The sequence below is a fragment of the Azospirillum sp. VT-I1 genome (assembly GCF_055698305.1).
Genome location: NZ_CP168806.1, coordinates 276011 through 332610, shown reverse-complemented (window position 1 = coordinate 332610; position 56600 = coordinate 276011). Strand labels below are relative to the sequence as shown.

Here is a 56600-nt window from a genome sequence, read left to right as displayed (position 1 = left end):
TGCCACAGCGTCAGCACGGCGCGCTGGAGGGATTCGAGGTTGGTCTCCTCCTCCTCCGGCGTCATCGGGCCGTGGTCACGCTCCGCCAGCAGCTTGGCGACCGCCATCTGCACGGTCAGGATGCTCTTGCGCTGCACCTCGGTCGGGTGGGCGGTCAGCACCGGGCTGACCAGCGCGCCGTCGAAGAACTCCTTCAGCTGCTGGGTGGTGATGCCGGCCTTGGTCGCCTCGTCCAGCGCATGGGCCATGGTGCCGTCGCGCGGCGCCGACCCGGCGAGCGCATGGGCGCGGGTGCGGCGGATGTGGTGCTGGTCCTCGGCGATGTTGGCGAGGTGCGAGAAGAAGCTGTAGGCCCGCACCACCCGCGCCGTCTGCGGCGGCGACAGGCTGTTCAGGATGGCTTCCAGCTCCTTGCGGGCGCCCTGGTCCTCCTCGCGGTGGAAGCGGATGGAGGTCTGGCGGATGCGCTCGACGATGTCGAAGACCGCCTCCCCTTCCTGGCTGCGGACGGTGTCGCCCAGGATGCGCCCCAGCAGGCGGATGTCTTCGCGGAGCGGCTGGTCCTTCGTCTCGGAACTTTCCTGCAGCAGGATGGCGGACATGGGCGACGGTTTCCTGGTCGAGGATGGACGGATACGGGTCGATGCGCGGGCACTGGATGCTTGAACGGGGATGGTCAATTTCCGTGCAGGAGCATGCCCCTGCACGCGAAGTGGTCAGACCATCGGCGACAGCATGCCGATTCCGCAGGAAGTTTCAACCGTCCGTGTGCTGGTGCGAAATGATTTCCATAAGTCGCAGCGCTGTGAAATGCGACGTCGCATAAGGGCGCCCTGCACCGCGGGGCTTGCTTCCCAACTAGTATGGTAGTATGCTTCACTGATTGTTTCCCCCTGCCCATGCTCCGTATGACGAAGCCGGCGGGGGAACGGGCGGCCTGACAGGATGGCGAAGCGATGCTTAACAAGATCGACGTGGACTCCGGGGAGCCGATCGCGCGGCGCGTGTACCGGGTGCTGCGCCAGGCCATCGTGACGATGCAGTTCCGCCCAGGTCAAGCGCTTTCCGAGCAGGAGATCGCCGACCAGCTCGGCGTCAGCCGCCAGCCGGTGCGCGAGGCCTTCATCAAGCTGAGCGAGTCCGGCCTGCTGACCATCCGGCCGCAGCGCGGCACCTTCGTCGTCAAGATCTCGGTCAAGCAGGTGCTCGACGCCCGCTTCGTCCGCGAGGCGGTGGAGACCGCGGTGGTGCGCAAGGCGTGCGAGACCATCACCCCGGCCGGCCTCGCCGAACTGCGCGACAACCTGAAGGCCCAGTGGGACATCGCCGACGAACCGGTGCCGGTGCGCTTCCTGGAACTGGACGAAGCCTTCCACCGCACCATCGCCATCGGGGCGGAGTGCGATTACGCCTGGCGCATCGTGGAGGAGACGAAGGCCCAGATGGACCGCGTCCGCTATCTCAGCGTGCCCTACGCCACGCCGATCCGCCGGCTGATCTCCCAGCATCAGGCGGTGGTGGAGGCGATCGTCGCCCGCGACCCCGCCAAGGCCGAGGCGGCGATGGGCTTGCATCTGCGCGAGATCCTGACGTCGCTGCCGGAACTGGAGGGGAAGTTCCCCGACCTGTTCACCCTGGAGGACGGCGCCGTGCCGCCGGCTCCCAAGTCCTCCTCGCGCTCCTCCGGCCGTTCGAGGGTTGCCGGACTGCGCTGATCGGCGCAGCATCGGCCTGTCTCCTTATCAGGGCGCCTAATCATCCCGCTGCGGAACAATCCGGGTTGCCCTCGCCCGCGCTCTTTGACATACTACCATACAAGAATGCGAGCCAACGCCTCGCGCCAATGCTCCGCCGGGAAGGAAACCGTTTCACATGCAATCCCTTGCATCCTCCACCCTCCCCCGCCTCGGCGCCGCCGGCTTGTCGAACCTGCCGGCGGCGGTGGAGCGGCCGGCCTACGACCGCAAGGCGCTGGATCTGGGGATCGTCCATCTCGGCGTCGGCGCCTTCCAGCGCGCCCATCAGGCCGCCTACACCGATGCCCTGCTGGAGAAGCGGTTCGGCGCCTGGGGCATTGCCGGCGTCAGCCTGCGCAGCCCCGACACCCGCGACGCGCTGCAACCGCAGGACGGGCTCTACACCGTCGCGGTGCGCGATGCGGCGGGGGAACGGCTGCGGGTGATCGGCTGCCTGCTGGAACTGCTGGTGGCGCATGAGGATCCGCAGGCGGTGCTGGAGCGGATGACCCGCCCGTCGGTGCGCATCGTCACCCTGACTGTGACGGAGAAGGGCTATTGCCACGATCCGGCGACCGGTGCGCTGAACGAGGACCACCCCGACATCCGCCACGACCTGGACAATCCCGGCAGCCCGCGCACCGCCATCGGCTTCATCGCCGAGGCGCTGGCCCGCCGCCGCGCCGCCGGGGTGGTGCCCTTCACCGTGCTGAGCTGCGACAACCTGCCGAGCAACGGCGAGACGGTGGCGCGCATCCTGCGCCGCTTCGCCGAGCTGCGCGATCCGGACTTCGGCGCCTGGGTCGGCGCGACGGTCTCCTGCCCGAGCAGCATGGTCGACCGCATCGTCCCCGCCACCACCGAGGCTGACCGCGCCCGCGTGTCCGAGGCGCTCGGCCTGCAGGATGCCTGGCCGGTGGTGACGGAGCCCTTCACCCAATGGGTGGTGGAGGACCGTTTCCCCGCCGGCCGTCCGGCCTGGGAGGAGGTGGGGGTGGAGCTGGTCGCCGACGTCCATCCCTACGAGACGATGAAGCTGCGGCTGCTGAACGGCAGCCACTCCACCATCGCCTATCTGGGCTATCTGGCGGGCTACGAGACGGTGTCGGACACCATGGCCGATCCGGCCTTCGCCACGCTGGTCCGCAACCTGATGGACCTTGAGACCGGCCCGACGCTGCATATGCCGCCCAAGGAACAGGGGGGCGCGGATCTGGAGCATTACAAGGACGCGCTGATCGCCCGCTTCCGCAATCCGGCGCTGCGCCACCGCACCTGGCAGATCGCCATGGACGGCACGCAAAAGCTGCCGCAGCGCCTGCTGAACCCGATCCGCGAGCGCCTTGCCGCCGATCAGCCCATCGACCGGATGGCTTTGGCCGTCGCCGCCTGGATGCGCTACGTCGCCGGCATCGACGAGAAGGGCCAGCCCATCGACGTGCGCGATCCGCTGGCATCCAGGCTGGCGGAGATCGCGGCATCCGCCGCCGGCGACCCCGACCGGCTGGCCGGGGCACTGTTCGGCCTGACCGCGGTGTTCGGCGAGGACCTGCCGCGCGACCCGCGCTTCACCGGACCGGTCACCGCCGCGCTCAGGCGCCTGTTCGCCGAGGGCGCGCGCGCCGTGGTCGCCGCCACCGCCTGACCCCGCTTTCCAAGCATCACCTTATTCCAGGGAGTGTTCCCGTGGTTGCCCTGACCGTCGAAAAGCCGCATGTCCTGGCCCTTCGCCCCGAAAACGCCCCGTCCGCCGGGCCGGTCAAGGCCGGCGAGGTACTGGTCCGCGTCCAGCGCGCCGGCATCTGCGGATCGGACCTGCACATCTACCACGGCTCCAACCCCTTCGCGGTCTATCCCCGCGTGATCGGGCACGAGTTCGCCGGAACGGTCGAGGCGGTCGGCGACGGCGTGACCAACGTCGCCGTGGGCGACCATGTGGTGGTCGATCCGGTGGTGTCCTGCGGCCGCTGCTATGCCTGCCGGGCCGGGCGGACCAATGTCTGCGCCAATCTGGAGGTGTTCGGCGTCCACCGCGATGGCGGCTTCCGCAACCATGTGACGGTGCCGGCGGCCAACGCGGTGAAGGTGCGCTCCGACTTGCCGATTTCGATTGCCGCGCTGGCTGAGCCGCTGTCCATCGCCGCCAACGTGCTGTCGCGCACGGGCATCGGCGCCGACGACACGCTGCTGGTCTATGGCGCCGGCACGGTCGGGCTGACGGTGGTGCAGGTCGCCAAGCTGCATGGGGCGCGCTGCATCGTCGCCGACCTGGACGACAAGCGGCTGGAGCGCGCGAAGGAGTTCGGCGCCGACGTCGTCCTCAACTCCTCGCGCGTGTCGGTGCCGGATGCGGTGCGCGATGAGAATGACGGGCTCGGCCCCACGGTGGTGATCGACGGCGCCGGCGTGCCGGCCCTGCTGGAGGAGGCCTGCCGCCTTGCCAGCCCGGCCGCGCGCATCGGCCTGCTGGGCTTCTCGCCCGGCCCCTGCAACATCAGCCAGCAGGAGATCGTGAAGAAGGAGCTGACGCTGGTCGGCTCCCGCCTGAACCGCCGCCTGCTGCCGCAGGTCATCGAGTGGCTGGAGAGCGGCAAGCTGCAGCCGGCGGCGATGATCACCCAGGTCTTCCCGATCGCCGACGCGGCGAGCGCCTTCTCCCTGATCGAGACCGACCCGTCCAGCACGATCAAGGTTCAGCTCGACTTCGAAAGCTGATCGACCGCCGAAGGACATCCATCAGCAAACAATGGCGGACCGGATCCGCTCAAAACGGAGGAACACCAGGATGAACAGCAAGACCCCGATCTCCCGCCCAATTTCCCGCCGCACGCTGGCCAAGAGCATCGGCCTCGGCGCCGGCATCGCCGCCGGTGCGACGCTGCTGGGCGGCATCGCCGCACCCGCCATCGTCCGCGCCCAGGCCAAGACGACGCTGAAGCTGGGCCACCTCGCCAACGAGGAGAATGTCTGGCACAAGGCATCGCTGGTCTTCGCCGAGGAAGTGGCCAAGCGCACCAACGGCGCGGTCGAGGTCAAGGTGTTCCCCAACGAGCAGCTCGGCAAGGAAACCGACCTGATCAAGGGCATCCAGCTCGGCACCATCGACTTCACCATCACCGGTGAATCCCTGCAGAACTGGGCGCCGGCCGCGGCATTGCTGGCGGTCCCCTACGGCATCCGAGACCTCGACCACCTGGACAAGGTCGTCACCGGCGAGCCGGGCCGCAAGATCGCCGAATCCATCGAGCAGAAGACCCAGCTGGTCCCGCTGACCTACTTCGCCCGTGGTCCGCGCAACCTGACCAGCAAGCGCCCGATCAAGTCGCCGGACGATCTGAACGGCCTGAAGATGCGCGTGCCGAACGTGCCGCTGTTCGTGTCCTTCTGGCAGGGGCTGGGTGCCAAGCCGACGCCGATGGCCTTCTCGGAGGTCTTCACCGGCCTGCAGAACGACACCATCGAGGCGCAGGAGAACCCGCTGGCCCTGATCAAGTCGGCCAGCTTCTACGAGGTCCAGAAATACGTGAACCAGACGGAGCACGTCATCAGCTGGATCTATCTGGTCGGCGGCTCGAAGAAGATGGGCCGCCTGCCGGCCGAGCAGCGCACCGCCATCATGGAAGCCGCCAAGGCCGCGCAGGCCGCCGAGCGCAAGCTGTTCATTGAGGACGAGACCAAGCTGGCCGCCGACCTGAAGGCCAAGGGCATGGAGTTCGTCACGGTCGACAAGGCCGCCTTCGCCGAGAAGGGCCGCGCCGCCGTCATCGCCGCCCTGTCGCCGGAGATCAAGCCGATCTACGACGAAATCCTCGCGGTGAAGTGAGGGGAGGTTAAGGCCCTCTCCCGTCCCGGGAGAGGGAGGGGACCCACGAAGTGGGGAGGGTGAGGGGCAATCGGGACATGGATTTCCTATCCTTGGTTCACCCTCACCCCTCCCACCGCTTCGCGGCGGGTCCCTCCCCTCTCCCGGGGCGGGAGAGGGTGTTTTCCCCACCCCCCAACCGCAAGAGCCATGTCCATGCGCACAGCCTTTGCCGCCGCGGTGTCGGCCGTCTCCGCCCTTTGCCGTTGGGGTACCCTGGCGGCCATCGGCGTTCTCATCATCGTCGTGACAATCCAGGTGCTGGGCCGCGTGCCCGGCTTCCCCTCGCCGCCCTGGACGGAGGAGGTGGCCCGCTTCGCGCTGGTCCATCTCGTCGCCTTCTCCTGCGGGCTGGCGCTGCTGCGCGGCGAGCTGGTGAATGTGGACATGTTCATCCTGCTGCTGCCCAAGCCGGCGCAATGGGCGGTCGCCCGGCTGGTCGACGTGGCGATCCTGGTGTTCGCCGTCGCCATCATCCCGGGCGCCTGGGACTATGTCGTCGGCAGCGTGGGTGAGCGTGCGCGCTCCATCAACGTCCCGATGATCTGGGTCTATGTGGTGACGCTGATCATCCCGGTCTCGCTCGCCTTCTTCTCCATCGCCCGCCTCGCCGGGTTAGGACGCGATTCAGCACCGCCCAGCCATGGGGAAACCATCTGATGGTCACCGCACTGTTCCTCACCTTCGCCGTCCTGCTGATCCTGGGCGCGCCGGTCGGCATCGCGCTGGGCGGGGCCTCGGCGGTCTATCTGGTCGGCAGCGACATCGATCTCGCGGTGGTTCCGCAGTTCATGTATGCGGGCATGGACAGCTTCGTCCTGCTCTGCATCCCCGGCTTCGTACTGGCCGGCAACCTGATGAACGGCGGCGGCATCACCGACCAGATCGTGCTGTTCAGCAACCGGCTGGTCGGCCACATCCGCGGCGGCCTCGGCCTTGCCAACGTCACGGGTTCGATGGTGTTCGCCGGCATCTCCGGCACCGCCGTGGCGGAGACCGCCTCCATCGGCGCGGTGATGATCCCGGCGATGCGCAAGTCCGGCTACGACGCCCCCTTCGCCGCCGCGGTGACCGCCGCCGCCTCCACCGTCGGTCCGATCATCCCGCCCAGCGTGCCGATGATCATCGTCGGCACCCTGACCGGCCTGTCGGTCGGCAAGATGTTCATGGCCGGCGCCGTTCCGGGCGTGCTGCTGGGTCTCGGCATGATGCTGACGGTCTGGATCCTGGCCCGCGTCCGCAACTACCCGAAGGAGCCCTGGCAGGGTTTCGGCGCCCTGCTGCGCGCCAGCCGCGGCGCCTTCTGGGCGCTGCTGATGACGGCGATCATCCTGTTCGGCATCGTCGGCGGCTATTTCACCCCGACCGAGGCGTCGATCGTCGCGGCGCTCTACGCCTTCGTCATCGGGCTGTTCGTCTACAAGGGCTTCACCCTGCGCCAGCTGCCGGCGATCCTGCTGGAGAGCGCCATCGGTTCGGGCGGTCTGATCCTGCTGGTCGGCCTCGCCAACGTCTTCGGCTGGATCCTGACCAGCGAGCAGATCCCGCAGGCCATCGCCGCCTCCATGCTGGCGCTGACCACCAACAAATACCTCATCATCCTGATGATCAACATCCTGCTGCTGATCGTCGGCACATTCATGGAGACGATCGCGGCGCTGATCATCCTGTTCCCGCCGCTGCTTGCGGTGGCGACCCAGGTCGGCATCGACCCGATCCATTTCGCCACCTTCGCCGTGCTGAACCTGATGATCGGCCTGACCACCCCGCCGGTCGGCGTCTGCCTGTTCGTCGCGGCCAACATCGCGAAGATCTCGCTGGGAGCGATCACCAAGGCGATCTGGCCCTTCCTGCTCTGCAACATCCTGATCCTGTTCCTGGTCTCCTATGTGCCGGCGCTGTCGCTCTGGCTGCCCAGCCTGCTTTTCCGCTGATTTTCCAACTTCCAAAGCCCCTCTCTTTCCAAGGAGTTCGCAGCCATGGAACAATCCTGGCGCTGGTTCGGTCCCGAAGACGCGATCAAGCTGAACCACATCCGCCAAGCCGGCGCCTCCGGTGTGGTCACCGCGCTGCACCACATCCCCTATGGCGTCGTCTGGTCGGTCGAGGAGATCCAGAAACGCAAGGCGATGATCGAGTCCGACGAGGAACTCGGCCTCAGCTGGACCGTCACCGAAAGCCTGCCGGTGCATGAGGCGATCAAGATCGGCGAAGGCGACCTGACGGAGCTGTTCGACAACTACCGCCAGTCGATGCGCAACCTCGCCGCCTGCGGCGTGACCACCATCTGCTATAACTTCATGCCGGTCCTGGACTGGACGCGGACGGAGCTGGCCGCCGCGCTGCCGGGCGGCGGCACCTCGCTGCGCTTCAACGCCCATGAGCATGCCGCCTTCGACGTCTACATGCTGGAACGTCCGGGTGCGGAGGAGGACCATGCGCCGGAGGTCCTCGCCAAAGCCAAGGAGTGGTTCGACCGCTCGTCGGAAAGCGACCGGGCGAAGCTGCTGACCAACATCATGGCCGGCCTGCCGGGTGCCTACGACCGCTACGACATCCCCGGCCTGCGCAAGATGATCGCGCGCTTCAACGGCATGACCGCCGATGGCCTGCGCGAGACGCTGGCCCGCTTCCTGCGCGAGGTGATCCCGACGGCGGAAGAGGTCGGCATCCGCATGGCGATCCACCCCGACGACCCGCCCCGCCCGCTGTTCGGCCTGCCGCGCATCGTCAGCACCGAGGACGACCTCGCCTATCTCATCAACGCGGTGAAGTCGCCCAACAACGGCCTGACCTTCTGCACCGGCTCGCTCGGCGCCGGCCAGACCAACGACGTGCCGGCGATGGCCAAGCGCTTCGTCGAGGACATCCACTTCGTCCACCTGCGCAACGTCGCCAAGGAACAGGACGGGTCCTTCGAGGAGGCCGACCATCTCGGCGGCGACGTCGACATGGTGTCGGTCGTCACCACCCTGCTGGAGGAGCAGAAGCGCCGCCAGGACGCCGGCAACGACAACTGGCGCCTGCCCTTCCGCCCCGACCACGGCCACGAGCTGTTGGACGACATCGGCAAGCCGACCCACCCCGGCTACCCGATGATCGGCCGCCTGCGCGGTCTGGCCGAAATCCGCGGCGTGATGACCGCCGTCGCGGCGATGAAGCAGCTGCCGGTGTGATGGGCGCGCGCCGGGCTTACGCGCCGGCGCGCATCCCCAAACGGGCGAGCTTCTTGTAGAAGGCGGCGCGGGAGATGCCGAGCGCCCGTGCCGCTTCCGTCGCCTTGCCGCCATTGGCGGCAAGCGCGCGGCCGAGCAGTCCGCGCTCGAACTCGTCGAAGGCCGCGTCATAGCCCGGCAAGGACTGTGGTTCCGCGTGGACAGGCCCCTGCGCCGGCAGCGGACGCGGCGTCTCCGCCGGTTCCGCGTCGCCCAGATCCGGCAACGCCTCCGCAAGGTCCGCGGCGGTCAGGCGGCGGTTGTCGGTCAGCAGACAGGCGCGTTCCAGAACGTTGCGCAGCTCGCGCACGTTGCCCGGCCAGCGGTGGCGGCCCAGCGCCTCCACCGCCTCCGGGGTCAGGCCGCGCAAGGGGAGCCCGGTGCGGGCGGCGATCTCCTGCAGGATCGATTCGGCGATGGCCTCCAGCCCGCCGCCCATCTCCGCCAGGGCCGGCAGGCGGATCGGCAGCACGTTCAGCCGGTAATAGAGGTCGGAGCGGAAACGGCCGTCACGGATCCGCTGCTCCAGATCGACGTTCGTCGCCGCGATCACCCGCACATCCACCTTCACCGGCCGGTCGGAGCCGAGCGGTTCGATCTCCTGCTCCTGCAATGCCCGCAGCAGCTTGGCCTGCAGGCCGAGCGGCATGTCGCCGATCTCGTCCAGGAACAGGGTGCCGCCGTCGGCGGTCTTGAAACGGCCTTCCCGCCCCCGGCGGTCCAGACCGGTATAGGCGCCGGGCACCGCGCCGAAGAACTCCGCTTCCAGCAGCGTCTCCGGAATCGCCGCCACATTGACGCCGACGAAGGACCGGCCGCTACGGGCCGACAGGCCGTGGATGGCCTGGGCGATCAGTTCCTTGCCGGTGCCGGTCTCGCCCAGCAGCAGGATCGGCGCGTCGGTGCGGGCGGCGAGGCGGGCCTTGCGCTTGACCTCCAGGCAGACCGGGCTGTCGCCGACATAGCTTTGCAGCGTGTAGCGCGGCTGCCGCCCCTCGTCGAGCCGGCGCTTGGTCGCCGCCAGCTCCGCCTCCAGCCGGGACAGCTCGGCCAGCAGGGGCTTCAGCCGGTGCAGGCTGTCATAGAGGACGAAGCCCACGGCGCCGATGATCGCGCCGCGGTCGTCGGTCAGCGGGAAGCGCGTCACCACCAGCCGCTGGGTCCCGAACAGCATCAGGTCCAGCAGGATCGGCTGGCCGGTCGCCAACACTTGCCGCATCTGCGAATGGGGGATGATCTCTTCCACCTCGCGGCCGATGGCCTCGGCGGGGTCGGCGATGCCCAGCATGCGGGCGTATTTGGCGTTGATCCAAACCACCCGCGCGTCGCGGTCGACCGCCACCGTGCCTTCGGACTGGGTTTCCAGCGCCTCGAACAACGACGGGATGGCGCGGCTGCGCAGCAGGGCGGCGTTGCCTTCGATGGCGTCTCCATCGAGGGCGCGCGCCTCCAGTCCATCGTCCGAAAGCCGGCTGCTATCCGTTCCTTGCGTCACCCCGGCCGCTCCTCCGTACCCGTCCGTCCCCCGTGTTATCGGGACCGCGCTCGGAATCCGCAATGGTGGAACGGGCCGCGGGCCTTCCCCGACCTTGGTGCCGCACCCCCTTGCGGAGTTGCGGCGGGCCGGTCCATGCTGCGCCCGCGCCGATGGCCCGGATCCGTCCCGGACCGGCAGCCCCTGTCCACCGGAGCCGTCTTGTCCCTGCCGCCCGTCCCGCCATGCTGAGCCTGCCCGCCATCCTCCTGCTGGCCGCGGTGCTGGCGACGCTTTGGACGGCGTGGCGCAGCTGGGCCCTGCCGCCCTTCCCCGGCCGGTTCAACTTCGTGGCGATGCAGCTGTCGGCCTCCTGGTGGGCGACCGCCGCCGCCATCGAAACCATCGTCCCGGCACCGGCCGACAAGCTGTTCTGGGCGGAGATGGCCTGGCTCGGCATTGTCGGCGCGCCGAGCTTCTGGGCGCTGTTCCTATGGTCCTACACGCGGGAGGAGGTGGCGGCCCGCTGGCGGCTGGTGCCGGCCGTGGTGGGGACGGCGACCTGGGCGGCGGCGCTGACCAACGACAGCCACCGGCTGATGTACACCGAGGTCCATCCCGTCAGCGACGCGCCGGGGGCGGCGCTGGTCTACGGCCACGGGCTGCTGTTCTTCGTCGTCACCATCTATCTCTACGCCTTCATGGTGATGAGCATCGTCGTCACCGCCAACGGCGTCCACCGGGCGACGCCGGCCTACCGCACCCATTACCTGGGATTCCTGGTGGCGATGGCGGTGCCTTGGGTGGCGAATGTCGGCTATGTCACCGGCAACCTGACCCTGTTCGACCTGGACCCGACCCCCTTCAGCTTCCTTCTGATGGGGGCGGTCTTCTATTGGCTGATCACCCGGCGGCGCCTGTTCGACCTGCTGCCGGTCGCCCGCGACGCCCTGCTGGACGCGGTGCCGGACCCGGTGCTGGTGCTGGACGCCGACGGCACGGTGGTGGAGGCCAACCCGGCCGCCCGGGCGCTGGTGCGCGACCGCCAGCCGCTCGGCCGCCGGCTTGCCGAGCTTCCCGGCCTGTCCGTCCTGTCGGCCGGCGGCTGCTCCGCGGCTCCGGTCGCGCTGGAGTTGGAGTGCGATGCTGGCCTGCGCAGCTTCGAGGCGACGCGGGTGCCGCTGACCTCCGGCAACCGCGGCGGCGGACGGGCGGGATCGCGCGAGGTCGGCTGCCTGCTGATGCTGCGCGACGTCACCCACCGCCGCCGGGCGGAGGTGCGGCTGGAGGACACCGTCCGCCGCCTCGACCTCGCCCGGCTGGAGGCGGAAGAGCGGCTGGTGGCGGAACAGGAGGCGAAGCGGGCCCTGAAGGGCTTCCTGTCGATGACCGCGCACGAGTTCAAGACGCCGCTCGCCATCATTGACGGCGCCGCCCAGATCCTGCTGCTGGACGCGGAGGGGAAGGCCCCCGGCATGGTGCCGCGGCTGGAGAAGATCCGCCGTGCGGTGCGCCGGCAGGTCAACATCCTGGACACCTGTCTGGCCGACGACCGGCTGAGCGACCCGGCCTTCGCCTTGCGTCGCGATCGGCTGGACCTGCCCACCCTGCTGCGCGGCGCCGCGGCGGCCCAGGGCGACGCCGCCCCCGGCCGGCGGATTGAACTCGACCTGACGGATTGCCCGGCAGGCATGACCGGCGACGGTCCGATGCTGGAGCTGTGCGTCCACAATCTGCTGAACAATGCGCTGAAGTACTCCCCCGCCGGCACGCCGGTGCGGCTGCGGGCATGGCTGGAGGAGGGAGCGGGCGGCCAGCCCCATCTGGCGCTGTCGGTGGCCGACCAGGGCATCGGCATCCCGGCGGACGAGGTGGATCGGGTGTTCGACCGCTTCTTCCGTGCCACCAACACCGGGACGGCGGCGGGAAGCGGCGTGGGGCTGAACATGGTCCGCCGCATCGCCGCCCTGCATGGCGGGGCGGTGACGGTGGACAGCCGGCTGGGCGGGGGCAGCGACTTCACGCTGCGGCTCCCGCTGGGACAGGAGGCGCTCTGCGAAGAGGGGATGGCCGGCATGCCGGCGGAGTAATCCGCCGGGGAGATCGTTTCTTGCATTGATTGCCTGGGGAAGGGAATAATCCCGCTCCCTCCATCTGGACCCTGGCAATATGAGCGATCACGACCCCACCGTCGTCCGGCCGGTGCCGAAACCCCGCGTCCCCCTGGGCATCGAAGAGGTGCTGGTCGCCATCACCATGGCGGTGGTGGCGCTGATCACCTTCGCCAATGTCGTGGTGCGCTACCTGACCGACGTGTCCTTCGCCTTCACCGAGGAATACTCGATCGCCCTGATGGTGATCCTGACCTTCCTCGGCGCTTCCGCCGCGGTGGTGAAGGACCGACATATCCGCATCACCTTCATCGTCGACAAGATGTCGCCAGCCAACCGCCGCCGGGCCGAACAGTTCGCCATGGCCTGCGTGGCGCTGATGTATGGGCTTCTGGTGGTCTACGGCGCCTGGACGACCTGGGACGATTACCGGTTCGAGGTGACCTCGCCGGCGCTGGGTCTGCCGCAATGGATCTACACGATCTGGCTGCCTCTGCTGTCGCTGGTGGTGCTGGCCCGCACGGTCGGCCGCATGATCCGCATCCACAAGGGGACCGAACCGCTGGAAACCGGCCATATCCCGGAGGGGGAACCGTGATCACCACCCTTCTCTTCGGGTCCTTCCTGGCCATGATGGTGCTGGGCGTGCCGGTCGCCGCCGCCCTCGGGCTGGCCGGCACGGCCGCCATCGCCTTCGCCCATCTCGGCGTCATTTCGGTGCCCACCAGCGTCTATACCGGCATCGCCAAGTATCCGCTGCTGACCATCCCGATGTTCGTGCTGGCCGGCACCATCTTCGACCGGTCGGGTGTGGCGCAGAAGCTGGTGCGCTTCGCCACCGCCATCGTAGGCCAGGGCAAGGGCGCACTGGCGGTCATCGCCGTGGTGGTGGCGATGATGATGGGCGGCATCTCCGGTTCAGGGCCCGCCATCGCCGCGGCGGTCTGCGGCGTGATGGCGCCCAGCATGATCCGCGCCGGCTACCCGCGCCCCTACATCGCCAGCGTCATCGCGGCGGCAGCGGCCACCGACATCCTGATCCCGCCGTCGGTGGCGCTCATCATCTACAGCGTGCTGGTGCCCGCCGCCCCGACCACCTCGATGTTCGCCGCCGGCATCATCCCCGGCACGCTGGCCGGCCTCGCGCTGATCGTCCCGGTCTATTGGCTGGCGCGGAAGTACAATCTGGGGTCAAAGCTGTCGCACGAGCCGCGCCCGCCCTTCTGGCGCAGCCTGTGGGACGCGGCGCTCGGCCTGTTCGCCAAGGTCATCATCCTGGGCGGCCTGCGCTTCGGCATCTTCACCCCGACCGAGGCGGCGGTGATCGCGGTTGCCTACGGCCTGCTGCTGGGCATGGTGGTCTACCGCACCATCCGCTTCCGCGACCTCTATTCCATGCTGGTGGAGGCGGCGGAGATCTCCGCCATCATCCTGACGGTGATCGCGCTGGCCAGCGTGTTCGGCTGGGCGCTCAGCACCTTGTCGGTGATCGATCCCATCACCGACGCCATCATCCATTCCGGCCTCGGCGAATATGGCGTGATGGCGCTGTTGGTGGTGCTGCTGACCATCGTCGGCACCTTCCTGGACGGCATCTCGATCTTCATCATCCTGCTGCCGCTGCTGATCCCCATCGCCGAGGCCTTTCACTGGGACCTGACCTGGTTCGGCGTCATCCTGACCCTGATGATCGCGGTCGGCCAGTTCACCCCGCCGATGGCGGTCAACCTGATGGTCGCCTGCCGGATGACCGGCTGTTCCATGGAAAGCACGGTGCGCTGGGTGCTGTGGCCGCTCGTCACCTTGCTGCTGGTGGTGGTCGCGGTGATCGTCTGGCCCGATCTGGCGCTGTGGATGCCGCGGCAGATGGGGTTCTAGAGAGCGCGGGCGATGTCGCGGCTGGTCAGATGCAGGCTGGCCGCGGCGTCGTAGCCGCGCCGGGCGATCTTCCCGGCCGCCGCGGCCTCGAATGCCGGGCGATGGGCGGCGGCATGGGCGAGGCAGTCCTCCGGCGCCGGCTCCCGCAGGCCGAGCAGGGCGCGGAAGGCAAGCCGGTGGACGGCGCACCAGCCGCCATGCCCCGCCGGCCGGAAGACCAGCGCGTCGATGTCGTCCCGCCAGGACAGTCCTTCCGCGGTCATTCGCGCAGCCCCAGCCGCTTGGCGAGCCGGAACAGGTTGCTGCGGTCGAGCCCGAGCGACCGCGCCGCCTGCGCCCAGTTGCCGGCATGGCGGGCCAGATGCTCAAGGATCATTCGGCGCTCCAGATCCTCCACCGCGTCGCGCAAGGGCAGTTCGGGCAGTTCCGACACCTCCACCGGATGAGGCCGCTGCATTGCCGCCGTCGGCGCAGCAATCCCCTCCCCCGCCTCCTCCAGCCCGAGGTCGGCCGGAGTCAGGGTCAGCACGCCGCCGTCCGGCGGGCGGGCGACACGGGCGCGGATGGCGCCGCGGCCGATGGCGTGCTCCAGTTCCCGCACATTCCCCGGCCAGGGATAGGCCAGCATGCGCCGCTCCGCCGCCGATGACAGGCGCAGGTTGCGCAGGCCCAGCCGCGCCCGGTTGCGCTCCAGGAACAGGCCGGCCAGCCGCAGGATGTCGGTCCCGCGGTCACGCAGCGGCGGCACCCGCAGCGGATAGACGCTGAGCCGGTGATAGACGTCGGCGCGGAAACGGCCCTCCCGCACCTCCGCCGTCAGATCGCGGTTGGTGGCGGCGACCACCCGCACATCGACAGTAATGTGGCGGTCGGAACCGACGCGCTGGATCTCGCCGTTCTGCAGTGCCCGCAGCATCTTCGCCTGCGCCGCCAGCGGCAGTTCGCCGACCTCGTCGAGGAACAGGGTGCCGCCGTCCGCCAGTTCGAACTTGCCGCGCCGGTCGGCCAACGCCCCGGAAAAGGCACCGCGCACATGGCCGAACAGCTCGCTCTCCACCAGCGCGTCCGGCAGCGCCGCGCAGTTCACATGCACCAGCGGACCGCCCACCCGGGCCGAACGGGCGTGCAGCCGGCGGGCCACCAGCTCCTTGCCGACGCCGGTCTCCCCCAGCACCAGAACGACGAGGTCGCTGGCCGCGACGGTGTCGATTTCCGTCAGCAGCGCCGCCATCGCCGGGCTGGAGCCGACCGTGCCGGAATCGAGGTCCGCCGGCATGTCTTCCAGTTCCCGGACCCCCCGGCTGCCGTCATCCGCCGGTGCCGCGCGCCGCTCCATCGCCGCGGCGAGATCGGCGGCCAGTCCCGCCCAGGCGGCGATCGCCTCCTCCCAGCCGTCGAAACGCCCTTCGTTCAGCGCATCCAGGGTCAGCATGCCCCACGGACGGCCGTCCACACTCAGCGGCGCGCCGACGCAGTCATGGACATGCAGCCGCTGCTTGAGGTCGGGGATCAGCCCGTCATAGGGGTCGGGAAGCTCGCAGCCGGGAGGGAACCGCAACGGCCCGCCTTCCGCTTCGGCGATGGCCCGCAAGCGGGGGTGGTCGTCCAGTGCGAAACGCCGCCCGAGCGTGTCGGGGCTCAGCCCGCGCGTGGCGAGCGGCACCAGCAGCCCGTCCGCCGAACGGGCGTCATGCCGCAGCAGGGCGCAGGCGTCGCAGGGCAGGTGCCGCGCCATCAGTTCCAGCAGCAGCGGCCACAAGCGCGCGGGATCGTCCAGCCTGCGCAGAAGCGCACCGGCCTGCGCCAGCGGGAAATCTGTTGTCGGAATGACCGCTGCGTTGTCCATCCGACATCATAGCCGGTGCGGTCGCTTTGACAACACCCCTCCCGCGCTGCGCGGAATCCGGTCTGCGGCGCTTTGGCACAGGGCTTGCCATCCCATTGCGACATCGTGACGCGCAAAAGGATTGCTCCCCACATGCTGACGCCTGCCCAGATCGCCGTCATCAAGGCCACCGCCCCCGTCGTCGCCGCCAACGCCAACCGGATCACCGGCACCTTCTATCCGCTGATGTTCGAGCGCTTCCCCGAGGTGCGCGCCGTCTTCAACCAGAGCCACCAGCGCAGCAGCGCCCAGCCGGAAGCCCTGGCGAACGCCATCATCGCCTATGCCTCCAACATCGACCGGCTGGAGGTCCTGGGTCCGGCGGTGGACGGCATCGTGCAGAAGCATGTGTCGCTGAACATCACCCCCGACCAGTACAAGATCGTCGGCACCTGCCTGATGGAGGCCATCGGCAAGGTCCTGGGCGATGCGGTGACGGCGGAGGTCGCCGACGCCTGGGGGGCCGCCTACTGGCAGCTGGCCGACCTGCTGATCGCGGCGGAGGAGAAGGAATATGCCCGCAAGGCGGCGCTGACCGGCGGCTGGCGCGGCGCGCGCCGCTTCCGGATCGCGGAGAAGACGCCGGAGAGCGCCGTCATCACCTCCTTCCGGCTGGCGCCGGTAGATGGCGGCCGGGTGATGGACTTCCAGCCCGGCCAGTATCTCGGCCTGCGGCTGACCGTGGGCGGCGAGACTGTCCACCGCAATTACAGCCTGTCGGCTTCGCCCAACGGCCGCGACTACCGCATCTCGGTGAAGCGGGAGCCGCAGGGAGTGGTCTCCGGCTTCCTGCACGACCGTGCGCAGATCGGCGACGAGATCGACGTCTACCCGCCGGCCGGTGAATTCGTGCTGCGCAAGGGTGACGGCCCGCTGCTGCTCATCACCGGCGGCGTCGGCCAGACGCCCGCGCTGCCGCTGGCCGAACAGGCGCTGGCCGCCGGCCGCAAGGTGATCTACGTCCATGCCGCGCTCAACGGTTCGGTCCACGCCTTCCGGGAGCAGATCGACCGCCTTGCCGAACTGCACGACGCGCTGAAGCCGGTCTATTGCTATGCCGACCCGCAGCCGGGCGACCGGCCGCATATGGTGGGCCTGCTCGATCAGGACCGGCTGGGCGGCCTGCTGCCGAAGGAACCGGGTGTCGCCGCCTATGTCGTCGGCCCCAAGCCCTTCATGGCCGCGGTGGTAAAGGCGCTGACGGCACTCGGCCTTCCGGAGTCGGCCATCGTCCACGAGTTCTTCGGTCCCCGGGAAGCACTCGCCTGAAGCCCTCGCCCGACCGGCGTCGCCTGATCTCTGCCTCCACTTTACGGGCCGGCCCCTCCACTCCGGGGCCGGCCCGTCCGTGTCTTCACCTTGAGGATGTCACGACCGCGCTCGGCGGTTGTGAGTAAATCTGTTATATCACTACGATAACGCGACTATCCGATGGCCTTGCGCCATGAAAGGCGGCAGGCATGGCCCATCGCTGCGCCCACTCGCTGCAATCGATCTATGACCATGACGAGCCGCCATCGCACCGCAGCAACTTCCATCCCGGCAGACGGAAAGATCGTGGATTCTCCTTATTTATTTCTTAGCGATTTTGGCGCTTTCCTATTCGCGTAACTGTCAAATTATTTACAAGTGTTCCCTTCCTGTGACATCGCCACCAACTGTCCGGCGAAGGGGGCGAACGCAACGACCAATGCGGCGAGAGCCGGAACGGCCGACCGCAGAGAGACCAGACTGTGCCGGCGTGCGAGCGCCAGGGGGATGACGGGATGTCGAACGATAGTCACCGGAACAAGTCCGCGAAGGGCAATGCCTGGTATTCGGGCCTGCGCGGCAAGCTGATGATCGCCATCGGCGTCGTGCTGTCCGGCACGCTGGTGGCCGCAGCCGTGGCGCTGATCGGCTATGCCAACGTGCGCACCACCATCGATGCCATCGTGGGCGAGGCCGTGCCGGCGATGACCGAAGGGATGGGCGTGGCGCAGCAGGCCGAACGGCTGGTGGCACTGGCGCCGGAACTGACCTCCGCCGACCAGGCCGCCGCGCGCGAGGCGGTGTCCGCCCGGATCGCTGCGGCGAAGGTGGAGTTCAACGCGCGCCTCGACCGGCTGCGTGCCATCGGTTCCGCCGGCGCCCAGCTGACCGCCATCGAAGACTCCTCGAAGGGGCTGCTCGGCAACCTCGTGCAGCTCGATCAGGCGGCGGCGGATCGGGTCGCGCTCGCCGCCGCCCGGGAAGCGATGCTGCCCAAGGTGATGGCGGCGGAAGCCGAGATCCAGAAGTTCGTCGCGCCCTGGACCTCCGTCCTGAACAATGAGGAGGAGCAGGCGCGCTCCACCCTGGCCGACCCCGATGCCGCACCCGATGCCCTGCGCGAGGCTGCAACCACCCTGAACCGCGTCATGGCCCAGAAGAAGCCGCTGGCCACGGCCACCGCGGAAGCAGCCAACATCCGCAACATGCTGATGGAGGCGGCGAGCACCCGCGACGACCAGCGGCTGGCGATCATCGAGACCCGCGTCGGCGTGTCGTTGGCCGGGCTCGGCACCGCCGCGCAAGCCCTGCCGGCGCGTCTGGCCGAAGTCGCCTCCAAGCAGGCGGAACTTCTGACCGGCTATTCCGTCGGCGACGAGTCCATGGTCACGCTGCGCCAGAAGGAACTTGCGATCGAGGGCTATTTCGCCCAGCTGCTGGAGAGCAACCACGCCCTGGCCGGCACCCTGTCCAAGGGGATCGCCACGCTGGTCGACACGCAGAAGCAGGGCATCGCCGAAGCCAGCGGCGCCACCACCCGCATGCTGGACAACAGCCGCCTGACCCAGATCGCGGTCGCGGCGGCCAGCATCCTGGTGTCGATCCTGGTGGTCTGGCTCTATATCGGCCGCGTCGTCATCCGCCGGATGCTGGCGCTGAAGGCCGGGATGGGCCGCATCGCCGCTGGCGACCTGGATGCCGAGATCGCGCTCGACGGGCACGACGAGATCGCGGAGATGGGGGCGGCGCTGCTCGTCTTCCGCGACACCGCGCGCGAGGTCGAAACCGCCCGCGCCGCCGCGGAGGCCGAACGCCAGCGGGCCGCCGGCGAACGCCGCGACGCCATGCTGTCGCTGGCCGACCAGTTCGAGAATGGCGTGAAGGTGGTGGTGGAGACGGTATCCGCCGCCGCGACCCAGATGCACCAGACCGCCGCCGGCATGGTGGCGACCGCCGACGACACCTCCCGTCAGGCCGGCAGCGCCGCCGAGGCGGCTGAGACCGCGTCGGTCAACGTCGACGGTGCCGCGTCCGCCGCCCATGAGCTGTCGCAGTCGATCAGCGAGATCGCCCGTCAGGTGACCGAATCGGCGACCATCGCCGCCAAGGCCGCCAACGAGGCAGATCGCACCGACGGCACGATGCGCGAGCTGAACGAGGCGGCCAGCCGGATCGGCGCCGTGCTGGACCTGATCTCCGACATCGCCGGCCAGACCAACCTGCTGGCTCTCAACGCGACCATCGAAGCCGCCCGCGCCGGCGAGGCCGGCAAGGGCTTCGCCGTGGTGGCGCAGGAGGTCAAGCAGCTTGCCAGCCAGACGGCCAAGGCCACCGACCAGATCGCCGGCCAGATCGGCGCCATGCAGCAGGCGACCGGCGAGGCGGTGAACGCCATCCGCAGCATCGGCCTGACCATCGGCCGGCTGAACGACATCGCCGCGAGCATCGCCGCGGCGGTGGAGCAGCAGGGCGCCGCCACCTCCGAGATCGCCCGCAACGTCCAGCAGGCGGCGGGCGGCACCGCCCAGGCTTCCCAGAACATCGGACAGGTCCGCACCGCCGCCGGCCAGACCGGCCAGTCGGCACAGGAGGTGCTGTCGGTCGCCCAGGAGGTCTCGACCCAGACCAGCCACCTGCAGCAGCAGATCGACCGCTTCCTGCGTCAGGTGCGGTCGGCGTGATCAGTATTTGATAAAGCCCCTCTCCCCTTGCGGGAGAGGGGCTCGGATTTGCCAATCAGCCCTGGACCACCGTCTGGCGCTGGGTGCCCAGGCCCTCGATGCCCAGTTCCACCACGTCGCCGGCCTTCAGGAAGACCTGCGGCTTCTGTCCCATGCCGACGCCCGGCGGGGTGCCGGTGGAGACGATGTCGCCCGGCTGCAGGCTCATGAAGCGCGACAGGTAGGACACAAGATAGCGCACGCCGTAGACCATGGTGGCGCTGCTGCCGTCCTGATAGCGGTGGCCGTTGACCTCCAGCCACATCTTGAGATTCTGCGGGTCTTCGACCTCGTCGCGCGTCACCAGCCAGGGACCGGTCGGGCCGAAGCTGTCGCAGCTCTTGCCCTTGGTCCACTGCCCCTGCCGCTCGATCTGGAAAGCGCGCTCGGACACGTCGTTGACGATGCAATAGCCGGCGACATGGTCCATCGCCTCGTCTTCCGAGACGTATTTGGCGGTCTTGCCGATCACGAAGGCCAGCTCGACCTCCCAGTCGGTCTTCTCCGACCCGCGCGGCAGTTCGATGGGATCGTTCGGCCCGACGATGGCGCTGGTCGCCTTCATGAAGATGATCGGTTCCGGCGGCACCGCCATGCCCGTCTCCGCCGCATGGTCGGAGAAGTTCAGGCCGATGCAGACCATCTTGCCTACACGCCCGACGCAGGGACCGAGGCGCGGATTCCCCTCCACCAGCGGCAGCGTCGCCGGGTCGATCGCCCGCAGGCGGTCCAGCCCGTCCGGCAACAGCGCCGCACCGGCGATGTCGTCCACATGGGCCGACAGGTCGCGGATGCGGCCGTCGGCGTCGAGCAGTCCCGGCTTTTCCTGGCCCGGCGGGCCGTAGCGCAGCAGTTTCATGAAAACTCTTCCCTGATAGGAGTTTGGCGCCCGCCGATCCTGACCGGTCGGCGCGGAAAGTAAAGAGGGTGAACGAACAAAATGTAGCGTTACTTCACGGATCGGTCGACAAGCCCCGTGATCTGTAGTAAAACTACATCAGCTTCGCGGCCGGCCCGATCGGCCGCCGCACCGCCGCCGGTGGACACCCGCATGCTGGACACGATCGCATCCTCACTCGACAGCCTCCGCCGTGCGGAAGCCGCGGTGGCGCGCACCGTGCTGGCGGCCCCCCATGCCGCCGTGCGCGCCAGCCTGGCCCAGCTCGCGGGCAAGGCGGGGGTCAGCGAACCGTCGGTGCTGCGCTTCTGCCGCTCCGCCGGTTTCGGCGGCTTCCACGAGTTCAAGATCGCGCTTGCCCAGCATCTGGCGGCATCCGCCGCGCGGGAGGAGGCCGGCGACCGGCCGACCCCGCTGGTGCGCGACCTGTCCCCCGGCGACAGCGTCGCCAGTGCGGCCGAAAAGGTGCTGAACCGCTCCATCGACGCGCTGGTCCGCCTGCGCGGCCGGCTGGACACCGGCGCGCTGGAACGCGCGGCCGGCGTGATGGCCCGGGCGCAGCGGGTGCAGATCGTCGGCGTCGGCGCGTCCGGCACCGTGGCGCTCGACGCCCACCACAAGCTGTTCCGCCTGCTGCCGCAGGTGACCGCCAGCACCGACGCCCATCTGCAGGCGATGGCGGCGGCAACGCTCGGCCCCGGCGACGCCCTGCTGGCGATCTCCAAGACCGGCACCAGCGACGAGATCTTCGACGTCGCCGCCATCGCCCGCGACGGCGGGGCCACGGTGATCGCCATCACCGCCTCGGCCACGCCGCTGGCCGAACGCGCCGACATCCGCCTGACCGTCGATGTCGACGAGGACACCGCGGTCCACACCCCGATGGCCTCCCGCCTTGCCCAGCTGGCGCTGATCGACGCGCTGACCGTCGCCGTCGGGCTGCAGGCACCCCCGGCCTCGACCGCCGCCTTGCCCGCATCAAGGCGGTGCTGGCCGGGCATCACCGCGTGCCGGACCGTCCGGCCTCCGCCGCTCCCTCACTTCCCCCGTCCCCCCAGAAGAGTCCCGAGGAATCCTGATGTCCACCACCCCGACCGCTTCCGAGATCCTGGACCAGCTCGTCGCCTACGGCGTCGTTCCGGTCATCCGCAACAGCTCCGCCGATCTGGCGCGCACCGCCGTCAGCTGGCTGCGCGAAGCCGGCTACGGCACCTTCGAGATCACCATGACCACCCCCGGTGCCGTCGGCCTGATCGAGGAGCTGTCGGCGGAAGGCGGCGCGCTAATCGGCGCCGGCACCGTCCTGACCCCCGCCGCCGTCGCCGACGTGGTGAAGGCCGGCGCCAAGTATGTCGTGTCGCCCTGCGTCGTGCCGAAGGTGGCCGCCGCCTGCCGCGACCATGGCGTGGCCTGCCTGATGGGCGCCCTGACCCCGACCGAGGTGCATGCCGCCATCTCCGCCGGCGCCGATGCCATCAAGATCTTCCCGGCCTCCACCGTCGGCCCTGCGCACATCAAGGCGCTGAAGTCGGTCTTCCCCGGCGTCCGCTTCGTCCCCACCGGCGGCATCGACGCCACCACCGTGGCCTCCTATGTCGCGGCCGGCGTGGCCTGCGTCGGTGCCGGCGGCAAGCTGGTCGACGAGGGGCTGGTCAAGAAGGGCGACCGCGACGCCATCCTGGCCGCCGGCCGCCAGCTGATGGACGCCTACCGCGCCGCCAAGGCCGCCTGATCCCCAATAGGAAAATCCTGCCGCCCGGCCGGGGCAAAGCTGCCGGGCGGCAGGACAGGCATGACGGAGTTCCTTTCTTTATCAACACGTTACGACTGGCCCGCATTCTGCAAAGCCCCCGTCGCCATTCCCGCAAGGGATGCGGAACGAGGGAGAGAACGCCATGGTCAGCCTGTCCAGCTACGCCGATGTCGGCAGCATGGCCCAGAGCCTGCAGCAGTCGATCGATGCCGCGGTCAAGCGGGTGCAGCAGCAGGCGGCCGGCAACGGCGGCGCGACCGGCAAGGTCCAGGAGTATGAGCAGACAGTCAACAAGTCGGCGCTGAACGCAGCGCCCTTTGCGACCGGAATCGGCACGCTGGTGAAGGACACCAGCAGGCTGAACGTCTTCAGCTCCCTGGCGTCCAACGATCCCGCCGACTTCTACAAATTCAACGTCACCACGTCCGGCGCCGTGACGCTGGGAACCGTCGGCGACGCCGGGGTGCGGCTGCAGCTGATGGACCGCGGCGGCAAGATCATAGCCGACAGCAACAAGGATGCCGGCGCCACCTATGACGCCTTCCAGAAGCTGAAATCCGGTCAGCTCACGCTGGAAAAGGGCGACTACACCATGCGCATCGCCCGCGAGAAGGACGTTCCGGTCAAGGATGCCAAGAATTACGGCGTCCAGCTGCGCATGGGCAACTACAGCAAGGACTACGACACCATCGCCAAGCAGCCGGCCAAGGGCGACAACCCCTTCGGCGGCAACACCAAGCTGCAGGGGCTGGCGGCGATCCTGGGGGCCGGCAGCGCCTCCACCAACCCCGCCTCGATGATGCTGGGCGGGACCGCCGGCGCCTATGGCGGGCGCGGGTCGTTGCTGAACGCGCTGCTGTAAGGGGGCCGGCCTCAAACCAGACGGTCGCGCCCCGATTCCTTGACCAGCAGGACAGCCTGGGTGCGGCTTCCGACGCCGAGCGCCTTCAGCACGCCAGTGACATGGGTCTTCACCGTGGACAGGTTCAGGCCCAGCCTTTCGCCGATCTCCTGGTTCGACAGGCCCTGGGCCAGCAGGTCCAGAACCTCCAGCTGGCGCCGGGTCAGCCCGTCGAACACGCTGGGCGCGCCGCCCCGCGCGGGCGAAGCGCCGGCGGCGGCAGGAGCCCCGGGCATGCCGAGGACCGGCGGCACGTAGGAGCCGCCCGCCATCACCAGCCGCAGGATGTTGACCACCAGCACGTCGTCGGTCGATTTCGGGATGAAGGCGCGCACGCCGCGCGACAGCACCGCGCGCATCTCGTCCGGCGACTCGATCATGGAGAAGACCGCGACCGGGACCGGCGCCACGCGCTTCACCAGCGCCTCGACGTCGTCCAGCCCGCCCAGCCCGGGCATGCGCAGATCCATCACGATCAGGTCGAACGGGGTCCCCCCTTCGAGCATCGACGAATCGAGGATGGCGTTCAACTGGCTGAAGCTGGTGGCCGCCACCACGGCGGCCTGCTCGTCCAGTTCACCCACCAGATGGGTCAAGCCGCTGCGGACGATGGAATGATCGTCGGCGATCAGAACCTGCATGTAACGTCTCGGACCGAAGATGCCTCGCGTGCTGCTCCGTCATACGCTGACGCAACGGCCGGCGCTACCTCCTTCGCACGTCCGGGCATGGCAATGCCGGGAAGATCCGCAAAGAATCACGCGGGGGAGGTCATCCGCCCCCTCCCCCGCGTGCAGGTCCGCACCGGAAGCCGATCGACAGCGCCGATCCGGCTTCCGCCGATCAGGAGACCTTGATGAGGATCTGGGCGCGGCGGTTCGACGGCTCGCGCACGTTCGGACCGGTCGGGACCATCAGCTGGTTCTCGCCCACCCCTTCGATGGAGATCATGTTGGCCGGCGTGCCGCGCGCGATCAACGCCTGTCGCACCGCCTCGGCCCGGCGGATCGAAAGCCGCTGGTTGTAGGTCGGCGAGCCCGAGGTGTCGGTGTGGCCGATCACCTGGATGCGGACGGCGCGGGCCCGGTTGGCCGCTTCGGCGGCATCGCCGATGATGCTGGCGGAATTCGGCGTGATCGCCGCCTTGTCCCAATCGAAGAACACCTGATACTCGCTCTGCGGCTGGGCGGCCATCGGCGGAGCGGCCGGAGCCGGGGCGGCGACCGGCGTGGCGCGCGACGGGCCGCCGAAGGTATAGCGCAGGCCGGCCAGGATGGTGTGGTTGCGGTACTCGCCCTTCGAGGTCACCGGACCCAGTTCGAACTCCGGATCGACGGTGGCGAAGTAACGGTAGTCCAGCGTCACCGCCACATTGTCGTTGATGGCATAGGATGCGCCGACGATGCCCTGGTAGGCGAAGACCCAGTCGCGGTCGCTGGCGCCGTTCAGCGTCTGCTTCACCCCGGCGATACCGGCGCCGGCACCGACATAAGGCGTGATCGGCAGGCCGATGTTGAAGTCGTACAGCAGGTTGCCCATGAAGGCGACCGAACTCATCTTGCCGCCCAGACCGTTCAGGCCGGGGGTGGCGCTGCTGGTGCCGTCGACGCTGTTGCGCCAACGCCAGGCCGCCTCCAGTTCGGCGCGCAGGCCCATCGCGGTGGCGTAGCCGACCGAAATGTCGCCGATGCCGCCGATCTTGAACTCCTCCTTCAGGCCCAGGCCCGGGGCCGGATAGCTTCCGAGATCGGCATCCTCGGTCCAGTTCACGCCGGCCCCCGCGCCGACGTAGAAGCCTTCCGGCGCGGCGAAGGCGGCGGTCGGAACGGCCAGGGAAGGAACGGCGACGGCCAGTGCCGTGCCCAGCAGAATCCCACGCATCGTCATGTTCTTGTTCCCATCGTTGACGGCGTTGGCGGATCGGGACATCCCGGCCTGCGGCGAAACGCGTGACAGAACGGGCTCCGGCCCCGACAATGGAATCCGCCGGACCGGCTTCCAATCCCGCCCACGCAGGGCCGGCTTTCCTGTTGCAGATTTGCCTCATCGCCCGCGATGGCATTTCCTGTCGCGATAACAATGACTTGGACACACGCCACGATGCCCTCTACCCCGGACGATGCGATCGACTACCCCCTCTGCTCCACCCCGGACCCCGGCGGCTGGCAGGAAGTGGCGGCGGGCGTGCTGTGGATCCGGCTGTCGCTGCCCTTCCAGCTCGATCACATCAATGTCTGGGCGCTGGACGGCGGGGCTGCCGGCTGGACACTGGTCGATTGCGGATTGGGCGACCGGCGCACGCTCGCGCTGTGGGAGGAGCTGCTGCGCGACGCGCTGGGCGGCCGGCCGGTGGAGCGGGTGGTCGTCACCCATTTCCATCCCGACCATATCGGCGCAGCCGACTGGCTGGTGGAGCGGACCGGCGCCGCCTTCGCCACCTCGCTGACGGAATGGCTGTTCGCCCGCACGCTGTCGGCCGGCAACGATGCCGCCGCCGATGCCGCGGTGGAGCGCTTCTACCGCCGCTGCGGGCTGGCGCCGGAGACGCTGGACGCGGTGCTCGCCCGCCGGGGGGCCTATAACCGCGGCGTCCCCGGCGTGCCGGCCACGCTGACGCGTCTGCGGGCGGGCGACCGGCTGCCGGTGGGCGACCGTCTCTGGACCGTGATCGGCGGCAGCGGCCATACGGCGGAACCGGTCAGCCTGTACCGCCCGGCTGACGGCGACGGCAATGATGACGCCCCGGCCCTGCTGATCTCCGGCGACCAGATCCTGCCGCGGATCAGCCCGAACATCAGCGTCTGGCCGACCGAACCGGACGCCGATCCCCTCGCCGACTATCTCGACAGCCTGAAGGATTGGGCCGTCCTGCCGGCCGACACGCTGGTCCTGCCGTCACACGGCCGTCCCTTCCGCGGCCTGCACCGGCGCGCCGACGATCTGGCCCTCCACCATGCCGAACGGCTGGCGGAGATCGAATCGCTCTGCGCATCGCCCCGGACGGCGGCGGAGGTGACGCAGGCCCTGTTCCCGCGCCCGCTCGATCCGCACCAGACCGTCTTCGCCGTGGGCGAAGCGGTGGCTCACCTCAACCATCTGATCCGCAAGGGGCGGCTGGAGCGTGTGGACGGCGGCGGCGGACGGGGCGGGTCGGACGTCTCCCTCTACCGGCGAGGCCCCGGCGCCGGGCAGGCCTGACGCCCCGCGCATGCCTGCCGGAAAGGCCGCTATTCGGTGACGATCTCGAACTGCTGGGAGTCGAGCAGGGTCGACACCGACAGGGTCTTCAGCGTCTTCGGGTCATCGGTTCGCTTCATCTGGGCATGCTGGGTGCCCATGCCGTCCTTGCGGATGGCGACGACTTCCCAATAGCCGCCGCTCGGGGACAGTTTGCGATAAATCTGCCCCTCGATCACCTCGCGCTTTCTGCGCATTTTCGTTCTCCAAAACCCATCCCATACCGGCTGCCGTCACGGCCGCCGCGAAGGGCGCCATTGAAGCACAAAACACCCCCGTCGTGGCGAGTGTCCGTTCGGTGACCGTTCATGGATGCCGCATATGCGTTGTTGCAGCGCAGCACGTCCGGGGCACCCCCGATGACCCTTTGCCGCAGTGCGGTTTCAAGCTGGAACAAAAGTCGCGGCTGTGGGTTCATAGCGGTCATGAACACCGATCTCGACGTGCTTGTCTTCGCGACCCGCCTGGTTGATGAACTGGGCGAAACCGCGATTCGAATGAGCCGCGTTCGTCTTGTCGAACTCACGGCCGCCAACCACACCCGTGCCGCCGCCTTCTGGCGGGAGGTGATGCGGACTTCCGAACGGCTGCTGACCGAGCGGTCGGGCCGTCGGATCGCATCCGGCCTCTCTTCGCCGGCCATTGCCGCGGCGCAACCGTCCGTGGCCCAATCCGTCGCTTATGTTCCCCGACCTATTCCCTGACCCGGCTGAAAAAGCGGGTCCGATGGAAATGGAAAAGGGCCGGCACAGAATGCCGGCCCCCTTCCGCGGAACGCGGATGCGTTTCGCTTACTTCACTTCGGCATACTGGCCGTTCTGCCACTTGTACCAGACATAGGCCGGGCTGGTGACGTCGCCCTTGGCGTCGAAACCGATCTTGCCGATGACGGTGTTGTAGTTGCCCTTGCGCATGACTTCGGCAACCTTGGCAGCGTCGGTCGAGTTCGCCTGCTTCACCGCATCGGCCCAGATCTGGAGCGCCGCGTAGGTGTACAGGGTGTAGCCTTCCGGCTCATAGCCCGCCTTGCGGAACTTCTCCACGACGGCCTTGGCGTCCGGCTTCTCACGCGGATCCGGGCCGAAGGTCATCATGGTGTTCTCGCCGGCGTCGCCGGTGATGGCCCAGTACTCGTTGGTCACCAGCGCGTCACCCGACACGATGATGGCCTTCATGCCCTGGTCCTTCATCTGGCGGGCGATCAGGCCGGCTTCGGTGTGGTAGCCACCGATGTAGACGGCGTCGACGTTCGCCTGCTTCAGCTTGGAAACCAGAGCGGAATAGTCCTTCTCACCGGCCGTGTAGGCTTCGTAGATGGTTTCCTTCTGGCCGCCGGCGTTCAGCGCCTTCTGCGTCTCGTCGGCCAGACCCTTGCCGTAGGCCGACTTGTCGTGAAGGATGGCGACGTTCTTGCCCTTGTACTTGTCCAGCAGATACTTGCCGGCGATCAGGCCCTGCTGGTCGTCACGGCCGCAGACGCGGAAGACGTTCTTCAGGCCCTGCTCGGTCAGCTTCGGGTTGGTCGAAGCCGGGGAGATCTGCAGGATGCCTTCCTCGGCATAGACCTGGCTGGCCGGGATCGACGAACCCGAGCAGAAGTGGCCGGCCACGAACTTCACACCGGCCTTGGCCAGCTGGTTGGCGACGGCGACGGCCTGCTTGGGATCGCAGGCGTCGTCGCCGACTTCCAGCTTCAGCTTCTGGCCCAGGACACCGCCGGCGGCGTTGATGTCCGCGACGGCCTGTTCCATGCCCTTCTTCATCTGCTCGCCGAAGGTGGCGTACTGGCCGGTGATCGGGCCGGCCGTGGCCACCGCGATGTCGGCCTTGGTGGCCGTGGCGGAGAGCGCGGTCGCCGCGATCGCGGCGAGAAGGGACAGCTTGAATTTCATGGGTGTGCTTCCCTGTTCTGTGAATGGTCCCTGTTGCAACATACCCCCGGCCCTTGCGGGCCTTGCCGCCGGGTCCCCTCCGGCGGTTTCCAGATTACCATACCCCAAGTGGTGCGGTGTGCGACAGTTTCACGGGCACCAATCAGCCGTACGGTCTATTCCTAATGACTTATTCGTTGGTGGACACACCGGTCCTTTCGCGCCAAGCGAACGGGCCGGCGCGCTCATAGAGCCACGGATACTGGTTGACCATGCGGCGTGCGATGGCGATGCGGTGCGCCGTCAGCGTGATGACGGCGATCACCGCGGTGTGGACGATGAAGCCCCACAGCGACAGCAGCTGCTCGCCGAACAGGCCCCAGGCCAGGAAGCGGTCGCCCACCCCCAGCAGCAGCGAGTAGGCCAGCACGTTCGACACCGGCTTCCAGCCCTCCGCCAAGGTCTGGCCGGTCAGCACGCCGCAGCCGCCAAACACCAGCACCGTCAGGAACACGAACACCGGAAGCGAAGAGCCAAGGATCGTCTCCATCTCAGTGACCCCTTCCAGATAGGCAGCCCGCACTTCCGGGTCGGCCAGCAGCTGCGCCCCCGTCCCCGTCATCGTGATCTTCCCCGTCACCATCACATAGGCCCGGTGCGCCAGTTTCAGCGCGTGGAACGCGTTCTGCTCCACCATGAACACCGTCATCTTCTGTTCCCGGTTGATCTCCTCGATCACCTGGAAGATCTGCTTCACGATCAGCGGCGCCAGACCCAGCGACGGCTCGTCCAGCAGCAGCAGCCGCGGCTGGCTCATCAGAGCGCGCCCGATCGCCAGCATCTGCTGCTCGCCGCCCGACATCGTGCCGGCGCGCTGGTTGATGCGCTCCTTCAGGCGCGGGAACAGCGTCAGCACCCGCTCAAGCTCGCGCTCGAAGCTGCCGGGCTGCGCGACGATGGAGCCCATCTGCAGGTTCTCAAGCACCGTCATGCGCGGGAAGATGCGACGGCCTTCCGGGCTTTGCGCGATGCCGCGCCGCACGATCTCGTGGGTCGGCAGGTCGGTGATGTCCTCGCCCTCGAAGAACACCCGGCCCTGGCGGGCGCGGGGGCTGCCGCAGATCGTCATCAGCAGCGTCGACTTGCCCGCCCCGTTGGCGCCGATCAGCGAGACGATCTCGCCGGCGCCGATCTCGATGTCGATGCCCTTCAGCGCCTCGATGGCGCCGTAGAAGGTGTGGACGCCCGATACCTTCAACATGGCTCAGGCTCCCTTCTGGCCGGCGGTGGGGGAGATGTGCAGGTCGGCCGCCACCTCCGGCGGCAGCGCCTCGTCCTCGTCCTCGCCCAGATAGGCGCGGATCACCGCCGGGTCGTTCTTCACATGCTCCGGCGTGCCGTCGGAAATCTTCCGGCCATAGTCCAGCACCACCACATGGTCGGAAATGCGCATCACCACGCTCATGTCATGCTCGATCAGCAGAACGCCGGTCCGGTGGCCCTGCGGCGTCTGCACATCGCGGATGAAGGTCAGGATCTCGGCCAGCTCCCCCGACTCGCGCGGGTTCAGGCCGGCCGCCGGCTCGTCCAGGCACAGCAGCACCGGCTCCGTGCACATGGCGCGGGCGATCTCCAGCCGGCGCTGGGCGCCATAGGGCAGGTTGCCGGCTTCCCAGTCGGCGAACTCGGTCAGGCGGACCCGGTCCAGCCAGTATTTCGCCAGCTCCACCGCCTCATGCTCGGCCTTGCGGAAGCCGGGCAGGCCCAAGAGGCCGGCGATAGCGAAGCCGGACGCCCGCATCAGCTTGTTGTGCTGGGCGACGATCAGGTTCTCCAGAACGCTCATGCCGCTGAACAGCCGGATGTTCTGGAAGGTGCGCGCCACGCCCGCCAGCTGGGCGATGCGGTAGCCCGGCATCCGCTCCAGCAGGAACTCCTTGCCCGTGGGGTGGCGCAGGGTCAGCCGCCCGACGGTGGGGGTGTAGAAGCCGGTGACGCAGTTGAACAGCGTCGTCTTGCCGGCGCCGTTCGGGCCGATCAGCGCGGTGATCTCGCCCGCCCGCGCCTCGAACGACACGTCGTTGTTCGCCACCAGGCCGCCGAAGCGCATGGTCAGGTGTTCGACCGTCAGCAAGGGCTTTTCGGTATTCATCGGTGCGGCGCTCATTTCGCGGCTCCCGTCGCGGCGGGGTTGCGTCCGCCATGCAGGAGGATGGTCGGGTCGCGGTGGGCCAGCAGGCCGCGCGGACGCCACAGCATGATCACCACCATGCCGGCGCCGAAGGCCAGCATGCGGTAGTCGGCCAGCTCGCGGAACGCTTCGGGCAGGCCGATCACCAGCAGCGTGGCGACCACCACGCCGATCTGGCTGCCCATGCCGCCCAGCACCACGATGGCGAGGATGATCGCCGACTCGATGAAGGTGAAGCTCTCCGGGCTGATGAAGCCCTGGCGCGTGGCGAAGAAGGAGCCGGCGAAGCCGCCGAACATCGCGGCGATGGCAAAGGCCGCCAGCTTCATGTTGGTGCGGTTGATGCCGAGCGAGGCGCAGGCGATGTCGTCCTCGCGCAGGGCCTCCCACGCCCGGCCCAGCGGCAGCTTGCGCACGCGCAGCGTGAACAGGTTCACCACCAGCGCGAGCGCCAGGATGAGGTAGTAGAGGAAGATGATGCGGTGCAGCGGCGAGAATTCCAGCCCGAACATCTCGTGGAAGGCGGCCATGCCCTCGGCCGGGCTGCGCGAGAAGTCGGCGATGCCGAAGAAGCTCGGCCGCGGAATGCCGGAGATGCCGTTGGGGCCGCCGGTGAACTGGTACCAGTTGACCAGGATGATGCGGATGATCTCGCCGAAGCCGAGCGTCACGATGGCGAAATAGTCGCCGCGCAGCCGCAGCACCGGGAAGCCCAGCAGCACGCCGGAGATGGCGGCGAGCACGCCCGCCAGCGGCAGGCAGACCCAGAAGCTGAGGCCGAAGTAATGGGCCAGCAGCGCGTAGCTGTAGGCGCCCACCGCATAGAAGGCGACATAGCCGAGATCGAGCAGGCCGGCGAGGCCCACCACGATGTTCAGGCCCCAGCCCAGCATGATGTAGGTCAGCAGCAGGATGCCGATGTCCAGGATCATGCGGTCGGCCAGCGGGGTCAGCGGCAGGACGGCGGCGAAGGCCACGGCGACCGGGCCGATGTAGCGGCTGGCGTGCTGCACCTTGGCGGCGATGCGATCCATGCGCTTGTCGCGGTCGGCCTGGGACAGCTTGGAGCGGCCGGTGGCGACCGTCATGGCGGCGCGGATGGCGATGACGCCGCCGCCCAGCACCAGCACGAGGCGCAGCACCTGGGTCGGCATCGGCAGCAGCAGCCCGACGCCGGCGCAGAGCAGCGCCAGGATCAGCACCGGCAGCGCCATGCCCTGACGGATCAGCCCGAGCCCGAGGCGGCCCAAAAAGACCAGCGCGATGGAGGCGACGACCTCCTCCGGCCGGGCCTCGATGCCGAGTCCGGTGGGGCGGTCCACCGTGCGCAGGCCGACCAGCGGCACGGTCAGCAGCAGGGCCACGAAGGCGGCGAGGCCGGCGTCCTTGATGGTGGCGGCCCAGTCGACGCCGCGGGCAGCGCCGCCCGCGGTGGACGAGACGGTGTTGGAATGGGTGGTCATGGCGCTTACACCTTCTCGATCTCGGGCCGGCCGAGCAGGCCGGTGGGCCGGAAGATCAGGACGAGGACGAGGATGGAGAAGGTTGCGACGTCCTTCCATTCGGAGCCGACATAGCCGGACCAGAAGGCCTCGATCAGGCCGATGACCACGCCGCCGAGCATGGCGCCGGGCAGCGACCCCACCCCGCCGAGCACGGCGGCGGTGAAGCTTTTCACCCCGGCCAGGAAGCCGATGTAGAAGTCGATGACGCCGTAGATCAGCAGCACCATCATGCCGGCGACGGCGGCGAGGGCCGCACCCATGACGAAGGTCAGGGAGATGACGCGGTCGACATTGACGCCGAGCAGGCCGGCCATCTTCTTGTCCTGCTCGCAGGCGCGCTGGGCACGTCCCAGCGAGGTGCGGTTGATCAGCATGGTGAAGCCGACCATCAGGATCAGGGTGATGACGATGGTGGCGAGGCGGACGTAGCTGACGGAGACGGCGCCGTCCATCAGGGTGAGGTTGCCGGGCAGGATGGGCTGCAGCGGCTTGGAGCGGGCGCCCTGGAGGAGCTGGATGTAGTTCTGCAGGAAGATCGACATGCCGATGGCGGAGATCAGCGGCGCCAGCCGGGGCGAGGAGCGCAGGGGCCGGTAGGCGATGCGCTCGACCGTCCAGCCATAGACGCTGGTGAACAGCATGGAGGCGAGCAGCATGACCAGCAGGGCCAGCGGCACCCAGGTGATGCCGAGCGCGCCGATGGCCAGGAAGGTGATCAGCGCCACGAAGGAGCCGATCATGTAGATCTCGCCATGGGCGAAGTTGATCATCCCGATGATGCCGTACACCATCGTGTAGCCGATCGCGATCAGGCCGTAAATCGCCCCAAGCGACAAGCCGTTGATCAATTGCTGGAGAAAATAGTCCATGTCCTCACCCCACCTTCAGCACGGCGCAAAGGCAGGGTGCGGCGGCACGGGCACACTCGGCACACCGGTCACGCAACAGCAAGCCCCCTGTCTGGTGCAGCCCGTCCAGTCACCAAACGGAATGCCGTATCATCCGGAGTTCCGTCTATCGGTCTGACGGACCATGATTTTTCCTGTTCGGAGGATGCGGTCCCTACCCGGCCGGGCCGTTCGGCGAGCGTTCCCCCTGACCTTTTCGGTAGTACCAGCCTGACAGATTTTTGCAAGACAGATTTGTGCTGTCCGCATGCGTCGAACGATGAGCGGGACGGGACATATGCAAAACGCCCCGCCGGCGGCTGCCGGCAGGGCGTTCTGAAAGCCTGATCCGAAACCGGGCGTTGCCGCGTCAGCGCACGGCGACGGACTGCTTGGCCGGAGCGGCGGCGACCTTCTGCTTCGGCTTGGCCGGAGCGGCGGTCTTGGCAGGAGCCTTCGCCTTTGCAGCCGTGGCCTTCGCGGCCGGAGCCGGGGTGGCCTGGGCGACGGCGATGACCGGATCCGGACCGCTGACCACCTTGACGTCGCAGAGCGGGCGGCTGGCCAGATGCATCAGGCCGGCGTTCTTCTCGTCCGCGGTCAGGGTGCGGAGGTCGTCGGCGGTCAGGTCCTTGGCGGCCACCGAGCGGTCGACGAAGTTGGCGCAATATTGCGGGATGCCGATGGTGGCGGCGCGGCGGCTGATCTCGTTCGCCAGTTCGGTGCGGAACATGTCGAACTGGCGGGTAGCGTTGCCGCCGCTGCCCGAACGCTTGTAATAGCTGATCAGCGACGCTTCGGAATTGGACAGCAGGGCGCGGTTCTTGACCGAGAAGTCCTGGTAGAGGTCGAACGGCTTCTTGTCCGGCACCACGGTGCGGCAGGTCAGGCCGACCACCATCATCTCGGTGTGCAGGCGCATCATCTGCTCGGCCGCGTGCTCGGCCCGATTGTAGCAGGCGGGCGCGGCGGGCGTGCTCGCCTTGGTCGGCCGCGCCTTGGCAGCGGCCGGCTTCGCGGCCTCCTTGGCGGCGGCCGCGTCGGCGGGCGCAGGCAGGGCAAACAGCGCGCCGAGGACGGCGGCGCCGGTCAGGGCTTTCAGGGAGAGGCGGAGGGCAGCGCGCTGGCGACTCATCAGGGGCTCCGGTGGCGCGGTACGACAGGACGGGTTGGGGCGGGGTGCTGGACCGCCCGACAGTCGGCGACCTTCTACCCGAACGCCGGGGTTGGTCAATGGTATTTGCCGGCCGCTTGCGTTTTGTCCCACGACCGCGGCGGAGTCGACACGCGGGTCCGCAACCGCGATCTCCCCTTCGGCGACCGACCTTTCGGGCAGCCGCCATCGCTGGACGCGCCGGGGCCGGCGACGCTATGGATGGGCTTTCCACGGTCAGACGGGTCACGCAACATGGCAGCCACCGGATCAGGTTTTGCGAGCGGGCACCGCATCGGCATCGATCTGGGCGGCACGAAGACGGAGGGCATCCTGCTCGACCGTCAGGGAAACGAGATGGCCCGCCACAGGGTTCCCACGCCCAAGGGCGATTACGGCGGGACCGTCGCGACGATCCGCGATCTGGTGGAAAGGCTGGAAGGCGAAATCCCGGAGGGCGGCAAGGCGACCGTCGGGCTGGGCATTCCGGGCGCCATCTCGCCGGCCACCGGGCTGGTCAAGAACGCCAACTCCACCTGGCTGATCGGGAAGGACTTCACCCGCGATCTGATCCAGGCACTCGGCCGGCCGGTGCGGATCGAGAACGACGCCAACTGCCTTGCGGTGTCGGAGGCGACGGACGGCGCCGGGGCCGGCTGCGGCGTGGTGTTCGCGGCGATCCTCGGCACCGGCTGCGGCGCCGGCATCGTCGTGCATGGCCGGCCGCTGGGCGGGCGCAACGCCATCGCAGGGGAGTGGGGGCACAATCCTCTGCCCTGGCCGACCGACGCGGAGCGGCCGGGTCCGGTCTGCTATTGCGGCAGGCATGGCTGCCTGGAAACCTTTGTCTCCGGGCCGGCGGTGGCGGCGGACCATCTGGCGGCCACCGGCGAGGCTCTGGACGCCGCGACGATCCTCTCGCGCGCGGCCGGCGGCGATCCCCGATGCGCCGCGACGGCGGACCGGCTGGTCGGCCGGCTGGGCCGCGGGCTGGCCGCCGTCGTCAACCTGCTGGACCCGGACGTGATCGTGCTGGGCGGCGGCCTGTCCAACGCGGGCCTGCTGTATGACCGGCTGCCGGCGGCGATGGAGCCGTGGGCCTTCACCGACCGGCTGGACACGCCGGTGCGCCGCGCCCGCCATGGCGATTCCAGTGGCGTGCGCGGCGCTGCATGGCTGTGGCGGCCGGGGGAAATGCCGGGCGCGGATTATTGAGGCTGGGCCGTCCGCGGGGTTGCCGGGGCGTCGGCGCTGCGCGGCGGGGCCATCACCCGGCGGGCGGCGGCGGGATCCACCGGCGGCGGCGTCAGCGTGTGGGTGTTGGAATAGTGGCGGTTGTTCCGCTTGACGTCGGTGCCGTAGCGCGTCATGCCGGCACGGTGCTCGCCCGCCCGCGTGGCGCCCCAATGGGACGGCGCCGGGCCGGGAAGCGGCTGCGCCTGATCCATGTTGCGCATGAAGGGCCCGGTCGGCACCATCTGGTCGTACACCCAGGGCGCATAGTCCTGCTTCTGGGCGTTGGCCGGCAGCGACAGCGCCGCCATCCCGAGAAGGGACAGGGCGGCGACGGCAGCGGTCCTGGCGGCGGCTCTGGCAGCGGAAGCAACGCGGGTCATCGAACAGGCACCTTTCGTCCGGAAAAACGGATCTGAAGGTGCAGTCGAACGGAAAGCGCCCGCGCCGTCCAATGCGGAGGCGCGTTACCCATCCCGGTGCCGCCATGCCCAAGCGGGGAATTCCCCCTGCCCTTACGATGCAGGCAGTCGGTAGAGCGTGAGGTGCAGGCGCTTGCCGGTGTTGTAGTTGAATCCCGCCAATTCAGCCAAAGGCAGCGGCGCGGCCGTGCCCAGGCTGTCGAGGAAGGCGGCCGCCTCGCGGTCCTCCACCAGGGCCAGAGCGCAGGCGCGGTCGGACAGCAGATGCTCCGCCGCACCGGCGCCGTAGACCAATCTGGTCGGCGTGCCCAGCAGGAAGACGAGGCTCGGCTCCGAATAGCCGGCGGAGGCGACGACGCTGTCCGCGCAGGGCCGGACCTGGGCGACCGCGTGGGCGGCCTGCCGGCTGACCCAGACGCCGTCGATGTTCGGCAGCACCGCGGCGTAGGTCCCGGCATAGAGCAGGGCCGCAGCGCCTACGCCGGCGGCGAGACCCGTCTGCCGCTTACCACCGAGCAGCAGATGCAGGGCGAGCGCAAAGAGCCCGCCCACCGCCGGGACCAGCGACACCGCGACCGGATCGATCCGCTGGCCGACCAGCCAGGGGATCACCGCGACCGCCAGGGTCAGCGCCCCGAAGCCGATAACGCCGAGGGCCACGGCGACGGCCGTCAGCCAGCGGCGCGGCCGTTCGCGGCTGCGGTCGAAATTGTCGAGCAGGGCCGCCGCGGCCAGGGCGGCGATGGCCGGGAATACCGGCAGCGTGTAATGCAGCAGCTTGGTCGGCACCGCCTCGAACACCAGCCAGCTCGGGACGATCCAGGCGATGCAGAAGCGCACGGCGTCCAGCCGGCGGCGCGCCCAGGTCCAGGGAACCGCCAGCAGGGCCAGGACCGACCAGGGGCCGAAGGTGACCCAGAAGGTGCCGAGGTAATAGCCCGGCGGCAGGCCCTTGCCCTCCTGCCCGCCGGACACCTTGCCCAGCATGTCGTGGCCGACGGATTCGGCGAAGAAGGCGCCCTTGCTCTTGATGGCGATGGCGATCAGCCAGGGGGCGGCGATGGCGGCGACGATGCCGAGCCCGGCCAGCGGCTTCAGCCGCTTCAGCCAGCCGGCCTCGCGGTCCCACAGGGCCAGGACCAGCGCCGTGCTGCCGGACACCAGCAGGACCATCGGTCCCTTGACCAGCACGCCGACGCCGGCGGCGATCCAGAACAGCAACGGCGCGGTCCAGGCGGCCCGCCCGGCGGGCGCCGGAGCGCGGCGGGTGAGGTACAGATGGGCCAGCACCGCCTGCCCGATCACCACGGTGGCGAGCAGGACGGCGTCGGTCTTGGCCATCCGCGCCTCTACCCCAAGCACGACGCAGGAGGCCATCATCAGCCCGGCGATGAAGCCGGCCGGACCGCCGAACAGCCGCGCCGCCGTCCAGGCGCTGCACAGCACGGCCAGGATGGCGCCCAGGAAGGACGGGATGCGGTAGGTCCAGATCAGCTTTTCGCTGCCCACGGGAACGCCGCGCACCGTCTCCGCAACCGCGGTCGCCGCGGTCTGCAGCCAATAGATGCCGACCGGCTTCTTGTAGCGCGTCTCGTCCTGGAAGCGGATGTCGACGAAGTTGCCGCTGTCCAGCATCTGGGACGACGCCTGCGCAAAGCGCGCCTCGTCCCGGTCGAAGGGCGGCAGCACGGTGAAGCCCGGCAGGAAAAGTGCTGCGGCGATCAGCGCCAGCAGCGCATAGGCCCAGACCGGCAGGGCGGCGCGCGGCGGGGTTGATGCGGTCACGATTTGCTCGGCACCGCATCGCCGGAGGCCAGCGACTTCTTGTGGGTCCAGACGAAATAGACGTTGCGGGCATAGATCACCAGACCCATCCCCTGCCCCAGCATGAAGACCGGGTCGAAGCGGTAGAAGGCATAGGCGAACAGCATCACGCCGCCGCCCAGCGAGAAGTACCAGAACAGCTCCGGCACCACGCTGCGCCGCGCCTTTTCGCTGGCGATCCACTGCACGATGAAGCGCATGGTGAACATCAGCTGGGCGAAGAAGCCGATCCCGACCCAGATCAGGTCGGTTGTGCTCTGCTCGTGGAACCAGGCCGCAGCGCGCTCTAGCATCGTAGAAATCCTGTCCCGAAAGGGTCTTGTGGTCGCAAGCGAGGGTCGGTCAGAGGCGTTCGGACACCGGCGACAGCTTCGTCCGCCGCTTCAGCCAATAGACGCCCAGCAGATCGACCACGCCGATCAGCCCGCGCCGCCAATTGTTGTATTTTGACACGCCGCGTTCGCGCGGGCGATGGTTCACCGGCACATAAGCCACCGGATGGCCGTGGGCGCGGAACAGGGCCGGCAGGAAGCGGTGCATCGCCCCGAAGAAGGGCAGGTCGAGGAAGGCGTCGCGGCGGAACAGCTTCAGGCCGCAGCCGCTGTCGGTGCAGCCGTCCTGCAGGAAGGACTGGCGGACGGCATTGGCGAATTTCGAGGCCCAGCGCTTGGACAGCGTGTCCTGCCGCTTTTTGCGCAGGCCGCCGACCAGCACCGGGGCGCCGGCCTCCCCCGTCGACACCAGGGCGAAGAGCGCCGGAATGTCGGCCGGGTCGTTCTGCCCGTCGCCGTCGAGGGTGACGACGAACTCCCCGCGCGCCGCCTTGACGCCGCTGCGCACCGCAGCGCTCTGGCCGGAGCGGCGGACATGGCGCAGCACGCGCAGCCGGCCGGCCTCAACCGCCGGGGCCAACCGCGCCTGGGTGTCGTCGTCGGACTGGTCGTCGACGAAGATGATCTCGAAGCCGCCGACCGGCGCCAGCGCCCGCTCGATCTCTTCGAGCAGCGGCAGCACGTTGTCGGCCTCGTTGAAGACGGGGACAACGACCGACAGCCGCACCGGCTGGCCGCTCTCCGGATAAATGCTCACGGTTTGCCATCCCATTCGCCAAACGGGCCGCAAATTACTCTCGCGGCGCGGCGAACGGTAGCGGAAAAGGATGAGACCGGAAGCGGGGCAGATCCCCGCTCCGGTCTCATCACCCGTGGATTGGTCCGGATTACCCCTTGTTGCCGTCCAGCGGAAGCGGGACATAGCGCAGGTCGCCGCCGCGGCTGACCAGCATCAGCAGGGTCTTGCGTCCCTGTTCCTTGGCCTTGGCGATGCGGCTTTCCAGGTCGGCAGGGGTCGCCACCGGCTCCTGACCCGCCTCGACGATGACGTCGCCCAGGTCGAGCCCGCGCTGGGACGCGACGCTGTCGCCCTCCACCTCCGTCACCACCACCCCGTCGACATCCTCGGCGATGGAGAAGGTCTCGCGCAGGCCGGGGGTGAGGGGGGCGAGCTTGAGGCCGAGCGCCGACCGGCTCTCCTCCGGCTGGGCGGAGCGGGGGGCGCCGCTCGACCCGGACATCGCCAGCTGCTGCGGCTCGTTGCGCAGTTCGCCGAGAGTGACCTGCACCGATTCCTGCTTTCCGCCGCGCAGCACGGTCAGCGGCACGTCGCGGCCGATCCCGGTCGTGGCCACCAGGCGGGGCAGCTCGCGCATCTGCTCCAGCGGCTTGCCGTTGAAGGCGGTGATGACGTCGCCCTGGCGTATGCCGGCCGAAGCGGCCGGGCTATCGGGCGACACGCTGGTGACCAGTGCGCCGCCGGTGCCGTCCATGCCCAGGCTTTCGGCGATGTCCGGCGTCACCCGCTGCACCTGCACGCCCAGCCAACCGCGCCTCACCTTGCCGCCATCCTTCAGCTGGTCGATGATCGGCTTGGCGAGCGAGGACGGGATGGCGAAACCGATGCCCACCGAGCCGCCGGTTGGCGAATAGATCGCGGTGTTGATGCCAATCACGGCGCCGTTGGCGTCATAGAGCGGACCGCCGGAATTGCCGCGGTTGATGGCGGCGTCGGTCTGCAGATACTCGTCATAGGGGCCCTGCTGGATGTCGCGGGCGCGGGCCGACAGGATGCCGGCGGTCACCGACCCGCCGAGCCCGAACGGGTTGCCGATGGCGACCACCCAGTCGCCGACCTCCACCGTCTCGCTGTCGCCCCAATGGGCGGCGGCCAGCGGCTTGTCGCTCTCGACCTTCAAAAGCGCCAGGTCGGTCGGCGCATCGGACCCCACCATCTTCGCCGGCAGCCTCCTGCCGTCATGCAGGGTGACGGAGATTTCCGCCGCGTCGGCGACGACATGGTGGTTGGTGACGATCAGCCCGGCGGGGTCGATGATGAAGCCGGACCCCAGCGCCATGCTGGGCAGGCCGCCCGGTCCGCCCCCGGTCCGCCATTGGGACCGCCGCCATTGGGGCCGCTTTCCGGTGCGCCGTTGGGCTGGCCGCCGCGCTGGCGGTTGCGGAATTCGCGGAAGAACTCCTCCAGCGGCGAACCGGGGGGCACGTCCATTCCTTCCGGCAGGCGGCCGCCGCCGGAAGCCTGCGGCGCCTGGGTGCTGGAGATGTTGACCACGGTGTCGACCTGCGTCCGGGCAAGGTCGCGGAAGGACGGCGGCGCGTAGGTGCGGCTGGCGTTGGGCGTGGCAGTGACGGCGTTCGCGGCGGGAGCCTCCTGCGCGGCGGCCGGGTCCGCGGGAAGCGCCGGCGACAGGACGGCGCCGGCCAGCAGCGCGCACAGCGCCGCGGCCGGAAAGCGGCGGGAGGGACGGGACGAACGCGGAACGGACGCATGCGGCATGGACGGTCTCCGCAAAATCGGTGGGGCGAAACGCTTGGAACCAACGGCCACCGCCCTCCGAGCCGACGGCCCCGGTGACGGTCGGAACGCCCCGTTCAGGGGAGTTCCTGAAGTTGAAACACGGCACCCCCGTCCGGGGTCCATCGCAGTTTTCAAAAGACGCCGCCACCAGTGGTTTCGGCTCCGCGGTCTTTCCCTGCAACCGGGCTTTTTAAAAATGCGCCGGCATCCATCGGGTCCCGGTAACCACCAAGCATCGTGAGCCGTTGTGACGCCGGACACAAAATCACGATTCCGTGCAAAGTTATGCTGGCATTTTTGAGAAGAGTTTCCGATAGTCATCCATACCGAAAACATCGCCCGCCAGCGTGAAGCCCCGATGCTGCCGACGCACGCGCCCGCGTGGTCACGCGTCGGAAGCGTGCGGTTCGGGTGGACATGCTGACGAATGACTGAAAATTCACTTTGGCAACCGAGCGATATAATGAACGCAGAAACCGGGAGCGAACCGGAGTCTCCCAAGAAGCGTGGCCGCATTCCGCAATCGGCGTGGCCCCAAATTCTTGAACGTTACCGCAGCGGCGCAACGCTTTCGGCCATCGCGCGCGAATTCGAATGCACCCCCAGCGCCATCTCCTACATCATCAAGAAGGCGGAGGCCGCGAGCGGCCAGGGCGATGCCGCTCACGGTGACGAGGGGCAAGGGGACGCCGGCCAGGAAAATGCCGGCCAGGGCGATGTGCAGGCGGACGACAACCAGCCGGCCGCACCGGCAGCGGAGACGTCCGCACCGGTGACCGCGGCTCCCGCCTCCCCGGCGGCCGAACCCGCTCCTGCCGCTCCGGCGGAGGCCGAGGCTCCCGCGGAACCGCGCCGGGCCGGCCGCACGGTCCGCGGCACGCTGACCCGCACTCCGCGGACGGAACCGGCGGCCGATCAGACCCCGGCGGAGACTCCCGCAGCCTCCCCCGCCCCTGCGGCACCGGCTCCGACCGAAACGCTGCGCCTGAACCGTCAGGAACCCGCGCCGGCCCCGGTGGCTCCCGCCCCCGCAGCTCCGGCTCCGGCCGCAGCGGCTCCGGCGGCGGACGCCCCGCGGACGGCCGGGCAGCCGACCCCGCCGGTGGATGCGGTCGAAGGCCGCCTGCGCGATACCGCCAAGGCCTGCATCTCCGCCTATCGCGGCTGGCGCCAGCAGCCGAGCGAGGGGACCATCCAGGCGCTGTCCGACAGCGTGCATGAACTGCGCAAGGCTCTGGCCCGCGTGGAGATCGACATGTCGGCCAGCCGTCGCGAGGAGCAGGCGATCCGCCCGATCCCGATCCCCGCGCACCGGGCATCGCGCCGCCCGAACTGAGCGGATTTTGAAAAACGGGACGCCACGCCCTTTTTCAGGACCGTCTTTCAAAAACCTCCGTCCCGTCCCCGGGGCGGAGGTTTTTTGTTGGTGCGAAAATCCGCGAAAAGGGGCTTGACGGCCACCCGATCGAAAGGCTAATCCTCTGCGCCCCGATGGAAGGGTGGCCGAGTGGTTAAAGGCAGCAGACTGTAAATCTGCCCGCGTACGCGTACGCTGGTTCGAATCCAGCCCCTTCCACCATCGCACAGGATTTCGCCGCAGCAGACCGCCCCATCCCGGCGATGTCTCCCGGCGATGCGGCGATCAGCTCCCGAAAATTTTCAAAGATCCGGCCGGCGCCGCTACAGCGGCAACGGGTCCGTCGGCGTGACGCGCGGGAAGCGCAGCGTGAAGGCGGTTCCCGCCCCCGGCGCGCTGTCCAGCCGCAGCCGGCCGCGCAGACTGCGGGTGACCAGCGTGTAGACGATGTTCAGCCCCAGGCCGCTGCCGCCGCGGTCGCGGCTGGTGGTGAAGAAGGGCTCGAACACCCGGCCATGCAAATCAGCCGGGATGCCGCGGCCGTCGTCGGCATAGACCAGTTCCACCTCCCCGTCCGACAGCGTGACCGTCACGGTCAGCCGGCCGCGCACGCCGGGATCGTAGCCGTGCAGGATGGAATTGATGACGAAGTTGGTCAGGATCTGGCTAATGACGCCGGGATAGCTGTCCAGCAGCAGGTCTTCCGGGCAATGGACGACGACGGCATGCCCGCTGCGGCGGATGCGCATCCCCAGGCTGCGCAGAACCTCGTGGATATAGTGGTTCAGCTCGAAGACGCGGCGTTCCTCGCTGGCCTGATCGACGGCGATCTGCTTGAAGCTCTGGATCAGGCGGGTGGCCCGCTCGATGTTCAACAGCATCAGCTGCGTCGCCTCGTCGGCGATGTCGATGTAGTCGGCGAAGTCGCCGCGCCGCAGGGAGCCGGCTTCGAACAGGCGGCGCAGGCTCCGCGTCTTTTCCGCCAGCAGCGAAGCGCCGGTCAGGGCGATACCGACCGGCGTGTTGATCTCGTGCGTCACGCCGGCCACGAGGGAACCGAGCGCCGCCATCTTCTCCGCCTGGATCAGCTGGACCTGCGCCTCCTTCAAATCCTGGAGGGCGCGTTCGGCCTCTTCCTTGGCGGCGCGGACCGCTTCGGCGGCGCGCACGCTCTCGGTCACGTCGGTGTGGGAGCCGACGATGCGGAAGGCCCGGCCTTCACCGCCCGCCACGGCCAGGGCGCGGGTCTCCAGGAAGACCGTCATGCCCGACCGGTGGCGGAAGCGCTGCAGCAGCCGGCTTTCGGACCGCCGTCCGGAGGCCAGTTCCTCCACCATCTCCAGCGCGGCGGCGCGGTCGTCGGCGTGGATCAGCTCCTCCCAGCGGCGGCGGCTGTTCTCCATCTCCGCCTCGCCATAGCCCAGCAAGCCCCACCATTGCGGGGAGAACCACACCTCGCCCGTGCGCAGGTCCCATTGCGAGATGCCCTCCCGCGCGGCGCGGATCGCCAGTTCGAACAGCTCGCGGCTGGCGGCCAGTTCCCGCTCGGCCTGCTTGCGCTGGGTGATGTCGGTGTAGGTGGTGACGAAGCCGCCGTCCGGCAGCGGCAGGGTCACCGTTTCGATGACCACGCCGTCGGGCCGCACACGTTCATTGTAGAAGGGCCACGATGCATTGCGGATATAGTCCAGCCGCTGCGCCACAAGGTCGTCCACGTCGCCGCGGCCGTAGCCGCCCTGTTCCGCGATGTGGCGCACCACGGTCTCGTAGGGCTGGGCGTAGCGCGGGAATTCCGGATCGATGTAGAGCAGTTCCAGAACGCGCCGGTTCCACGCCACCAGCCGCAGGTCGCGGTCGAAGGCCATCACGCCCTGACTGAGGCAGTCGAGGACCAGGCTGGTTCTGGCCCATGGCTCCCGCTCCGACGCCACCTCTGCCGGGCCGGCGGCTTCGATGGCCGTCAGCAGGCTTTCGCCCGCGTCACCCGCCCCCAACGCCAGCGTGACCGCGCTTCCGTCGGGGAATACCTGCCTCACCGCATGGCCGCGGCGCAGGTCGGCAATGGCGGACGGCCCGAGAAGGCCGGCGAACAGCCGGTCGAGCGTCGCAGCGGGCTTGGGCTCGCAGGGCGTGGGATCGCAGGCCGTAGGATCGGAGGGTGCGCCGGGCGTCGCCTCGGACGCTCCGGCGGCAGGCACGACGAACCGGGCCGCGAAGGCGGCATTGGCCCAGACCAGACGTTCGTCGGCGTCGAAGCGGGCGAACCCGGTTTCCCCCATGCGCGTGCTTACTCCCACCGCCAGTCGGGCCTGCATCCGATGCCAGCCGCAGGAGCCGGCGGGTAGAACCTGCCGGCCGGACACGCGGCGCGGATCGCAGTCCCATTCTTGTCCCTTGACGGTTGACGGGCAAGGACCATCGCACGACCGCACCCGCCGGACGCCGCCGGCGAACCCTTGATTTTACGCCGGCCCAACGCCTAATCCTGCGCCAGACAGCGAAGCGTAGCAGGCAAACCGTTGGCCGTGAAAGGATTTGCACGATGTCGGACGTCGCGGCCTATGGCAGCCTGTTCCTTGTGGCGCTGGCGGCCGCGACGATTTTTCCCGCCCAGTCGGAGCTTCTCCTGGCCGGGCTGCACGCATCGGGCAACTATAACGCCGGCCTTCTGATTCTGGTGGCCACCGTCGGGAACGTGGCGGGGTCGGCGGTCAACTGGGCGCTCGGCCGCTATCTGATGCATTTCCAGGACCGCCGCTGGTTCCCGGTGCCGCGCCGTCTGGTGGAACGGGCCACCGGATGGTATCAGCGCTTCGGCGTCTGGTCGCTCCTGCTGGCCTGGATGCCCTTCATCGGCGATCCGCTGACCCTGGTCGCGGGCATCCTGCGCGTCGACCTGCGCCTGTTCCTGCTGCTGGTCACGGTGGGCAAGCTTGGACGGTACGCGCTGCTGATAGTTGCGATATAGATCAGTATAGTCCAAGGAATATCCGTGATGCTGAGCTACCCGACACAATAATGGGCTTGTCCCCGGCAGTGCGCCCACAGTATTAACGGGACCTGGACCGCGGATCCCTCGAACCGGCGGAAAGCCTCGGGAAAGCAGGGGCTTTTCAAAATATCGGTGCAGTTTGACAGAGGTCAAACGCGCCGCACTGGTGGTCGACTATGCTCCGCGCCAACGTGGAACCGGAAATCAGGCGCAGCGACATGCCAGACGGAAGCATCGTTCAGCAGGGATCAGCCCAACCAGCCAAGGTTCCGCTGTACGAAAGCCATAAGACGATTCACCCGAAATCGGTCAAGGGGCTCTATCGCCGCCTGAAAACCGCGACCTTCTCCGTTCTTCTGGTGCTGTTCTTCATCGCGCCCTGGATCCGCTGGGAACGCGGGCCCGACGCCCCGGCCCAGGCGGTGCTGTTCGACCTGACGACGCCGCGATTCTTCCTGTTCTGGATCGAGATCTGGCCGCAGGAAATCTATTACCTCACCGGCATCCTGATCGTGGCGGCGCTGGGCCTGTTCCTGGCGACGGCGCTGGCCGGGCGCGTCTGGTGCGGCTTCGCCTGTCCGCACACGGTGTGGACCGACCTGTTCGTCTGGATCGAGCGCGTCTTCGAAGGCGACCGGGCGGAACGCATCCGCATGGAAAAGCAGCCCTGGACCACGCGCAAGATCCTGCGCAAGGCGGGCAAGCATGCCGGCTGGATGGCGCTCAGCCTCGTCACCGGATTCGGATTTCTCGCCTATTTCACTGATGCCCCGGCCCTGCTGCACGATCTGGCGACCTTCCAGGCCAGCTACGAGGCGACCTCCTTCTTCGCCATCTTCGTCGGCATGACCTACGTGATGGCCGGTTGGACGCGCGAGCAGATGTGCATGTACATGTGCCCGTGGCCGCGCATCCAGTCCGCGATGCTGGACGAGCATTCGCTGGTCGTCACCTATCAGGCCGACCGCGGCGACAACCGCGGCCCGAAGCGCAAGTCGCAGAACTGGGACGAGCGGCGCGCCCAGGGCTTCGGCGACTGCATCGACTGCGGCCAGTGCGTCCAGGTCTGCCCGATGGGGATCGACGTGCGCACCGGCGAGCAGTCGGACTGCATCAACTGCGGCCTGTGCGTGGATGCCTGCGACACCATCATGATCCAGCAGGGCCTGCCCACCCGCCTGATCGCCTTCGATTCGCTGGCGGCCCAGGACACCCGCGCGTCGGGCAAGACCTATGAATGGCACCTGATCCGTCCGCGCGTGATCGTCTATGCCCTGCTGATGCTGGTCATCGGCGGCGCCATGGCCTGGAGCTTCGCGCTGCGCCCCAGCCTGAACATCACCGTCCTGCGCGACCGCGCGCCGCTGTTCGTGACGCTGTCGGACGGGTCGATCCGCAACGCCTACACCTTCAAGGTCGCCAACAAGACCCGCCAGAACCGCTCCTACACGCTGAGCGTCGCCGGCCTGTCCAATGCCGACATCAAGGTGATCGGCGAGGCGGAGGAGGAGGGCGCCGCCCACACCGCCACCATATCGGCGGGGGCGGACAGCGTCGCCACCTACCGCGTCTATGTGACGGCCCCCCACGGGGAGGTCACCGCCGCCTCGTTGCCGCTGACCTTCCAGCTGGCGGACACCGTGACCGCCGAAAAGAACAGCCGCGACAGCGTGTTCCTGGGGCCGGCCAACCAGTAGGCCTCACCCGGAACCCTCCGTTGGCGCGGAGTCGAAAGGCGGTGGCCGGCAGATCGGCCTACCGCCTTTCGCATTTCTGCGCAAAGGGAGGCCATCCGCATGGGCAGTTTGCGCAGGCCGGACCGCCACTCACCTGACTCCCGGAACGAAGGCTGGGCAATCGGAAAACCGGGCCCGCCGGCCGGCAGCGAGGTGAACAGGCCATGCTTTTCGATTTTGAACCGTCGGGCATCAACGACACCTACCTGCGCCTGACCCGGGGCGGCGTTTCCAGCATCGTCGCCCCGGCGGGTGCGTGGAACGGCCTGCTGCGGGTCAATTACATCGTCGCCGGCGCGCCCGGCGGCGGCGAACCGCACATGATCTTCCGCAGCCTCGACGTCGGCTGGGACGACGGCCGCTTCTGCTGGAAGGGGCGTGCCGCACCGGTGATGACCAGTTCCGCCATGGTCGACATCCTGCTGGAGCGCGGACTGGTGACGGAGGCCGAGGCGGAACGGCTGCTGTTCGGCATCAACACCCCGGCGGCCGGTGCCACCTCCGACGAGGCGCTGATGATCCGCGCGCTGCTTGCCGGCTGCAGCTTCACTCCCGTCTACGAGTCGCAGCCGCTCAGCACCGAACCGCCGACCGTGGCCGGATTCGCCATGCGCACCCTGTCCGATCCGGGCGCCTACATGCTGGACGCCCGCGGCGGACTGCCCGTTCTCGACGGCGAGGCCCGCGACGCGCTGCGGCGGCTGGTCGGCGTGGTGATGTGATTCCCTCCGTCACCCCTCCTTCTTTGGTCGAAGATGGGGGAGAAAAGGGCGAAAACCCTGCCCTATGGCCGATGGACTAAACCTTCGGGCGATAGAAACTGTCACAGTGCCGCGACATTCTTACTGCAACCGCTCACAGGAGCCTGCCGCCAGCGCATCAATCCGCCCACCCCGACATCCCGTGCGAGAAAGCTGACCAGCCATGAACGCCAACCTGTCCCATCGCTGCACCGCCCTGATCGACCGCGCCCGCGCAGCCTGGCTCAGCCGGCCGCTGGCCCGCAAGCTGAGCGCCCGCAAGACCGCCGGCCGCCGCCGGATGACGATGGAACTGCTGGATCTGGAGCTTTACCGGATCGACATCGGCGGCTGAAAGGGGGCCGCACTTCACTTCAGCAGATGCTCGTACCGTGCGTCGGTCAGCGTCTTCATGAAGGCCACCAGCGCCTTGACGCGGCGGGTATCCAGCGCCGGGGCCGATTCCAGCTCCTTCCTGGACAGGTTCGCCGCCACCTCGGGCGGGCCCCAGGGCTTGCCGGTCTCCGGGTTGATCGCCGCCTTTTCCGTGCGGTTGTTGTAGTGGTCATAGAAGCGGACCACCGTTTCCAGATCCTTGAAGACGCCGTTGTGCATGTAGGGGCCGGTCACGGCGACGTTGCGCAGGCTGGGTGTCTTGAACCTGCCCTCGAACGCCGGCTTGGCCGCGGCGGGATTGTCGCGCAGGCCGCGGTCGGCGAAGCTCGCTGGCTTGCCCGACGCTTCGCGCAGGGCCGGGTTCGCCGGCACGCCGATGTTGTGGTGTTCGTAGTTGGTGAACATCTCCCCGGCGGCGGCCGGCATCGGCTTCAGCTTGTGGCACTGGTTGCAGTTGGTGAACTGGGTGGAGAAGAACAGGGTCATGCCCAGATCCTCCTCCGGCGTCATCTTGTATTCGCCGCGCAGATGGCGGTCGTATTTCGAATCGAAGGGCGCGAAGCGGTCGGTCTTCTCGAAGGCGGCGAGGCTGTCGCTCATCGCGTCATAGGCGCGCTCCGCATCGTCCAGCACGCCGGTGCCATAGAGCGCCACGAAGGCGCGGGCATAGTCCGGGTTCTCGGCCAACCTGTCGCGCGCCTGCTCCTTGGAGGTCAGCCCCATCTCCGCCGGGTTCAGCGGCGGGCCGCCGGCCTGATCCTTCAGGGTCGCGGCGCGGCCGTCCCAGAACTGTCCGCCGATCGCCTTGCCGTCGGCGGTGATGTGGAAGGCGGGCGTGAAGGCGGCATAGCCCGCCGTCGGCGCGTTGCGGTCGCCGACCGACTTACCGTTGTCGCCGACGGATGCCGCCCCGCCGGCACCGCCGGTGCGCGGATCGGCGAAGCCGAAATCGGGATTGTGGCAGTCGGAACAGGCCTGGGTGCGGTTGGCCGACAGATTATGGTCGGAAAACAGCGCCTCCCCCAGCTTCTCCTTCGTCGACAGATCCGCCGCGAGGGCGGACCCGCCCCCGGCCAGTCCGGCCGACAGAAGCACCAGCGCGAGCGCGCGGCGAGGCAGGGGAAGGGGGTGACGGACATGGCGACGCTCCTGGCAACGGCCGGCCGCGGAAAATGCCCCGACGGCCGGCGCCAACACTGCGCGTCAAAGGTTAAGCGAGAGTGAGAATTGTTATCAACAAAGCCGCGCAAAGGGTGGGTGGGGCGAAAGGTCGCTGCTCGACCCGCTGCCCCGCGCCCCTCCCCGCCAAGCCTATCGGACCCCTGCCCCCTCGGTCAGCAGGCGGCGGATGGCATTGACCAGCGGCTTCATATGGAAAGTCGATTCCGGGGAAACGGCGACGGTGCCGCCGGCCGCCTCCACCGCCTCGGCCACCACCGGGCCGACGGCGGCGATCCGGGTCCTGGCGAAGCCCTGGCGGAACTCGTCGGCAAGGCCGCAGGCCTCCGCCACCTCATGCAGGCGCCGCACCTGGGGCGAGGCGGTGAAGGCGACGAAGTCGATCCGCCCGGCCGCCATGTCGCGGATGGCGCTCTGCACCGCCCCGGTCTCGGAATCGTCGGCGTAGCGGTAGGGCGTGACCGCCACCGGCGTGCCGCCGCGCGCCCGCACCGTCTCCAGCAGCGGCTCGTTCGGGTTGCCGGGGTAGAGCTGGATGCCGACGCGGCGGCCGGCCATATCCTCCTCCGACAGCATGGTGATGACGCCGTCGGTGGTCGGCGCGGGAGCGGACTTGAACGGGGTGCAGCCGATCTCCCGCAGAGCCTTCACCGGCTTCGGCCCGCGGACGAAGACGCGCGCCCGGCCGATGGCGGCGATCACCTCGGCCTCGCGCTCCATGGCGCGGGCGACCGTCATCAGCCGCCGCAGCCCTTCGCCGGTCAGCAGGACGATGTCGTCGAAACCTTCGGCCAGCAGCCGGTCCAGCCAGTCCCGGGCCGGCGCCGGGTCGTCGAGGTCGAGGATCTTCACCATCGGGCAGCGGATGGTCTCGGCCCCATGCTGTTCCATCATGCCGGCGAACAGGTCGAGATCCCGGCTTTCCGGCACCAGAATCCGCTTTCCCGCCAGATCTCCGCCCTGCTCGGCCATGGCCCGTCCCCCTGATCGCCTGTGTGATGACCGACAGACTAACAGGAGCCGGCGCGGGCGGTCACGCGGGTTGGGCCGCCACGCCGATTGCCGGCGGCGCCCCTACCCCCGCCGGCAATGCAGCAGGCTGAACAGCCCGAAGGGCGGCAGGGTGCGGATGCTCTCCACCGCCAGCCGCGATCCGGTCATCATGGCGTCCAGGGTGAAGTCGGGCCGCCAGCCCAGCTTCTTGGACAGCGGCGACAGCCAGCCCTCCACGGCACGGCGGACACCGGGGCGGGGGGCGGCGAAATGGTTGACGATCACGATGTCGCCACCGGGTTTGCAGACGCGCTCCAGCTCCGCCATCGTGCCCTGGGGGTCGGGGACGACGGTCATGACATACATGGCGACCACCACGTCGAAGCTGCCGTCGGCGAAGGCCAGCTTGCCGGCGTCCATCTCCAGCAGCCCTTCGACATTGTCGAGCTTCTCGCGCTCCACCCGCTCCTGCGCGACCTTCAGCATGTCGGTGGACAGGTCGATGCCGACGACGCGGTTGTCCTTGCGGTAATCGGACAGCGACAGGCCGGTGCCGACACCGACCTCCAGGATCCGCAGGTTCCCGCGGCGGTTCAGCCACTCCACCGCCGCATGGCGGCCGGACGCCAGAAGCACCCCGAACACCTTGTCGTAGAATCCCGCATAGCGACGGTAGGCGGCGCGAATGGAGTCGGCGTCCATGATCCTGTTTTCCCCTCTCTCGATCCCGATTCCGGGTCCCGTCCAAAGGTCAAGCCCAAGCCGGCAGGGGCGCACCATAGCCGGCTTTGCAGATTCATGAAAGTGACGCAAACAACAGAAGCGGCGCGATGTCGCAACCGGGCGCACCATTCATTTGGCCTATCCATTTCGTCGACTGATCCCATTGTTTTTGATTGAACGTTCATTCAAAGATGTTCGGCCCGTTTCTCTGGGGATTCTCGACGCTCCCGGTGCATACCACCGCAGGCAAAAGGCGCTGGACAGCATCGCCCCTGCGGTCCCATAGACGGGGGATGGCCGACATCGTCTCCACCCGTCCGCTGCGGCGCCGCAGGCTGGCGCTCCTCGTCGCGGCACTGGCCGCGGTCACGGCGCTGGCCTGCTGGGGCGCCTACCGCTGGGCGGAGGCCGATGCGCGGTCGGCCCTGATCCTGAACGGCGACCAGCGGCTGGGGCTCTATGCCAGCAGCATCCGCAACGCGGTCGGCCGTTACGACTATCTGCCCTTCCTGGTCGCCCGCGACCATGAGGTGCTGGACCTGCTGGACTCACCGTCGGCCGCCTTGCGCGACGCCGTGAACCGGCGGCTGGAGACGGCGAACGCGGCGGCCGGATCGGCGGCGCTCTATGTGGTGGACCGCAGCGGGCTAGCGCTGGCGGCGAGCAACTGGGCCGATCCGGCGCAGAGTTTCGTCGGCCAGAACTACGACTTCCGCCCCTATTTCCGGCAGGCGGTGGAGGCCGGCAGCGGGCGCTATTTCGGCATCGGCGTCACCACCGGCCTGCCCGGCTATTTCCTGTCGCATGCGGTGCGCCTGGGCGAACGGCTGATCGGCGTCGCCGTGGTCAAGATCGACCTGGAACCGCTCCAGCGCGACTGGGCCGCCGGCGGCGAGCGGGTGCTGGTGACCGACGAGAACGGCATCGTCTTCCTGTCCAGCCATGCGGACTGGAAATACCAAGCGTTGCGCCCGCTCCCCGACGCGGTGAAGGCGCGGCTGGCACAGACCCGCCAGTACGACCGCAGCGAGGTGATGCCGCTCGGCCTCCATGACGGGCCGGTGATCGAAGGCGGCGCCCGGCTGGTCGGCCTGCCCGATCCGGTTTCCGGCCGCGGCGGACAGCCCCTCTGCGCGCCTATCTGATGCAGGAGCTTGCCCTGCCCGAGTTCGGCTGGACCATCCGCCTCCTGTCCGATCTGGAGCCGGTGAAGGCCCAGGCGGCCGGGGCGGCGGTGCTGACCGCAATGGGATTCCTGCTGCTGGCCGCCGCCCTGGCGCTGGGCTGGCAGCGGCGGCAGACCCTGCGGCTGCAGCGGGAGGCGCGGGCGACGCTGGAGCGCCGGGTGGAGGAGCGCACCGCCGAACTGCTGACCGCCAACCGCGTCCTGCGCGAGGCGCAGGAGGAGCTGGTGCAGGCCGGCAAGCTGGCGGCGCTGGGCCAGATGTCGGCGGCGCTGGCCCATGAGATCAACCAGCCGCTGGCTGCCATCCGCACCTTCGTCGCCTCCACCCGGCTGCTGGCGGAGCGGGGCGAGACGGCGATGGTCCGCGACAACCTCGCCATGATCGGCGATCTGGCGGAACGGATGGCGGTGCTGTCCGGCCATTTGAAGGACTTCGCCCGCAAGGGGCCGGCGCGTGTGGAAGCGGTGCCGGTCGCCCGCGCCATGGAGCGCGCACTGGCCCTGCTCGCCCCCCGCCTGCGCGAGGAGGAGATGCGGGTGGAGCAGTCGATTCCGCCTGACGCCCGCGTGCGCGGCGACGCGGTGCGGCTGGAACAGGTCTTCGTCAACCTGCTGCGCAACGCCGCCGACGCCATGGACGGCTGCGACGAGCGGCGCCTGACCCTGACCGCCGCCCGCAACGCGGAGGGCTGGGAGATCCGCATCCGCGACAGCGGCACCGGCATCGCCGAGGCGCACCAGTTCCAGCTGTTCGACCCCTTCTTTACCACCAAGGAGGTCGGACAGGGGCTTGGCCTGGGGCTGTCGCTGTCCTATGGCATCGTGCGGGACTTCGGCGGCACATTGAGGGCGGAGAACAATCCGGACGGCGGCGCCTGCTTCATCGTCCAGCTGCCGGAGGCCCAGTCATCCGATGCGGAGCGAGGAGCGAGATGAAGACCGATCCGGCCGCCACCCCCGTGCTGTTCATCGACGACGAGCCGGCGATGCGCGTGTCGGTGACGCAATGGCTGCAGCTGGCCGGCTTCGCCGCGCAAGGCTTCGAAACACCGCAGCCGGCGCTGGACCTGCTGTCGCCCGACTTCCCCGGCGTGCTGGTCACCGACGTGCGGATGCCGCGCATGGACGGCATGGCGGTTCTGGAACGGGCGCTGGAGCGCGACGCCGACCTGCCGGTGATCCTGGTGACCGGTCATGGCGACGTGGCGCTGGCGGTGGAGGCGATGCGGCGCGGCGCCTACGACTTCATCGAAAAGCCCTTCGAGCCCGACCATCTGGTCGCCGTCATCCGCCGCGCGGCGGAGAAGCGGCGGCTGGTTCTGGAGAATCGCGGCCTGCGCCGCCGGGCGGGCGGCGGCGGGATCGAGACGCGGCTGATCGGCACCTCCCCCGCCATCGCCGAGCTGCGGCGCGACCTGATGGACCTCGCCGCCACCAGCGCCAGCGTGCTGATCCACGGCGAAACCGGCACCGGCAAGGAGCTGGTCGCCCGCTGCCTGCATGATTTCGGCGCCAGGGGGCGGAAAGGCGCCTTCGTTGCCGTCAATTGCGGTGCCATCCCCGACAGCATGGCGGAAAGCGAGCTGTTCGGGCACGAGCCCGGCGCCTTCACCGGCGCCACCCAGCGCCGCGCCGGCAAGCTGGAGCATTCCAGCGGCGGCACCCTGTTCCTGGACGAGATCGAAAGCATGCCGATGGCCATCCAGGTCAAGCTGCTGCGCGCCCTGCAGGAACGCACCATCGAACGGCTGGGCTCCAACAAGCAGGTCCCGGTCGATTTACGGCTGGTGGCGGCGACCAAGATCGACCTGCTGGACCTCAGCGAGGAGGGGCGGTTCCGCGCCGACCTCTATTACCGGCTGAACGTGGCGGAGCTGCACATCCCGCCGCTGCGAGCCAGGGCGGAGGACATCCCGCTGCTGTTCGACTATTTCGCCGCCGAGTTCGCCACCCGCCATGGCCGGGAGCCGCGCCTGCTGGAGCCGGCCGACCTCGACGCCCTGCTGGCCCATGACTGGCCCGGCAATGTCCGCGAGCTGCGCAACCTTGCCGAACGCCATGTCCTGTCGGTCGGGCGGAGCGGCGTCGCCGGGCTGCTGCGCCGCCGGCCGGTCGGCGGCGAGGCCGCAGCAGCCCCCGCGCGCTCGCCGATCAGGTCGATGCGTTCGAAAGGCGCGCGATCGAACAGGCGCTGGAGCGCTGCAAGGGTGATATCAAGGCGGTGATGGACCTGCTGGACATCCCCCGCCGCACCCTGAACGAAAAGATGGCCCGCCACGGGCTGGACCGCAGCCGGTTCCTGCCGCGGGGGTGAGCGTCCATTACCACCAGTGGCGCTGCTGACGGCCGGTGCGCAGGCGGGCGACCTCCACCAGTTCGGCCGGATCCTGGGGCTTGCGCAAATCCTTCACCACCGCCAGCAGGGCGCCGCCGCGCTCGACCTCGGCCACCGTCGGGCCGGTCATCAGCGTGTCGCAATCCTCCTGGGTCGGGGCGATGAAGAAGTCGGCGCGGGTCCAGTCGGTCACCCAGCGCATGTTGGCCGGCGCCAGCTTCTCGAAGGCCAGCGGTTCCGCGCAGACTGCGACGCTGTAGGTGCGGTGACGGTGGGTGCGCGCCTCCTCCTCTGCGATCACCTCCGACAGGGTCTCCACCGCTTCGGGCAGGCTGTTGGCCCAGTAATCGACATCGTATTTGCGCACGGCACCAGCGACGCCGCCGACCAGTTCGTTGAAATAGACATATTCGTTGGGGTGAAGGCTTTCCAGCACAACCGCCTCGCGGCCGAGGACGAGCGCCAGCGCGAGACCGGCCAATGCCGAAGCGGAAAGACCGCGTCCGGTACGCTGCGACACGCCCAACTTCCAGGCGCCGGCCCATCCCAGCAGGCGGTCGAGCCCGATCCCGCCCAGCACCGCCAGCGGCGGCAGCACGAACAGGAAATGGCGGATCGCGGTATAGCCGGGGGCATGGGTGACGGTGAACCAGACCACCGGGAACAGCGCGGCGAGTGCCACCAGCCCGCAAGCGACCGCGCGCGCCCATCCCTCCTCCTCCCGGCCCTTCTCTCCCACCGCGAGGTCGGGGCGCATCATGCCGGGCAGCACCAGCAACCCCAGCGCCGCCCCGGCCAGCATCACCAGCGGCAGCTTGATGGCGAGATACCAGGCCAGATAGCTGCGCGGCACCTCGTACATCCAATATTCGGTGCCGCCCAGCATGGTGCGGATCGGGTAGTTGAAGTGCGAGAAATCGGCCAGCGCCCGCAGGGGATTCAGCTGTTCCAGCACCGCCCAGGGCCAGAAGACCGCCATCACGCCATAGACCACCGGAAGGGCCGGCAGCAGGCGCAGCGCGCCGGATATGCCCTGGCGCAGCCGGGCCGCGGAGAGGCCGCCGGCCAGCACCCAGCCGACCAGCGCCGCCGCCACATAGCCGGCCAGCATCAGCGCCCCGACCCGGATCCCCAGCGCCAGCCCCACGACGAGGCCGAACCCCAGCACCGTACCCCAGCGCGGCCGCGGCATCTGCCCGACGATCCGGATCAGCAGCGCCACCGCCGCCATCATCAGCACGGCGAAGGGCACGTCCTTGGTGTGGTTGAACAGGCCACCGTACCAGGGGCCGCACAGCGCCAACAGCAGCCCGGCGAGCAGCCCCGCCCGCGGCCCGGCCAGCCGGCGCCCGACCGCCCAGACCACCGCCACGCCCGCCACCCCGGTCAGGGCGCACAGCAGGTGCCGCGTCTCGTAGGGATCGAAGGGCAGCAGCGGCGCGAGCGCCACCGCCGCCATGTCGAACAGCCCGCCGTAAAGATAGAGGTTCTTGTAGGTGAAGGCAGAATCGTCGGTGAAGCCGCTGCGGTACCAGTCAATCAACTTGGCGCCGTAGACATGCTGCACCTCCTCGTCGTTGGAGATGCCGTAATGGCGGAAGGTGGCGGCGACCAGAACCAGCAGCGCCAACAAGCCGAATGCCGCGGCAAGGTCCCACGGATCGCCGAAAATCCTGCGGAAAACGCAGGTCTTCCCCGTCACGCGCCACTCTCCCCATTTCCAAGTCGCACCGGCGTAGTCCGCCTGCCCCATGACAAGGCGGCCGCCCGCTTCACGGCCGCAGGAAGTATCGGTTGCCTCAGCTTGTCATGTGAATTCTCTGACACACACTCGGGGGGACCCCGTACCGCGTGCGGGGCGCGGAGGCAGAGAAAACCAGTGCAAGCGCTGCCAAGGCTTTCCCGCAAATTACCTCAAATATTCGAACCGCCTCGCCGGTAGCCTGTCATATCCCCATGCGACACCGTAGCGCGGTCTACCGTTAGGGATTTCGTTCAATATTCGGACAACAATTTCCTGAACGGCACCTTGCACGACAAGGCGACTGCAATACGCCGAAAGGTGGTGGTCAATGACCAAATCTT

The 56600-nt window shown here is 68.6% G+C and carries 50 protein-coding genes, 1 tRNA gene and 3 pseudogenes (2 of these 54 running past the window's edge); 28 read left to right on the top strand and 26 right to left on the bottom strand.

Features of this window, described 5'->3' with window-relative positions; all coding sequences use genetic code 11:
- Positions 1-602: the 5' end (the start) of a phosphoenolpyruvate carboxylase gene (gene ppc, locus AB8P05_RS30035; protein ID WP_472761658.1), read on the bottom strand. The gene continues 2170 nt to the left of window position 1, outside the view; only the first 602 of its 2772 coding nucleotides appear in the window; its start codon is at positions 600-602; its stop codon lies off the left edge, out of view.
- A 354-nt stretch (positions 603-956) separates the two neighbouring features.
- Between ppc and AB8P05_RS30030 the strand changes: the two genes are divergently transcribed.
- From AB8P05_RS30030 to uxuA, 7 genes are all read left to right on the top strand, one after another.
- Positions 957-1715 carry a GntR family transcriptional regulator gene (locus AB8P05_RS30030; protein WP_472761657.1) on the top strand — a complete coding sequence of 253 codons (759 nt, stop codon included), beginning with the start codon at positions 957-959 and terminating at the stop codon, positions 1713-1715.
- A gap of 157 nt (positions 1716-1872) precedes the next feature.
- On the top strand, positions 1873-3381 hold the full coding sequence (locus AB8P05_RS30025; RefSeq protein ID WP_472761656.1) for a mannitol dehydrogenase family protein: 1509 nt from the start codon (positions 1873-1875) through the stop codon (positions 3379-3381).
- Between the two features lie 41 nt (positions 3382-3422).
- Entirely contained in the window at positions 3423-4451 is a 1029-nt protein-coding gene (locus AB8P05_RS30020) for a Zn-dependent oxidoreductase (protein ID WP_472761655.1), read from the top strand.
- Between the two features lie 70 nt (positions 4452-4521).
- Positions 4522-5559, top strand: coding sequence for a TRAP transporter substrate-binding protein (locus AB8P05_RS30015; protein ID WP_472761654.1), 1038 nt, complete (start codon positions 4522-4524; stop codon positions 5557-5559).
- Positions 5560-5754: 195 nt separating this feature from the next.
- Positions 5755-6258, top strand: a complete 504-nt coding sequence (locus AB8P05_RS30010) for a TRAP transporter small permease (protein WP_455175724.1) — start codon at positions 5755-5757, stop codon at positions 6256-6258.
- Positions 6258-7532 (top strand): TRAP transporter large permease, encoded by a 1275-nt coding sequence (locus AB8P05_RS30005; RefSeq protein WP_455175725.1) that lies wholly within the window; start codon positions 6258-6260, stop codon positions 7530-7532. Before AB8P05_RS30010 ends, AB8P05_RS30005 begins: the two co-directional genes overlap by 1 nt.
- A 45-nt stretch (positions 7533-7577) precedes the next feature.
- Positions 7578-8774, top strand: a complete 1197-nt coding sequence (gene uxuA, locus AB8P05_RS30000) for a mannonate dehydratase (RefSeq protein ID WP_472761653.1) — start codon at positions 7578-7580, stop codon at positions 8772-8774.
- Between the two features lie 16 nt (positions 8775-8790).
- Here uxuA and AB8P05_RS29995 read toward each other — a convergent pair whose 3' ends face one another.
- Entirely contained in the window at positions 8791-10308 is a 1518-nt protein-coding gene (locus AB8P05_RS29995) for a sigma-54 interaction domain-containing protein (protein WP_472761652.1), read from the bottom strand.
- A gap of 224 nt (positions 10309-10532) precedes the next feature.
- On the opposite strand from AB8P05_RS29995, the gene AB8P05_RS29990 reads away from it, so the two are divergent.
- The 3 genes from AB8P05_RS29990 (at position 10533) to AB8P05_RS29980 (ending at position 14276) form a co-directional block, all read left to right on the top strand.
- On the top strand, positions 10533-12377 hold the full coding sequence (locus tag AB8P05_RS29990) for a sensor histidine kinase (RefSeq protein WP_472761651.1): 1845 nt from the start codon (positions 10533-10535) through the stop codon (positions 12375-12377).
- Positions 12378-12456: 79 nt separating this feature from the next.
- On the top strand, positions 12457-12996 hold the full coding sequence (locus tag AB8P05_RS29985) for a TRAP transporter small permease (protein WP_472761650.1): 540 nt from the start codon (positions 12457-12459) through the stop codon (positions 12994-12996).
- The gene (locus tag AB8P05_RS29980) at positions 12993-14276 is read left to right on the top strand and encodes a TRAP transporter large permease (RefSeq protein ID WP_455175729.1); all 1284 of its coding nucleotides are present in this window, start codon (positions 12993-12995) and stop codon (positions 14274-14276) included. Before AB8P05_RS29985 ends, AB8P05_RS29980 begins: the two co-directional genes overlap by 4 nt.
- Here the strand turns inward: AB8P05_RS29980 and AB8P05_RS29975 are convergent.
- The gene (locus AB8P05_RS29975) at positions 14273-14539 is read right to left on the bottom strand and encodes a DUF1488 family protein (protein WP_472761649.1); all 267 of its coding nucleotides are present in this window, start codon (positions 14537-14539) and stop codon (positions 14273-14275) included. The two genes, AB8P05_RS29980 and AB8P05_RS29975, sit on opposite strands and share 4 nt — an antisense overlap.
- Positions 14536-16122: a nitric oxide reductase transcriptional regulator NorR gene (norR, locus tag AB8P05_RS29970; protein ID WP_472761648.1), complete on the bottom strand. Its 1587-nt coding sequence runs from the start codon at positions 16120-16122 to the stop codon at positions 14536-14538. Before norR ends, AB8P05_RS29975 begins: the two co-directional genes overlap by 4 nt.
- Before the next feature lie 132 nt (positions 16123-16254).
- Here norR and hmpA point away from each other — a divergent pair, with 132 nt between their 5' ends.
- Both hmpA and AB8P05_RS29960 read left to right on the top strand, forming a co-directional pair.
- Positions 16255-17430 (top strand): NO-inducible flavohemoprotein, encoded by a 1176-nt coding sequence (gene hmpA / locus AB8P05_RS29965; protein WP_472761647.1) that lies wholly within the window; start codon positions 16255-16257, stop codon positions 17428-17430.
- Positions 17431-17927: 497 nt separating this feature from the next.
- A complete protein-coding gene (locus AB8P05_RS29960) occupies positions 17928-20093 on the top strand; it encodes a methyl-accepting chemotaxis protein (protein ID WP_472761646.1) in 2166 nt (721 codons plus the stop codon).
- Between the two features lie 55 nt (positions 20094-20148).
- Here the strand turns inward: AB8P05_RS29960 and AB8P05_RS29955 are convergent, their stop codons facing one another.
- Positions 20149-20991: a fumarylacetoacetate hydrolase family protein gene (locus AB8P05_RS29955; protein ID WP_472761645.1), complete on the bottom strand. Its 843-nt coding sequence runs from the start codon at positions 20989-20991 to the stop codon at positions 20149-20151.
- A 192-nt stretch (positions 20992-21183) separates the two neighbouring features.
- On the opposite strand from AB8P05_RS29955, the pseudogene AB8P05_RS29950 reads away from it, so the two are divergent.
- From AB8P05_RS29950 to AB8P05_RS29940, 3 genes and pseudogenes are all read left to right on the top strand, one after another.
- Positions 21184-21903, top strand: a pseudogene (locus tag AB8P05_RS29950) (MurR/RpiR family transcriptional regulator); the annotation flags it as partial.
- A gap of 205 nt (positions 21904-22108) precedes the next feature.
- Positions 22109-22762: a bifunctional 4-hydroxy-2-oxoglutarate aldolase/2-dehydro-3-deoxy-phosphogluconate aldolase gene (locus AB8P05_RS29945; protein WP_455175736.1), complete on the top strand. Its 654-nt coding sequence runs from the start codon at positions 22109-22111 to the stop codon at positions 22760-22762.
- Positions 22763-22925: 163 nt separating this feature from the next.
- Complete coding sequence (locus tag AB8P05_RS29940; protein WP_472761644.1) at positions 22926-23645, top strand: hypothetical protein; 720 nt, start codon at positions 22926-22928, stop codon at positions 23643-23645.
- An 11-nt stretch (positions 23646-23656) separates the two neighbouring features.
- Here the strand turns inward: AB8P05_RS29940 and AB8P05_RS29935 are convergent, their stop codons facing one another.
- Positions 23657-24325, bottom strand: coding sequence for a response regulator transcription factor (locus tag AB8P05_RS29935; RefSeq protein WP_455175738.1), 669 nt, complete (start codon positions 24323-24325; stop codon positions 23657-23659).
- A 202-nt stretch (positions 24326-24527) separates the two neighbouring features.
- The gene (locus AB8P05_RS29930) at positions 24528-25571 is read right to left on the bottom strand and encodes an OmpA family protein (RefSeq protein WP_472761643.1); all 1044 of its coding nucleotides are present in this window, start codon (positions 25569-25571) and stop codon (positions 24528-24530) included.
- Positions 25572-25784: 213 nt separating this feature from the next.
- Between AB8P05_RS29930 and AB8P05_RS29925 the strand changes: the two genes are divergently transcribed.
- Positions 25785-26882, top strand: a complete 1098-nt coding sequence (locus AB8P05_RS29925; protein ID WP_472761642.1) for an MBL fold metallo-hydrolase — start codon at positions 25785-25787, stop codon at positions 26880-26882.
- A gap of 29 nt (positions 26883-26911) precedes the next feature.
- On the opposite strand, the gene AB8P05_RS29920 is transcribed toward AB8P05_RS29925, so the two are convergent.
- Positions 26912-27118, bottom strand: coding sequence for a hypothetical protein (locus AB8P05_RS29920; protein ID WP_472761641.1), 207 nt, complete (start codon positions 27116-27118; stop codon positions 26912-26914).
- Between the two features lie 228 nt (positions 27119-27346).
- Between AB8P05_RS29920 and AB8P05_RS29915 the strand changes: the two genes are divergently transcribed.
- Complete coding sequence (locus AB8P05_RS29915; RefSeq protein WP_455175741.1) at positions 27347-27625, top strand: hypothetical protein; 279 nt, start codon at positions 27347-27349, stop codon at positions 27623-27625.
- Between the two features lie 87 nt (positions 27626-27712).
- Here the strand turns inward: AB8P05_RS29915 and AB8P05_RS29910 are convergent, their stop codons facing one another.
- The 7 genes and pseudogenes from AB8P05_RS29910 to AB8P05_RS29880 form a co-directional block, all read right to left on the bottom strand.
- On the bottom strand, positions 27713-28813 hold the full coding sequence (locus tag AB8P05_RS29910) for a branched-chain amino acid ABC transporter substrate-binding protein (protein WP_472761640.1): 1101 nt from the start codon (positions 28811-28813) through the stop codon (positions 27713-27715).
- A 169-nt stretch (positions 28814-28982) separates the two neighbouring features.
- Positions 28983-29342, bottom strand: a complete 360-nt coding sequence (locus tag AB8P05_RS29905; RefSeq protein ID WP_455175743.1) for a DUF6867 family protein — start codon at positions 29340-29342, stop codon at positions 28983-28985.
- 9 nt (positions 29343-29351) lie between these two features.
- Positions 29352-30053, bottom strand: a pseudogene (locus AB8P05_RS29900) (ABC transporter ATP-binding protein); the annotation flags it as partial.
- Positions 30054-30056: 3 nt separating this feature from the next.
- Positions 30057-30944: an ABC transporter ATP-binding protein gene (locus AB8P05_RS29895; RefSeq protein ID WP_472762010.1), complete on the bottom strand. Its 888-nt coding sequence runs from the start codon at positions 30942-30944 to the stop codon at positions 30057-30059.
- Between the two features lie 11 nt (positions 30945-30955).
- A complete protein-coding gene (livM, locus tag AB8P05_RS29890) occupies positions 30956-32446 on the bottom strand; it encodes a high-affinity branched-chain amino acid ABC transporter permease LivM (protein ID WP_472761639.1) in 1491 nt (496 codons plus the stop codon).
- A 5-nt stretch (positions 32447-32451) separates the two neighbouring features.
- Positions 32452-33357 (bottom strand): ABC transporter permease subunit, encoded by a 906-nt coding sequence (locus AB8P05_RS29885; protein WP_472761638.1) that lies wholly within the window; start codon positions 33355-33357, stop codon positions 32452-32454.
- 388 nt (positions 33358-33745) lie between these two features.
- On the bottom strand, positions 33746-34510 hold the full coding sequence (locus AB8P05_RS29880) for a hypothetical protein (RefSeq protein WP_472761637.1): 765 nt from the start codon (positions 34508-34510) through the stop codon (positions 33746-33748).
- 273 nt (positions 34511-34783) lie between these two features.
- Between AB8P05_RS29880 and AB8P05_RS29875 the strand changes: the two genes are divergently transcribed.
- Complete coding sequence (locus tag AB8P05_RS29875; RefSeq protein ID WP_472761636.1) at positions 34784-35743, top strand: ROK family protein; 960 nt, start codon at positions 34784-34786, stop codon at positions 35741-35743.
- Here the strand turns inward: AB8P05_RS29875 and AB8P05_RS29870 are convergent.
- From AB8P05_RS29870 to AB8P05_RS29845, 6 genes are all read right to left on the bottom strand, one after another.
- Complete coding sequence (locus tag AB8P05_RS29870; RefSeq protein WP_472761635.1) at positions 35737-36144, bottom strand: hypothetical protein; 408 nt, start codon at positions 36142-36144, stop codon at positions 35737-35739. The two genes, AB8P05_RS29875 and AB8P05_RS29870, sit on opposite strands and share 7 nt — an antisense overlap.
- A gap of 132 nt (positions 36145-36276) precedes the next feature.
- Entirely contained in the window at positions 36277-37968 is a 1692-nt protein-coding gene (locus AB8P05_RS29865; protein WP_472762003.1) for an ArnT family glycosyltransferase, read from the bottom strand.
- Positions 37965-38300: a lipid-A-disaccharide synthase N-terminal domain-containing protein gene (locus tag AB8P05_RS29860; RefSeq protein WP_149222695.1), complete on the bottom strand. Its 336-nt coding sequence runs from the start codon at positions 38298-38300 to the stop codon at positions 37965-37967. The genes AB8P05_RS29865 and AB8P05_RS29860 overlap by 4 nt, the downstream gene beginning before the upstream one ends.
- Before the next feature lie 49 nt (positions 38301-38349).
- Entirely contained in the window at positions 38350-39111 is a 762-nt protein-coding gene (locus AB8P05_RS29855) for a glycosyltransferase family 2 protein (protein WP_455175749.1), read from the bottom strand.
- A gap of 115 nt (positions 39112-39226) precedes the next feature.
- Positions 39227-40417, bottom strand: coding sequence for a Do family serine endopeptidase (locus AB8P05_RS29850; protein ID WP_472762002.1), 1191 nt, complete (start codon positions 40415-40417; stop codon positions 39227-39229).
- Positions 40375-40857, bottom strand: coding sequence for a hypothetical protein (locus AB8P05_RS29845; protein ID WP_472762001.1), 483 nt, complete (start codon positions 40855-40857; stop codon positions 40375-40377). The genes AB8P05_RS29850 and AB8P05_RS29845 overlap by 43 nt, the downstream gene beginning before the upstream one ends.
- A gap of 484 nt (positions 40858-41341) precedes the next feature.
- On the opposite strand from AB8P05_RS29845, the gene AB8P05_RS29840 reads away from it, so the two are divergent.
- Both AB8P05_RS29840 and AB8P05_RS29835 read left to right on the top strand, forming a co-directional pair.
- Positions 41342-42214 (top strand): hypothetical protein, encoded by an 873-nt coding sequence (locus tag AB8P05_RS29840; RefSeq protein ID WP_472762000.1) that lies wholly within the window; start codon positions 41342-41344, stop codon positions 42212-42214.
- Between the two features lie 157 nt (positions 42215-42371).
- Positions 42372-42457 (top strand) — tRNA-Tyr (locus AB8P05_RS29835).
- A gap of 101 nt (positions 42458-42558) precedes the next feature.
- On the opposite strand, the gene AB8P05_RS29830 is transcribed toward AB8P05_RS29835, so the two are convergent.
- Complete coding sequence (locus AB8P05_RS29830; RefSeq protein WP_472761999.1) at positions 42559-44514, bottom strand: PAS-domain containing protein; 1956 nt, start codon at positions 44512-44514, stop codon at positions 42559-42561.
- Between the two features lie 263 nt (positions 44515-44777).
- Here AB8P05_RS29830 and AB8P05_RS29825 point away from each other — a divergent pair, with 263 nt between their 5' ends.
- The 4 genes from AB8P05_RS29825 (at position 44778) to AB8P05_RS29810 (ending at position 48058) form a co-directional block, all read left to right on the top strand.
- Entirely contained in the window at positions 44778-45203 is a 426-nt protein-coding gene (locus tag AB8P05_RS29825) for a YqaA family protein (protein ID WP_472761998.1), read from the top strand.
- Between the two features lie 242 nt (positions 45204-45445).
- Positions 45446-46924: a cytochrome c oxidase accessory protein CcoG gene (ccoG, locus tag AB8P05_RS29820; protein WP_472761997.1), complete on the top strand. Its 1479-nt coding sequence runs from the start codon at positions 45446-45448 to the stop codon at positions 46922-46924.
- A gap of 203 nt (positions 46925-47127) precedes the next feature.
- Complete coding sequence (locus AB8P05_RS29815) at positions 47128-47685, top strand: hypothetical protein (RefSeq protein ID WP_455175755.1); 558 nt, start codon at positions 47128-47130, stop codon at positions 47683-47685.
- Between the two features lie 202 nt (positions 47686-47887).
- A complete protein-coding gene (locus AB8P05_RS29810) occupies positions 47888-48058 on the top strand; it encodes a hypothetical protein (protein WP_472761996.1) in 171 nt (56 codons plus the stop codon).
- A gap of 14 nt (positions 48059-48072) precedes the next feature.
- Here AB8P05_RS29810 and AB8P05_RS29805 read toward each other — a convergent pair whose 3' ends face one another.
- From AB8P05_RS29805 to AB8P05_RS29795, 3 genes are all read right to left on the bottom strand, one after another.
- Complete coding sequence (locus AB8P05_RS29805) at positions 48073-49188, bottom strand: cytochrome-c peroxidase (protein WP_472762009.1); 1116 nt, start codon at positions 49186-49188, stop codon at positions 48073-48075.
- Between the two features lie 222 nt (positions 49189-49410).
- The gene (locus tag AB8P05_RS29800) at positions 49411-50250 is read right to left on the bottom strand and encodes a uroporphyrinogen-III synthase (protein ID WP_472761995.1); all 840 of its coding nucleotides are present in this window, start codon (positions 50248-50250) and stop codon (positions 49411-49413) included.
- Positions 50251-50352: 102 nt separating this feature from the next.
- A complete protein-coding gene (locus AB8P05_RS29795) occupies positions 50353-50973 on the bottom strand; it encodes a class I SAM-dependent methyltransferase (protein WP_194914501.1) in 621 nt (206 codons plus the stop codon).
- 314 nt (positions 50974-51287) lie between these two features.
- Between AB8P05_RS29795 and AB8P05_RS29790 the strand changes: the two genes are divergently transcribed.
- The 3 genes and pseudogenes from AB8P05_RS29790 (at position 51288) to AB8P05_RS29780 (ending at position 54494) form a co-directional block, all read left to right on the top strand.
- Entirely contained in the window at positions 51288-52139 is an 852-nt protein-coding gene (locus tag AB8P05_RS29790) for a cache domain-containing protein (protein WP_472761994.1), read from the top strand.
- Positions 52139-53116 (top strand): sensor histidine kinase, encoded by a 978-nt coding sequence (locus AB8P05_RS29785; protein ID WP_472761993.1) that lies wholly within the window; start codon positions 52139-52141, stop codon positions 53114-53116. The genes AB8P05_RS29790 and AB8P05_RS29785 overlap by 1 nt, the downstream gene beginning before the upstream one ends.
- Positions 53113-54494 (top strand): annotated as a pseudogene (locus tag AB8P05_RS29780) (sigma-54-dependent transcriptional regulator). Before AB8P05_RS29785 ends, AB8P05_RS29780 begins: the two are co-directional and overlap by 4 nt.
- 7 nt (positions 54495-54501) lie before the next feature.
- Here AB8P05_RS29780 and AB8P05_RS29775 read toward each other — a convergent pair.
- On the bottom strand, positions 54502-56217 hold the full coding sequence (locus tag AB8P05_RS29775) for a glycosyltransferase family 39 protein (protein WP_472761992.1): 1716 nt from the start codon (positions 56215-56217) through the stop codon (positions 54502-54504).
- A 370-nt stretch (positions 56218-56587) separates the two neighbouring features.
- Between AB8P05_RS29775 and AB8P05_RS29770 the strand changes: the two genes are divergently transcribed.
- Positions 56588-56600, top strand: the 5' portion of a protein-coding gene (locus AB8P05_RS29770; RefSeq protein WP_472761991.1) for a methyl-accepting chemotaxis protein. The gene runs 1676 nt beyond the window's last position; 13 of the gene's 1689 nt are visible here — the first part of the coding sequence; it begins with the start codon at positions 56588-56590; its stop codon lies beyond the right edge, outside the window.

Coding starts and splice junctions, on each gene's coding strand:
- hmpA (WP_472761647.1), top strand. CDS start 16,255: ATGCTGACGCCTGCCCAGATCGCCGTCATCAAGGCCACCGCCCCCGTC.
- AB8P05_RS29795 (WP_194914501.1), bottom strand. CDS start 50,973: ATGGACGCCGACTCCATTCGCGCCGCCTACCGTCGCTATGCGGGATTC.
- AB8P05_RS29975 (WP_472761649.1), bottom strand. CDS start 14,539: ATGACCGCGGAAGGACTGTCCTGGCGGGACGACATCGACGCGCTGGTC.
- AB8P05_RS30025 (WP_472761656.1), top strand. CDS start 1,873: ATGCAATCCCTTGCATCCTCCACCCTCCCCCGCCTCGGCGCCGCCGGC.
- AB8P05_RS29895 (WP_472762010.1), bottom strand. CDS start 30,944: ATGAATACCGAAAAGCCCTTGCTGACGGTCGAACACCTGACCATGCGC.
- AB8P05_RS29830 (WP_472761999.1), bottom strand. CDS start 44,514: ATGGGGGAAACCGGGTTCGCCCGCTTCGACGCCGACGAACGTCTGGTC.
- AB8P05_RS29990 (WP_472761651.1), top strand. CDS start 10,533: ATGCTGAGCCTGCCCGCCATCCTCCTGCTGGCCGCGGTGCTGGCGACG.
- uxuA (WP_472761653.1), top strand. CDS start 7,578: ATGGAACAATCCTGGCGCTGGTTCGGTCCCGAAGACGCGATCAAGCTG.
- ccoG (WP_472761997.1), top strand. CDS start 45,446: ATGCCAGACGGAAGCATCGTTCAGCAGGGATCAGCCCAACCAGCCAAG.
- norR (WP_472761648.1), bottom strand. CDS start 16,122: ATGGACAACGCAGCGGTCATTCCGACAACAGATTTCCCGCTGGCGCAG.
- AB8P05_RS30015 (WP_472761654.1), top strand. CDS start 4,522: ATGAACAGCAAGACCCCGATCTCCCGCCCAATTTCCCGCCGCACGCTG.
- AB8P05_RS29850 (WP_472762002.1), bottom strand. CDS start 40,417: ATGGCGCTGGGGTCCGGCTTCATCATCGACCCCGCCGGGCTGATCGTC.
- AB8P05_RS29875 (WP_472761636.1), top strand. CDS start 34,784: ATGGCAGCCACCGGATCAGGTTTTGCGAGCGGGCACCGCATCGGCATC.
- AB8P05_RS29960 (WP_472761646.1), top strand. CDS start 17,928: ATGTCGAACGATAGTCACCGGAACAAGTCCGCGAAGGGCAATGCCTGG.
- AB8P05_RS29840 (WP_472762000.1), top strand. CDS start 41,342: ATGAACGCAGAAACCGGGAGCGAACCGGAGTCTCCCAAGAAGCGTGGC.
- AB8P05_RS29930 (WP_472761643.1), bottom strand. CDS start 25,571: ATGACGATGCGTGGGATTCTGCTGGGCACGGCACTGGCCGTCGCCGTT.
- AB8P05_RS29935 (WP_455175738.1), bottom strand. CDS start 24,325: ATGCAGGTTCTGATCGCCGACGATCATTCCATCGTCCGCAGCGGCTTG.
- AB8P05_RS29955 (WP_472761645.1), bottom strand. CDS start 20,991: ATGAAACTGCTGCGCTACGGCCCGCCGGGCCAGGAAAAGCCGGGACTG.
- AB8P05_RS29985 (WP_472761650.1), top strand. CDS start 12,457: ATGAGCGATCACGACCCCACCGTCGTCCGGCCGGTGCCGAAACCCCGC.
- AB8P05_RS29785 (WP_472761993.1), top strand. CDS start 52,139: ATGCAGGAGCTTGCCCTGCCCGAGTTCGGCTGGACCATCCGCCTCCTG.
- AB8P05_RS29860 (WP_149222695.1), bottom strand. CDS start 38,300: ATGCTAGAGCGCGCTGCGGCCTGGTTCCACGAGCAGAGCACAACCGAC.
- AB8P05_RS29915 (WP_455175741.1), top strand. CDS start 27,347: ATGAACACCGATCTCGACGTGCTTGTCTTCGCGACCCGCCTGGTTGAT.
- AB8P05_RS29790 (WP_472761994.1), top strand. CDS start 51,288: ATGGCCGACATCGTCTCCACCCGTCCGCTGCGGCGCCGCAGGCTGGCG.
- AB8P05_RS29845 (WP_472762001.1), bottom strand. CDS start 40,857: ATGCCGCATGCGTCCGTTCCGCGTTCGTCCCGTCCCTCCCGCCGCTTT.
- AB8P05_RS29825 (WP_472761998.1), top strand. CDS start 44,778: ATGTCGGACGTCGCGGCCTATGGCAGCCTGTTCCTTGTGGCGCTGGCG.
- AB8P05_RS29945 (WP_455175736.1), top strand. CDS start 22,109: ATGTCCACCACCCCGACCGCTTCCGAGATCCTGGACCAGCTCGTCGCC.
- AB8P05_RS29885 (WP_472761638.1), bottom strand. CDS start 33,357: ATGGACTATTTTCTCCAGCAATTGATCAACGGCTTGTCGCTTGGGGCG.
- AB8P05_RS29855 (WP_455175749.1), bottom strand. CDS start 39,111: ATGGGATGGCAAACCGTGAGCATTTATCCGGAGAGCGGCCAGCCGGTG.
- AB8P05_RS29880 (WP_472761637.1), bottom strand. CDS start 34,510: ATGAGTCGCCAGCGCGCTGCCCTCCGCCTCTCCCTGAAAGCCCTGACC.
- AB8P05_RS30010 (WP_455175724.1), top strand. CDS start 5,755: ATGCGCACAGCCTTTGCCGCCGCGGTGTCGGCCGTCTCCGCCCTTTGC.
- AB8P05_RS30030 (WP_472761657.1), top strand. CDS start 957: ATGCTTAACAAGATCGACGTGGACTCCGGGGAGCCGATCGCGCGGCGC.
- AB8P05_RS29800 (WP_472761995.1), bottom strand. CDS start 50,250: ATGGCCGAGCAGGGCGGAGATCTGGCGGGAAAGCGGATTCTGGTGCCG.
- AB8P05_RS29905 (WP_455175743.1), bottom strand. CDS start 29,342: ATGGAGACGATCCTTGGCTCTTCGCTTCCGGTGTTCGTGTTCCTGACG.
- AB8P05_RS29925 (WP_472761642.1), top strand. CDS start 25,785: ATGCCCTCTACCCCGGACGATGCGATCGACTACCCCCTCTGCTCCACC.
- AB8P05_RS29910 (WP_472761640.1), bottom strand. CDS start 28,813: ATGAAATTCAAGCTGTCCCTTCTCGCCGCGATCGCGGCGACCGCGCTC.
- AB8P05_RS29870 (WP_472761635.1), bottom strand. CDS start 36,144: ATGACCCGCGTTGCTTCCGCTGCCAGAGCCGCCGCCAGGACCGCTGCC.
- AB8P05_RS29940 (WP_472761644.1), top strand. CDS start 22,926: ATGGTCAGCCTGTCCAGCTACGCCGATGTCGGCAGCATGGCCCAGAGC.
- AB8P05_RS29810 (WP_472761996.1), top strand. CDS start 47,888: ATGAACGCCAACCTGTCCCATCGCTGCACCGCCCTGATCGACCGCGCC.
- livM (WP_472761639.1), bottom strand. CDS start 32,446: ATGACCACCCATTCCAACACCGTCTCGTCCACCGCGGGCGGCGCTGCC.
- AB8P05_RS29815 (WP_455175755.1), top strand. CDS start 47,128: ATGCTTTTCGATTTTGAACCGTCGGGCATCAACGACACCTACCTGCGC.
- AB8P05_RS30005 (WP_455175725.1), top strand. CDS start 6,258: ATGGTCACCGCACTGTTCCTCACCTTCGCCGTCCTGCTGATCCTGGGC.
- AB8P05_RS29920 (WP_472761641.1), bottom strand. CDS start 27,118: ATGCGCAGAAAGCGCGAGGTGATCGAGGGGCAGATTTATCGCAAACTG.